At 67.1% G+C, this 43419-nt stretch carries 39 protein-coding genes and 1 pseudogene; 27 read left to right on the top strand and 13 right to left on the bottom strand.

Annotated features, from left to right (window positions below; translation table 11 throughout):
• Positions 1-189: 189 nt before the first annotated feature.
• Positions 190-1530: an exodeoxyribonuclease VII large subunit gene (gene xseA / locus H3005_RS18210; protein ID WP_191078717.1), complete on the bottom strand. Its 1341-nt coding sequence runs from the start codon at positions 1528-1530 to the stop codon at positions 190-192.
• Between the two features lie 45 nt (positions 1531-1575).
• On the bottom strand, positions 1576-2646 hold the full coding sequence (queG, locus tag H3005_RS18205) for a tRNA epoxyqueuosine(34) reductase QueG (protein ID WP_191078716.1): 1071 nt from the start codon (positions 2644-2646) through the stop codon (positions 1576-1578).
• A 23-nt stretch (positions 2647-2669) separates the two neighbouring features.
• Between queG and H3005_RS18200 the strand changes: the two genes are divergently transcribed.
• From H3005_RS18200 to H3005_RS18175, 6 genes are all read left to right on the top strand, one after another.
• A complete protein-coding gene (locus H3005_RS18200) occupies positions 2670-4154 on the top strand; it encodes an NAD(P)H-hydrate dehydratase (RefSeq protein ID WP_191078715.1) in 1485 nt (494 codons plus the stop codon).
• Positions 4151-4633 carry a tRNA (adenosine(37)-N6)-threonylcarbamoyltransferase complex ATPase subunit type 1 TsaE gene (gene tsaE / locus H3005_RS18195; protein WP_191078714.1) on the top strand — a complete coding sequence of 161 codons (483 nt, stop codon included), beginning with the start codon at positions 4151-4153 and terminating at the stop codon, positions 4631-4633. Before H3005_RS18200 ends, tsaE begins: the two co-directional genes overlap by 4 nt.
• An 82-nt stretch (positions 4634-4715) precedes the next feature.
• Entirely contained in the window at positions 4716-6305 is a 1590-nt protein-coding gene (locus H3005_RS18190; protein ID WP_191078713.1) for an N-acetylmuramoyl-L-alanine amidase, read from the top strand.
• A 128-nt stretch (positions 6306-6433) separates the two neighbouring features.
• Positions 6434-8335 carry a DNA mismatch repair endonuclease MutL gene (gene mutL, locus H3005_RS18185; protein ID WP_100553052.1) on the top strand — a complete coding sequence of 634 codons (1902 nt, stop codon included), beginning with the start codon at positions 6434-6436 and terminating at the stop codon, positions 8333-8335.
• Between the two features lie 11 nt (positions 8336-8346).
• Complete coding sequence (locus tag H3005_RS18180; protein ID WP_191078712.1) at positions 8347-9276, top strand: DUF1684 domain-containing protein; 930 nt, start codon at positions 8347-8349, stop codon at positions 9274-9276.
• A 2-nt stretch (positions 9277-9278) separates the two neighbouring features.
• Positions 9279-10226, top strand: coding sequence for a TraB/GumN family protein (locus tag H3005_RS18175; RefSeq protein WP_191078711.1), 948 nt, complete (start codon positions 9279-9281; stop codon positions 10224-10226).
• An 81-nt stretch (positions 10227-10307) separates the two neighbouring features.
• On the opposite strand, the gene phaR is transcribed toward H3005_RS18175, so the two are convergent.
• The 3 genes from phaR to gluQRS all read right to left on the bottom strand — a co-directional run bounded on the left by phaR (position 10308) and on the right by gluQRS (position 12711).
• Positions 10308-10853 carry a polyhydroxyalkanoate synthesis repressor PhaR gene (gene phaR / locus H3005_RS18170; RefSeq protein WP_108265878.1) on the bottom strand — a complete coding sequence of 182 codons (546 nt, stop codon included), beginning with the start codon at positions 10851-10853 and terminating at the stop codon, positions 10308-10310.
• A 179-nt stretch (positions 10854-11032) separates the two neighbouring features.
• On the bottom strand, positions 11033-11773 hold the full coding sequence (gene phbB / locus H3005_RS18165; protein WP_089236243.1) for an acetoacetyl-CoA reductase: 741 nt from the start codon (positions 11771-11773) through the stop codon (positions 11033-11035).
• Between the two features lie 17 nt (positions 11774-11790).
• Positions 11791-12711, bottom strand: coding sequence for a tRNA glutamyl-Q(34) synthetase GluQRS (gene gluQRS, locus H3005_RS18160; RefSeq protein WP_191078710.1), 921 nt, complete (start codon positions 12709-12711; stop codon positions 11791-11793).
• A 93-nt stretch (positions 12712-12804) separates the two neighbouring features.
• Between gluQRS and htpX the strand changes: the two genes are divergently transcribed.
• A complete protein-coding gene (htpX, locus tag H3005_RS18155; RefSeq protein ID WP_191078709.1) occupies positions 12805-13671 on the top strand; it encodes a protease HtpX in 867 nt (288 codons plus the stop codon).
• A gap of 630 nt (positions 13672-14301) precedes the next feature.
• On the opposite strand, the gene H3005_RS18150 is transcribed toward htpX, so the two are convergent.
• On the bottom strand, positions 14302-15129 hold the full coding sequence (locus tag H3005_RS18150) for an inositol monophosphatase family protein (RefSeq protein WP_089236240.1): 828 nt from the start codon (positions 15127-15129) through the stop codon (positions 14302-14304).
• A gap of 120 nt (positions 15130-15249) precedes the next feature.
• Between H3005_RS18150 and H3005_RS18145 the strand changes: the two genes are divergently transcribed.
• The 3 genes and pseudogenes from H3005_RS18145 to H3005_RS18135 all read left to right on the top strand — a co-directional run bounded on the left by H3005_RS18145 (position 15250) and on the right by H3005_RS18135 (position 18540).
• Positions 15250-16020: an RNA methyltransferase gene (locus tag H3005_RS18145; RefSeq protein WP_191078708.1), complete on the top strand. Its 771-nt coding sequence runs from the start codon at positions 15250-15252 to the stop codon at positions 16018-16020.
• Between the two features lie 301 nt (positions 16021-16321).
• A pseudogene (locus H3005_RS21150) lies at positions 16322-16417 on the top strand (metal-binding protein); the annotation flags it as partial.
• Positions 16414-18540: an EAL domain-containing protein gene (locus tag H3005_RS18135; RefSeq protein ID WP_191078707.1), complete on the top strand. Its 2127-nt coding sequence runs from the start codon at positions 16414-16416 to the stop codon at positions 18538-18540. The pseudogene H3005_RS21150 and the gene H3005_RS18135, both read left to right, overlap by 4 nt.
• 69 nt (positions 18541-18609) lie before the next feature.
• On the opposite strand, the gene epmB is transcribed toward H3005_RS18135, so the two are convergent.
• The gene (epmB, locus tag H3005_RS18130) at positions 18610-19650 is read right to left on the bottom strand and encodes an EF-P beta-lysylation protein EpmB (RefSeq protein ID WP_100553045.1); all 1041 of its coding nucleotides are present in this window, start codon (positions 19648-19650) and stop codon (positions 18610-18612) included.
• A 97-nt stretch (positions 19651-19747) separates the two neighbouring features.
• Between epmB and efp the strand changes: the two genes are divergently transcribed.
• The 5 genes from efp (at position 19748) to H3005_RS18105 (ending at position 24028) form a co-directional block, all read left to right on the top strand.
• Complete coding sequence (gene efp / locus H3005_RS18125; RefSeq protein ID WP_006379771.1) at positions 19748-20314, top strand: elongation factor P; 567 nt, start codon at positions 19748-19750, stop codon at positions 20312-20314.
• Positions 20315-20533: 219 nt separating this feature from the next.
• Positions 20534-21877 carry a TRZ/ATZ family hydrolase gene (locus H3005_RS18120; RefSeq protein ID WP_191078706.1) on the top strand — a complete coding sequence of 448 codons (1344 nt, stop codon included), beginning with the start codon at positions 20534-20536 and terminating at the stop codon, positions 21875-21877.
• Positions 21878-21903: 26 nt separating this feature from the next.
• Positions 21904-22620 carry a bifunctional 2-polyprenyl-6-hydroxyphenol methylase/3-demethylubiquinol 3-O-methyltransferase UbiG gene (gene ubiG / locus H3005_RS18115; RefSeq protein WP_033831579.1) on the top strand — a complete coding sequence of 239 codons (717 nt, stop codon included), beginning with the start codon at positions 21904-21906 and terminating at the stop codon, positions 22618-22620.
• Positions 22617-23312 (top strand): phosphoglycolate phosphatase, encoded by a 696-nt coding sequence (locus H3005_RS18110; protein ID WP_100553044.1) that lies wholly within the window; start codon positions 22617-22619, stop codon positions 23310-23312. Before ubiG ends, H3005_RS18110 begins: the two co-directional genes overlap by 4 nt.
• Positions 23313-23323: 11 nt before the next feature.
• Positions 23324-24028 carry a phytoene/squalene synthase family protein gene (locus tag H3005_RS18105; RefSeq protein ID WP_100553043.1) on the top strand — a complete coding sequence of 235 codons (705 nt, stop codon included), beginning with the start codon at positions 23324-23326 and terminating at the stop codon, positions 24026-24028.
• 123 nt (positions 24029-24151) lie between these two features.
• Here the strand turns inward: H3005_RS18105 and H3005_RS18100 are convergent, their stop codons facing one another.
• Genes H3005_RS18100 through yidD form a run of 3 tightly spaced genes read right to left on the bottom strand, consistent with a single transcriptional unit; the run spans position 24152 to position 26602 of the window.
• Positions 24152-25000, bottom strand: a complete 849-nt coding sequence (locus tag H3005_RS18100; RefSeq protein ID WP_165780991.1) for a M23 family metallopeptidase — start codon at positions 24998-25000, stop codon at positions 24152-24154.
• Complete coding sequence (locus H3005_RS18095; RefSeq protein WP_100553042.1) at positions 25000-26346, bottom strand: dihydroorotase; 1347 nt, start codon at positions 26344-26346, stop codon at positions 25000-25002. The genes H3005_RS18100 and H3005_RS18095 overlap by 1 nt, the downstream gene beginning before the upstream one ends.
• 1 nt (position 26347) lies before the next feature.
• Entirely contained in the window at positions 26348-26602 is a 255-nt protein-coding gene (yidD, locus tag H3005_RS18090) for a membrane protein insertion efficiency factor YidD (protein WP_100440597.1), read from the bottom strand.
• Between the two features lie 273 nt (positions 26603-26875).
• On the opposite strand from yidD, the gene dksA reads away from it, so the two are divergent.
• Positions 26876-28096 carry an RNA polymerase-binding protein DksA gene (dksA, locus tag H3005_RS18085; protein WP_089236230.1) on the top strand — a complete coding sequence of 407 codons (1221 nt, stop codon included), beginning with the start codon at positions 26876-26878 and terminating at the stop codon, positions 28094-28096.
• A gap of 457 nt (positions 28097-28553) precedes the next feature.
• On the opposite strand, the gene H3005_RS18080 is transcribed toward dksA, so the two are convergent.
• From H3005_RS18080 to cysS, 3 genes are read right to left on the bottom strand one after another with little or no spacing between them, the layout of a single operon-like run.
• Positions 28554-29801 carry an MFS transporter gene (locus H3005_RS18080; RefSeq protein WP_100553041.1) on the bottom strand — a complete coding sequence of 416 codons (1248 nt, stop codon included), beginning with the start codon at positions 29799-29801 and terminating at the stop codon, positions 28554-28556.
• Positions 29798-30250, bottom strand: a complete 453-nt coding sequence (locus H3005_RS18075; protein WP_100553040.1) for a SufE family protein — start codon at positions 30248-30250, stop codon at positions 29798-29800. Before H3005_RS18075 ends, H3005_RS18080 begins: the two co-directional genes overlap by 4 nt.
• 55 nt (positions 30251-30305) lie before the next feature.
• Entirely contained in the window at positions 30306-31682 is a 1377-nt protein-coding gene (cysS, locus tag H3005_RS18070; protein WP_191078705.1) for a cysteine--tRNA ligase, read from the bottom strand.
• Positions 31683-31869: 187 nt separating this feature from the next.
• Here cysS and H3005_RS18065 point away from each other — a divergent pair, with 187 nt between their 5' ends.
• The 11 genes from H3005_RS18065 to H3005_RS18015 all read left to right on the top strand — a co-directional run bounded on the left by H3005_RS18065 (position 31870) and on the right by H3005_RS18015 (position 43245).
• Complete coding sequence (locus tag H3005_RS18065) at positions 31870-32433, top strand: hypothetical protein (protein WP_089236226.1); 564 nt, start codon at positions 31870-31872, stop codon at positions 32431-32433.
• Positions 32434-32762: 329 nt separating this feature from the next.
• Positions 32763-33773 carry an N-acetylornithine carbamoyltransferase gene (locus tag H3005_RS18060; RefSeq protein WP_025876421.1) on the top strand — a complete coding sequence of 337 codons (1011 nt, stop codon included), beginning with the start codon at positions 32763-32765 and terminating at the stop codon, positions 33771-33773.
• Positions 33774-33830: 57 nt separating this feature from the next.
• The gene (locus H3005_RS18055) at positions 33831-35027 is read left to right on the top strand and encodes an argininosuccinate synthase (protein ID WP_089236225.1); all 1197 of its coding nucleotides are present in this window, start codon (positions 33831-33833) and stop codon (positions 35025-35027) included.
• Between the two features lie 140 nt (positions 35028-35167).
• A complete protein-coding gene (locus tag H3005_RS18050; protein WP_191078704.1) occupies positions 35168-36256 on the top strand; it encodes an acetylornithine deacetylase in 1089 nt (362 codons plus the stop codon).
• A gap of 74 nt (positions 36257-36330) precedes the next feature.
• Complete coding sequence (locus H3005_RS18045) at positions 36331-37659, top strand: acetylglutamate kinase (protein ID WP_191078703.1); 1329 nt, start codon at positions 36331-36333, stop codon at positions 37657-37659.
• A 5-nt stretch (positions 37660-37664) separates the two neighbouring features.
• Complete coding sequence (locus H3005_RS18040; protein ID WP_100553037.1) at positions 37665-38264, top strand: GNAT family protein; 600 nt, start codon at positions 37665-37667, stop codon at positions 38262-38264.
• A gap of 10 nt (positions 38265-38274) precedes the next feature.
• Positions 38275-39231, top strand: coding sequence for an N-acetyl-gamma-glutamyl-phosphate reductase (argC, locus tag H3005_RS18035; RefSeq protein ID WP_100553036.1), 957 nt, complete (start codon positions 38275-38277; stop codon positions 39229-39231).
• 19 nt (positions 39232-39250) lie between these two features.
• The gene (gene argH, locus H3005_RS18030) at positions 39251-40546 is read left to right on the top strand and encodes an argininosuccinate lyase (protein WP_033831569.1); all 1296 of its coding nucleotides are present in this window, start codon (positions 39251-39253) and stop codon (positions 40544-40546) included.
• Positions 40546-40809: a YciI family protein gene (locus H3005_RS18025; protein ID WP_089236219.1), complete on the top strand. Its 264-nt coding sequence runs from the start codon at positions 40546-40548 to the stop codon at positions 40807-40809. The genes argH and H3005_RS18025 overlap by 1 nt, the downstream gene beginning before the upstream one ends.
• 10 nt (positions 40810-40819) lie before the next feature.
• Positions 40820-41977: a glutamate 5-kinase gene (gene proB / locus H3005_RS18020; RefSeq protein WP_089236218.1), complete on the top strand. Its 1158-nt coding sequence runs from the start codon at positions 40820-40822 to the stop codon at positions 41975-41977.
• Entirely contained in the window at positions 41974-43245 is a 1272-nt protein-coding gene (locus H3005_RS18015) for a glutamate-5-semialdehyde dehydrogenase (RefSeq protein ID WP_191078702.1), read from the top strand. Before proB ends, H3005_RS18015 begins: the two co-directional genes overlap by 4 nt.
• Positions 43246-43419 lie beyond the last annotated feature (174 nt).

The raw sequence follows: 43419 nt of genomic DNA, 5'->3' as shown, positions 1-43419 counted from the left end.
GGTGTCGGATTGCGGGGTGTCAGCCGCATGGATGCGGCTGCCAAGCCTACAAGGACGTACTTGCGGCGTCCCCGCAATCCGACACCGCCCCACCAAACCCACAGATAGCTCAGCGCCGGCTGTTGCATTTGACGTTGCCGTTGCTTGAACGCCTCTGCACGTGCAGGGCGCAGCCCTGCCGAACCCCCCTTATTTGACCGCCGTCACCTGGACGTCGATCACGCCGTCTCCGACGCGGGCCTGCAGTGCGTCACCCGGTTGCACCTGCTCGACCCGACGCACCAGCGCGCCATCGTCTGCACGGGTCACGATGCTGTAGCCACGCGCGACGGTCGCCAGCGGACTGACCGCTTCCAGCGAACGTGCAAGGCCGCGCAGGCGTAGTGCATCACGTTGCAGCAGTCGCTGCAGCGCCGCTTGCGGGCGCCCGCCCAGTGCGGCCAGGCGACGTCGCAGCGCCTCCATCTGCCGTTGCGGATGGTGACCGCGCAACACTGCGGCGGCGTGGCGCAGGCGGGCCGCGCGACGCTCCTGCTGCTGGTTGTGCGCCGCATGCAGTCGACGCCCGAGGTCCAGCTGGCGTCGGCGCAGCAGATCCAGCCGTGCCTGCGGGCTTTGTGCATTCAAGCGCAGCAGGGCACGATCGGCGCGCTGCATGGCCTGCTGCAGGGCGTGGCGTTGCAGCTGCACCATGCGAGCCGCGTTGCGGCGCAGGCGCAGGGCCAAGTCGCGCTGATCGGGCACCAGCAGTTCTGCGGCCACCGATGGCGTCGGCGCGCGCAGGTCAGCGGCAAAATCGCTAAGACTGAAGTCGGTTTCGTGACCCACCGCCGATACAACAGGCGTGCCGCTGGCGGCGATTGCACGGGCCAGGGCTTCATCGTTGAACGCCCACAGGTCTTCCAGCGAGCCACCGCCGCGGGTCAGCAGGATCACGTCGTAGCGGCCGCTGGCATCGGCGGCCTGCAGCAGGCGGGTGATCTGCGCGGCGGCGGTCGCGCCCTGCACAAGGGTCGGCAGCAGATCCACTTCCAGCAACGGGAAGCGGCGGCCGAGCACGCTCAGCACATCGCGCACGGCGGCACCGGTAGGCGAGGTGATCACCGCCAGGCGCTGCACGTGGGCCGGCATCGGCCGCTTGCGTCCAGGGTCGAACAGACCCTCGGTCTCCAGCCGCGCCTTCAGTTCCTCGAACGCGCGACGCAGTGCGCCTTCGCCAGCTTCCTCCATGTGGTCCAGCACCATCTGGTACTCGCCACGGGCGTCGTACAGGGTCACCTTGCCACGCACCAGCACGCGCATGCCCTCGCGCGGCACGAACTTCAGGTACTGCGCCTTCATCCTGAACATCGCAGCGCGCAACTGTGCACGCGCGTCCTTCAGGGTGAAGTACAGATGGCCGGACGCCGGGCGCGCCACGCTGCCCAGTTCGGCTTCCACCCAGATCGCCGGGAAGCTGCCTTCCAGCAGGTCGCGGGCGAGGGTATTGAGCTGGCTGGGGGTGAAGACGTCGTTGTTGCGTGGCTGCATGGTTACGGCGTGGGGCAGATGGAGCAGGGGCCTCAGGATCGCACGTCAGCGCAGGCCGTGCTGGCCCAGCGCCCATTGCACGTGTTCGCGGACCACGGGTGAAGCATCCTCGGCGCGTGTCTGCAGTACCGACAGCGTCTCTGCCGTGGTCGACGCATTGCCCAGTGCCACGGCAATGTTGCGCAGCCAGCGCTCGTGGCCGCTGCGGCGGATCGGGCTGCCTTCGGTACGGCGCAGGAATTCAGCTTCGTCCCACGCGAACAACTGGTCCAGGCGCGCGGTGTCCAGGTTGTTGCGCGCGCGGAAGTCGGCCTCGTCGGTGCGCTTGGCGAACTTGTTCCAGGGGCAGACCAGCTGGCAGTCGTCGCAGCCATAGATGCGGTTACCGATCAGGGGGCGCATCTCCACGGGAATCGCACCGTCATGCTCGATGGTCAGGTAGGAAATGCAGCGGCGTGCATCCAGGCGCTGCGGGCCGGTGATGGCCTGGGTCGGGCAGACGTCGATGCAACGGGTGCAGGTGCCGCAGTGGGCGCTGGCCGGCGTATCAATCGGCAGCGGGATATCGATGTAGATCTCGCCGATGAAGAACCACGAGCCGCCGTGGCGGTCGATCAGGCAGGTGTGCTTGCCGATCCAGCCCAGCCCCGCGTTGCGGGCCAGTGCGCGTTCCAGCACCGGCGCCGAGTCGACGAAGACGCGGTAGCCCAGCGGCGCTACCTCATCGTTGATCTGCGTGGCCAGCTTCTGCAGGCGATTGCGCATCAGCTTGTGGTAATCGCGGCCGAGCGCGTAGCGCGCCACATAGGCGCGGCCCGGATCGGCCAACGTGGCCCAGGCCTCGGTGTCATCCTTGTGGCTGTAGTCCATGCCCACCGAGATCACCCGCACGGTGCCGGGCAGCAGCTCTGCAGGGCGCGCGCGCAGGGTGCCGTGGCGGGCCATCCAGTCCATCGTGCCGTACAGGCCCTGGCCCAGCCAGTCGGCCAGGTGCGCCTCATCCTCGCCCAGTTCGATGCCGGCGATACCACAGCGCTGGAAACCATGCGCACGCGCGAGGTCGCGGATGCGCTGTACGGCCAGGGCCGGATCGAGGGGGGCGGGGACGGGGGACATGTGCACCAGTATAAAATCCCCGCATGGCCAACCTTGCCGATCTGTTCGATTCCCGTGCCGCACGCGCACTCGATGCCCAGGCCTCCGCGCTGGCGGGCGAGGGTGGCTGGGGTTTGATGGCCCGGGCGGGGCAGGCGGCCTGGCAGTGCCTGCTGCAGCACTGGCCACAGGCGCGCCGGATCGGCGTGGTTGTTGGCAGCGGCAACAATGGCGGCGATGGTTACGTGCTGGCCCGCCATGCGCTGCAGGCGGGGCTGCAGGTTCAGGTGGTCGCGCTGCCGGGCAGCCCGCCTTCCACGGCACTGGCGCAGCGCGCCGCGACGGATTTTAAGTCCGCTGGGGGAACCACCGCTGATTTCAACGGCGAACTGGTCCAGGCCGATGTATGGGTCGATGCCCTGTTCGGTCTCGGCTTCGCCCGCGCACCAAGCGGTGCGGCGCAGGCTTTGATCGAGGCGCTGAACGCGCAGCGGTCACCGGTGTTGGCGCTGGATGTACCCAGCGGCGTCGATGCCGACCGTGGCTGCGTGCCGGGCGTAGCCGTGCGCGCGACCCTGACCTTGCAGTTCATCGTCGCCCATCGTGGCCTGTACACCGGCGACGCGCTGGAATACACCGGGCGCAGACAGCTGGCACCGCTGACGCTGCCCGACGAGGCCTGGCAGGGTGTCGTTGCCGCTGCAGAATGCTGGACGCAGTCGCGCCTGCCGGATCTGCTGCCGCCGCGCCGTGCCAACAGCCACAAGGGTGAATCCGGCCATGTGCTGTGCGTGGGCGGCAACCATGGCAGCGGCGGTGCCATCGCGATGGCTGCCGAAGCCGCGCTGCGCGCTGGTGCAGGTCTGCTGAGCATCGGCACGCGTCAGGATCATGTCGGCCCGCTGCTGGCGAGGTTGCCTGAGGCGATGACGCATGCGCTGGAAGATGGCGCTGCGCTGCCCGCGTTGCTGGCAAAAGCCAAGGTCGTAGCGATCGGCCCGGGTCTGGGCCAGGACGAATGGGCGCGGGCGCTGTATGCGCGTGTCCTGCAGTCGGGCCTGCCGCTGGTGATCGACGCCGATGCACTGAACCTGCTGGCGCAGGATGCGCATGCGCTGGCCGATGCGATCCTGACCCCGCACCCCGGCGAAGCCGCGCGCTTGCTGGAAACCACCACGGCGGCAATCCAAGCAGATCGCTATGGCAGCGCGCAGGCGCTGGCCGAGCGCTATCACGCGGTGGTGGTGCTGAAGGGCGCTGGCAGCATCGTCGCCGCGCCCGGCCGCGGACCTCGACTGATTGCTGCCGGCAACCCGGGAATGGCGGTAGGTGGCATGGGTGACCTGTTGACCGGCATCATCGCCAGCCTGCGCGCACAGGGCCTGCCCGCGTTCGATGCGGCGGCCGGCGGTGCGCTGCTGCATGCCCTGGCCGGTGACGTCGCCGCTGCCGACGGTGCGCGCGGCCTGCTTCCCACTGATCTGCTGGCGCCCCTGCGGCGGCTGGCCAACCCGGAATGTTCCCGATGACCGAATTCTTCCTTGCCGACAGCGATGCCACCGAATTGCTGGGGCAGTGGCTGGCAGCCACACGTCCTCCGCAGGCGCTGGTCGAACTGCGCGGCGATCTTGGCGCCGGCAAATCAACCACGGCACGCGCGCTGCTGCGGGCGCTGGGCGTGCAGGGCGCGATCCGCAGCCCCACGTACACGCTGGTCGAGCGCTATCCGTTGTCCAGTGGCGGCGAAGCCTGGCACCTGGACCTGTATCGCATCGGCCAGGCCGGCGAGCTGGATTTCCTTGGGCTGGACGAGGGCAGTGCCGTGCTGTGGCTGGTCGAATGGCCCGAGCGCGGTGCCGGCGCACTTCCGCCCACCGATCTGGTGGTCGCACTGGAGATTGAAGGGCAGGGGCGCCGCGTGCGTCTCACTGGCATCAGCGACGCGGGACGTGAATGGCTGTTGCGGCTTCCCGGAGGTGGCGACTTGCAGGCCCTTTCTGTCGGCTGACGAGAACAAACACCGGCAGGTTACGGATTATTAAGGAAAAAGGTATTGCATTCCGTTCAGTGGGGTGATTGAATCCTGAGTCATGCGCCCGGGGAATCGACTCATTGCCATCTGTGCCGCCGTCGGACTTGGTCTGGCGAGCGTCAGTGCGTGGGCCGGTGAGGTCCGTCAGGTGCTGCTGAACACCGGTTCTACCGGAACCCGTGCGGAAATCGCGCTGGTCGGCAGTGGCGGCTACAAGACCTTGTCCTTGGCCGGCCCGAACCGGCTGGTGGTCGATTTCCCCGATTCCAGCGCGGTGCGCAACCTGAAGATGCCCTCGCCGCAGGGCGTAGTCACGGCGGTGCGCACCGGACAGCCGGTGCCGGGAACATTCCGTGTCGTATTCGACCTGGCTGAGACGGTCGCGCCCTTCCGCCCGCAGATGCAGCGCGAAGGCAATGAATCCAAGCTGGTGATCGAGTGGCCGGGCGATGGTCCGGTCGTGGCCGCCAGCCGACCAGCGGTGACCCCTGCGCCGACGCAGCCGCCCGCAGCATCTTCGGTGAGCCCGGCTCCACCCCAGGGCCCGAACCCGACCCCGACCCCGGCACAGACCGCACAGTCCCGTGGCGATGCCGCGCGGGCCACCGCGCTGTTGACCGCGCAGGTCCAGCAGCAGGCCAGCGCCAGCGCCGCGGCACCCGCCGCGCCGACGCCTGCGCCGAGCACCGCGCCGGTGCAGATGGCGGCAGCGGGCACCACCGCCAGCAGCACGCCGACGTCATCGCCGGCCGCGATCCTGGCCGGTCATGCCACCGCTGCGGTGGTGGCCACCCAGCCGAAGCCGGTGCCGACGCCCGTTGCGCCGACCGAGTCGCCGCGTCCGACCATGCCCAGCGATGCCTCGCGCATCCGCATGCAGCCGGGCATGCGTCATCTGGTGGTTGCGATCGACCCCGGCCATGGCGGCCAGGACCCCGGTGCCATCGGCCCGACCGGCAAGCGTGAGAAGGACGTCACCCTGGCGGTGGCGCGTGAATTGGCCCGACAGGTCAATGCCACGCCTGGCCTGAAAGCGTTCCTGACCCGTGACAGCGATGTGTTCATCCCGCTGCCGATGCGTGCGCAGAAGGCACGCGCGAACAAGGCCGACATCTTCATTTCGATCCACGCCGATGCCGCCGAGAACCGCTCGGCCACCGGTTCGTCGGTGTACGTGCTGTCGACCAAGGGCGCCTCTTCGCAGCGTGCGCGCTGGTTGGCGGACAAGGAAAACGCGGCCGATCTGGTCGGTGGCGTGCGCCTGCAGCAGACCGAAGGCACGTTGGCCAACGTCCTGCTGGATCTGGCCCAGAGCGGGTACATGAAATCCTCCGAGGATGCTGCCGGGCACGTGCTGGGCGGGCTGAAGCGGATCGGCAACAACCACAAGCCGAATATCGAGCGCGCCAACTTCGCCGTGCTGCGCACCTCGGACATGCCGGCGATGCTGGTGGAAACCGCGTTCATCTCCAACCCGGATGAAGAGCGCCGCCTGATCGACCCCGCCTACCAGCGCAAGGTCGCCGGTGCAGTGCTGGACGGCGTGCACACGTTCTTCAGCCGCCAACCGCCGCCGGGGACGTTGTACGCCGCACGCGCGCAGGCCGAGATCGACGCCGCAAGCACCGTGGCTGGCGGCAGCAAGTAAACCGCTGGATCGCCCGCTTCTGCTAGACCCGGGCCCTGCCTGGCTGGCGCTGCACATGGTGGATCTCGACTCTACCTGTCGCCGCTCCGCTATCATCGTGGCATGACGTCTGCCTGCCCCATCTGCCCATGAACGCGCCCGATCCGCGTCCGATCCGGCCGTTGCCGGAAATCCTGATCAACCAGATTGCCGCCGGTGAGGTGGTCGAACGGCCCGCATCGGTGGTCAAGGAACTGGTTGAGAACGCGATCGATGCCGGCGCCAGCCGCGTCGATATCGAACTGGAAGAAGGCGGTGTGCGCCTGATCCGCATCCGCGACAACGGCAGCGGCATTGCCGCAGAACAGTTGCCGCTGGCCGTCTCGCGGCACGCCACCAGCAAGATCGCCAACCTGGACGAGCTGGAAGCAGTGGCGACGCTGGGTTTCCGTGGCGAAGCGCTGCCGTCGATCGCCTCGGTCAGCCGTTTCACCCTGTCCTCGCGCCGTGCCCATGATGAGCACGGTTCGGCACTGCAGATCGAAGGCGGAAAGATCGGCGAGGTGACCCCGCGCGCGCATGCGCCGGGCACCACGGTGGAAGTGCGCGAGTTGTTCTACAACGTGCCGGCGCGGCGCAAGTTCCTGCGTGCCGAGCGCACCGAACTGGGGCATATCGAAGAGTGGCTGCGCTCGCTGGCGCTGGCCCGTCCCGATGTCGAGCTGCGTGTCTCGCACAACGGCAAGGCCTCGCGTCGCTACAAGCCGGGCGACCTGTATTCGGACGTGCGCCTGGCCGAGACCCTGGGCGAAGACTTCGCCAGCCAGGCCGTGCGCGTGGACCACAGCAGTGCCGGCCTGCGCCTGCATGGCTGGATCGCGCAGCCGCATTATTCGCGTGCCAGCACCGATCAGCAGTACCTGTACGTCAACGGCCGTTCGGTACGTGACCGCAGTGTTGCCCACGCGGTGAAGATGGCTTACGGCGACGTGCTGTATCACGGTCGGCAGCCAGCCTATGTGCTGTTCCTGGAACTGGACCCGACGCGCGTCGATGTGAACGTGCACCCGGCCAAGCATGAGGTGCGCTTCCGTGACTCGCGGCTGGTGCATGACTTCGTCTACCGCACCTTGAAGGATGCGCTGGCCGACACCCGCGCCGGCATGAGCGCGCAGGAGATCGGTGCGGGCGCCGTGCATCCGGTCGAGGGCGGCAGCGCGTCTGCGATGCCGGGGGCCACGGCCTCCAGCTTCGGCTACGTGCGCGGTCCGGCACCCGGTGCGGGACAGGGCGGAAGTGGTGGCTTTTCCGGATGGCGACCCCAGCAGCCGCTGGGCCTGCAGGTTGCCGATGCACCCGCGGCCTATGCTGCGCTGTATGCATCGCCCGCCGGTGCCGAGCGCGGTGCTGCGCTGCCGCCGATGCCGATGGAGAACGGACTGCCGGTCACCAGTGCCGACGCCGGGGTGCCGCCGCTGGGTTACGCCGTTGCTCAGCTGCATGGCATCTACATCCTGGCCGAGAATGCCGAAGGCCTGATCGTGGTCGACATGCATGCGGCGCACGAACGCATCGGCTACGAGCGGTTGAAGAATGCGCACGATGGCATCGGCCTGCAGTCGCAGCCGTTGCTGGTGCCGATCACCCTGGCGGTGGGCGAGCGCGAAGCCGACACCGCCGAAGCGGAGGCCGATACGCTGGCCGCCCTCGGGTTCGAGATCACCCGCGCCGGACCGGGCGCACTGCACGTGCGCAGCATCCCGGCGCTGCTGGCCCATGCCGAGCCCGAAGGCCTGCTGCGCGACGTACTGACCGACCTGCGCGAGCATGGCCAGAGCCGTCGCATCGCCACTGCGCGCGACGAGCTGCTGTCGACCATGGCCTGCCATGGCGCCGTGCGTGCCAACCGGCGCCTGACCGTGCCGGAAATGAACGCGCTGCTGCGCGACATGGAAATCACCGAGCGGTCCGGCCAGTGCAACCACGGCCGGCCGACCTGGGCCCGTTTTTCGCTGGCGGAGATCGACCGCTGGTTCCTGCGCGGACGTTGAGGGGAGCACCGATGCGACTTTGGGGAATGGGCGGCCTGCTGGCGGCCCTGTTGCTGGCGGCCTGCAGCCCGGCATCGACGCCGGCGCCAGCCGTCGTTGAGGATCCGGCATTTGCCGCGCGGCAACAGCAATGGCGGGTGCTGCGTTACCAGGACCTGACCCGGCCCGATGGGTGGACCGCGCTGGTCGGCCTGCACTGGTTGCAGAACCGGTCGCACTTCGTCGGCAGTGGTGCCACCAGCGGCATCCGCCTGGCGGTGGGGCCGGCCAAGCTGGGGCTGTTGCGCCGTGAAGGCGACCAGTGGTGGTTCACGCCGGAGTCCGGCACGGATGTCACCCTCGACGGACAGCCTGTGCGCGGGCGTGTCCGCATGGATACCGACAAGGATCCGCAGCCGACCCTGCTGGCCTTCGATGGTGGCAAGGGCCAGCTCAGCCTGATCCGTCGCGGCGCGCGCGATGCGCTGCGGGTCAAGCATGCCGATGCACCCGCGCGCCGCGATTTCGCCGGCTTGCAGTACTGGCCCGGTGGACCGCAATGGCAGGTGCAGGCGCGTTTCATCGCGCATCCACCAGGCAAGACCCTGCCAATCGTGGACATCACCGGACTGACCACCGAGATGCCCAACGCCGGTGCGGTGGAATTCGATCGTGACGGCCGCAGCTGGCGGCTGGAAGCGATCGGCGAGCCGGGGCAGCCGCTGTTCCTGATCTTCGCCGACCGTACCAGTGGCCACGGCAGCTATCCTGCTGGCCGCTATCTGGATACCGATGCGCCCACCGCCGACGGTCACGTGACGATCGACTTCAACCACGCCCACAACCCACCGTGCGCGTTCACCGCTTATGCGACCTGCCCGTTGGCGCCGCCGGAAAACCGCTTGGATCTGCGCGTGGAAGCGGGTGAGAAGGCGTATCACCTGCCTGAAGGAGAGGGCTGAACATGTTGATGAAACTGTTGTTGCGCAGTGCCGTTTTTCTCGTTGCCTGCGCCGCCGGCCCGTTGGCCATCGCGCGCGATGCGCCAGCCGACACATCGGCTGGCAAGCCGCCGGTGCCGCTGCTGTGGAAGGTCACCGGGCAGGGAGATGCACGCCTGTACCTGCTGGGCTCCTTCCATCTGTTGAAGCCACAGGACTATCCGCTGTCGACCGATGTCGAGCAGGCATTTGAAGCCTCGCAGCGCGTGCTGTTCGAAGTGACGCCAGAGGAACTGCAGTCGCCGCAGATGGCCAGCCAGATGGTGCAGGTCGCTACCCGCAAGGATGGCAGCGAGCTCAAGCGCGACCTGGATGCGCCGACCTGGCAGAAGCTGCAGGCCTATGCGACGCAGAACAAACTGCCGTTGGCGCAGCTGCAGGGCATGAAAGCGTGGTTCGTCGGCCTGACCATCACCGTGGCGCAGATGCAGAAGCTGGGCCTGGACCCGGCGCTGGGGCTGGACCGCCACTTCATGCAGCGGGCACAGAAGGCGGGCAAGAAGACCGCAGGCCTGGAAGACATGTCCAGCCAGATCAACCTGCTCGATGGCATGAGCGTGCAGGAGCAGCGGCAGATGCTGTCCGAGGCGCTGGACGAAGCAGGCAAGGGCGATGCCCAGGCGCAGATGCTGCATGAGGCCTGGCGTCGCGGCGATGATCGCCTGTTGTGGAACCGGATGGGCGTGGAGATGCGCCAGAAGTATCCGCAGCTCTATCAGCGCATCAATACCGACCGCAACGATGCATGGGTGCCGAAGCTGCTGCCGTACCTGCAGGCCGGGCAGAGCGGTACGCTGGTGGTGGTGGGCGGCCTGCACCTGCTGGGCAACGATGGCGTGGTGGAGAAGCTGCGCGCGAAGGGCTACAAGGTCGAGCGGGTGTGCTCGGCATGCAAGGCCAAACGTCCGTAGATCCACGCCACGCGTGGTGGCGTTGAAAACAAAACGGCGCGCCCATGGCGCGCCGTTTTCGTATCAGCCGGGGCGGTTGCCTCAGCGGCGGGTCTTGCCGCCGGTACCGGTGCCGCCGGTCGGCTCGCTCGGCTTGCCGGCCGTGCCGGTGCCGGTGCCCGTTCCGGTGCCACCGGGACGCGGGCCACCGAAACCGCTGCCCATGTTGCGCTGGAATTCCTGCCACAGCTCCAGGTTGCGCTCGGTCAGCTGGTTCATCATCGCCCACGGCGTCTGCCCCAGCAGGTTGCCCATCTGCTGGCGGAACTGCTGCTGCTGGTCGAGGAAGACCTGCATGCTGCGCTCCAGGTAGTTGCCCATGAAGCCCTGCAGGGAATCGCCGTAGAAGCGGATCAGCTGGCTCAGCAGCTGGGTGGAGAGCATCGGTTCACCGTCCTGCTCCTGGTCGGCGATGATCTGCAGCAGGACCGATCGGGTCAGGTCGTCGCCGCTCTTGGCGTCGCGGACTTCGAAGTCTTCGCCGTCGAGGATCAGCTGGCGCACGTCCTCGATGGTGATGTAGCTGGAGATCTCGGTGTCGTACAGACGGCGGTTCGGATACTTCTTGATGATGCGGGTCGCAGCCATGAAGCGGTACTCGTCACAGTAGACGCGCAGCATGGCGCAGTGCAGCAGCGGTTGCAACCGCCCCAGCCCCCGCCAGGCTTGGTTTTCCGTCGCCGGAATGTTGCGCAACAAGGCTTTGCGTGCTGCGCAGCATGACCAACGGCAGGGTGCAGCACAGGATCCTTCGATCTTGGCGCCGTTTACCAGCCCATGTGGTGGCCGCCGTTGATGTCCAGGTTGCTGCCGGTGATCCACGAGGCCTCTTCGGCTACCAGGAAGGACACGCCATAGGCGATTTCTTCCGGTTTGCCCAGGCGCCCCGTCGGGATGTCGGCGATGATCTTGGCGCGCACTTCCTCGGGCACCGCCATCACCATGTCGGTGGCCACATAGCCGGGCGAGATGGTGTTCACGGTGATGCCGAAGCCTGCATTCTCGCGCGCCAGCGAGATGGTGAAGCCGTGCATTCCGGCCTTGGCGGCGGCGTAGTTGGCCTGGCCGTACTGGCCCTTCAGGCCGTTGATCGAGCTGATCTGGATGACCCGGCCCCAGCCGCGTCGACGCATGCCTTCGATGACCGGGCGGGTGACGTTGAACACCGAATTGAGGTTGGTGTTGATCACATCGTGCCACTGCTCCGCGCGCATGCGGTGGAAGGTGGTGTCGCGGGTGATGCCGGCGTTGTTGACCAGGATCTCGACCGGGCCCAGTTCGGCTTCGACCGCACGGATCAGGGCTTCGGCGCTGGCCGAGTCGGAGACATCGCCCGGGAAGATCGACACCTGGTAGCCGCGTTCGGTCATCGCCTGCTGCCAGGCGCGGGCCTTGGCCTCGTCACGGTAGTTTGTGGCGACGCGGTGGCCCTGGTCGGCCAGGCGTTGGCAGATGGCGGTACCGATGCCGCCGGTTCCGCCGGTGACCAGTGCGACGCGAGATGTCATGGAAAGCTGTCCGGATATCAGGTGGGGGAAGGGGGATTCTGCAACATCGGCGCGGAAAGTGCGCCCGCCGGCAGCAGGATGTCCGCGCGCGGCAGCAGGCCGGGGTCGAAACTGTGCTGCGCGGCGGCCAGCAGTGCATCGCGATCGTCGATGCCTTCCAGTGCGGTGCTCGGCTGGCCCAGCAGTTCCCACAACCGGCGCAGCACCGGTACCGGCTCGCGGGCTTCCACCGGCAACGCGGCCAGTGACTTGGACAGTTTGTGGCCCGGTGCATCCAGCAGCAGCGGCAGGTGCCAGTAGCGCGGCGTCGGCAGGTCGAGTGCCTGCTGCAGCAGGATCTGCCGGGCGGTGGAATCGAGCAGGTCGGCGCCACGTACGACCTCGTTCACGCCCTGCGCGGCATCGTCGACGACCACCGCCAACTGGTAGGCCCAGCAGCCGTCGGCGCGGCGCAGTACGAAGTCGCCGATCTCGGCATGGACATCCTGTTGTTGCCGGCCACGCAGGCCATCCTCGAAATGCACCACGCTGCCCGCAGGTACCCGGAAGCGGACGGCGGGGTCCGGTCTTGTCTGCCGCGCGACGCAGTGGTGATGCAGGCCACCGTTGGCGGCCAGATCGCTGCGGCTGCAGTGGCAGACAAACGCGTGGCCATCGGCCAGCAGGCGGTCAAGCGCAGTCTGATAGGCATCGCCGCGCGCGCTTTGCCAGATCACCGGCCCGTCATGGACCAGACCGAACGCGGCCAGGGTCTGCAGTTGCGCCTGTGCCGCACCGGCAACCGTGCGGGGTGGATCGACGTCCTCGATGCGTAACCGCCACAGGCCGCCATGGTGTCGCGCGAGCAGCCAGCTGCCGAAGGCGGCGAGCAGGGAGCCGGGATGCAGCAGGCCGGTGGGCGAGGGCGCGAAACGGCCGCAGGGAAGGGAGAAAGTCATGCAGGCTGAATCGTCGGTCAGGTTGGCGCTTGAATTCAAGCTGACCGCACCGCAAATTGACGGATATCGACCCCTTCCAAGCCGGAATTTCCCATGTTTACCCGCATTGCCCTGTTCCTGGCGACCAATCTCGCGGTCCTGATCCTCGCCAGCATCGTGATGTCGTTGCTGGGGGTCAATTCGAACCAGATGAGCGGCCTGCTGGTCATGGCCGCGATCTTCGGTTTCGGTGGCTCCCTCATCTCGCTGCTGCTGTCCAAGTGGATGGCCAAGCGCTCCACCGGCGCGGTGGTGATCACCGAGCCGCGCAACCAGACCGAGCGCTGGCTGCTGGCCACCGTCGAGCGCCAAGCCAAGGCGGCCGGTATCGGCATGCCGGAAGTCGCGGTGTATGACGGCCCGGAGATCAACGCGTTCGCCACCGGTGCGAACCGCAACAACGCGCTGGTGGCGGTGTCCACCGGCCTTCTGCAGAACATGAGCGAGGACGAAGCCGAAGCCGTGCTCGGCCACGAGATCGCCCACGTCGCCAACGGTGACATGATCACCATGGCACTGCTGCAGGGCGTGCTGAACACCTTCGTGATCGTGCTGGCCCGCGTGGTCGGCGGCGTGATCGACAGCGCGATGTCCGGCAACCGTGAAGGCGGCGGCCGTGGCTTTGCCTACTACATCATCGTATTCGTGCTGGAGATGGTGTTCGGCCTGTTCGCCACGATGATCTCGATGTGGTTCTCGCGCCACCGCGAGTTCCGTGCCGACGCGGGCGGTGCTTCGCTGGCGGGCCGTCAGAAGATGATCTCGGCGCTGGAGCGACTGCAGCTCAACCATGGCCAGAGCACCCTGCCGACGCAGATCGCCGCGTTCGGTATTGCCGGTTCGACCGCGAAGAAGCTGTTCATGAGCCACCCGCCGCTGGAAGAGCGCATTGCCGCGCTGCGGGCGTCAACCGCGGCGTAAGCTCTGGCTTCCGATGGAGATGCAGGAACGCCTGGCCTCGCGCCGGGCGTTTTTGTTGTTGCGATCCGATAAGTTCATGGGCGTCACTTTTCTTTTCGCGCGAAAAGAAAAGTAACCAAAAGAAACGCGCCGCCAGTCGCGAGCCGTCGTGCTTCGGATGTCGGTTCCTTGCGCTCCTCGGTCCGTCGAGGGGCGATGCGGGAAGTCAGCCGACTAGCAGTCGGCTCTACAGGACAGCGGCACCTCTTCGCCCTCGCCGGACCTGCGGTGCTCGGCTCGCTATAAGGCGGACTGGAAGATCAAGATCAACGGCAAGAGCATCCACGCATGGCGTGGATCTACTGGGTGCAGCTGTAGCCTTTGACGTTGGGTCCGCCTTGTAGCGAGCCGAGCATCGCAGGGGAATCAGGGGCGCAGAGGCGCCGATGTCTGAGCGCAGCGAGTTCGGCGCCGTCCCCTGATTCCCCGAGAAGCGCAGGGCACCGGTGCGCAGCACCGGCTCGCGGATGGCGGCGTGTTTCTTTGGTTACTTTCTTTGCACGAGCAAAGAAAGTAACAAGCACGATCACCGCGCAAACGAAAACGGCACCTTCGCAGGTGCCGTCTCCATGAACCGCTTTACGCGGAAATTCAGAACTTCGCGTCGAACTCGGCAGCGTAACCGGTGTTGACCAGCACCTTCTGCAGCGACTCGGCCACCTTCAGGTTGCCGGCCACGATCTGCTGGGTGTCCGGGCCGCGGTTGTCCATGCGGGCCGGGGTCGCGCCCTTGAAGTCGCAGACCTTCCCACCGGCTTCGCGCACCAGCAGCACGCCGGCGGCGATGTCCCAGGCCTTCACGCCAGCCTCGAAGTAGGCATCGGCGCGGCCACAGGCCACGTAGGCCAGGTCCAGCGCGGCCGAACCCGAGCGGCGGATGTCCTCGGCGTGCACCAGCAGGGCGTCCACCGACTTCAGCTGCGCACTGGCGCGTGCGCGCTCGCGCGGGGCGAAACCGGTGTGGATCATGGTGCCTTCCAGATCCTTGCGGTCGGCCACGCGGATGCGGCGGTCGTTGAGCACGGCGCCGGCGCCGCGGCTGGCAGTGAACAGTTCGTTGCGCAGCGGGTCGAAGATCACCGCGTCGGTCGGCTCGCCGTTCTCGACCAGGGCGATCGACACGCAGTAGTGCGGTACGCCGCGCAGGTAGTTGCTGGTGCCGTCCAGCGGGTCGATGACCCACATGTGGCGACGCTCGCTCTGCACACCACCTTCTTCACCGAAGATGCCGTACTCGGGGTAAGCGCGCTTGAGTTCCTTGACGATCACCTTTTCCGCGTCCGCATCGACTTCGCTGGCGTAGTCCATGCGGCCCTTCTGGACTACATTCAGTGCCTCGAGCTTGTTGATGTTGCGCAAGAGGACGTTGCCGGCGAGGCGGGCGGCCTTGACCATGACGGTTACGGCGGGTTTCTGCATGGCATGGGCTCCCGGAAGGGCAGAAGAGAAGGGCTGGCGGGGGAAAAGAGCGGGTCCGGCGCAGTGGCCGGCCGCACAGTTTACCATTGGTCTTCGTCCAGCTCGACATTTTCCCTGTTCATGTCCCAGTTTCCTGCCGCTACCCGCCTCCGATTCGTCCTGGTCGGGACCCAACACCCCGGCAACATGGGCGCCGCCGCCCGTGCCCTGAAGACCATGGGCCTGGCCCGCCTGGTGCTGGTAGCACCGGAGAAGCCGCTTGATGAAGAGGCCTTCCGGCGCTCGGCCGGTGCCGAGGACGTGCTCGGCAACGCACCGGTGGTGGCCACCCTGGCCGAAGCCGTGGCCGACTGCCGGTTCGTGCTGGGGTGCACCGCACGTGCGCGCCGGGTCCAGCTGGAGGAGTTCCTGCCGGCCGATGCCGCCGTCCGCGCAGTGGCCAAGGCCGGCGAAGGCGCCGAGGTGGCGCTGGTGTTCGGCCGTGAGCGTACCGGCCTGACCAACGAGGAGCTGCAGCTGTGCCATGCAGCAGTACACATTCCGTCCGACCCTGAGTTCAGCTCGCTCAACCTGGCCGCCGCGGTGCAGGTGCTGGCCTATGAAGTGCGCATGCAGCTGCTGGGCGCACAGCCCGTGGCCGCGACCGGGCCGGACAGCCGCGAGCAGGCTGCCAGCCACGATCAGATGGAGAGCTTCTTCGCCCAGCTCGGCGAGACGCTGGACGAGATCGATTTCCACAAGGGGCGCGCGCCCGAGTCGGCGATGCGCAAGCTGCGCCGTCTGTTCCTGCGCAGCGAGCCAAGCGAGCAGGAAGTGCGCCTGCTGCGCGGGATCCTGGCCGATACCCAGCGCATGGCGCGCCTGGCCCAGAAGAACGACAAGGACAGCTGACGACGGCCCCATTTTTTCGGGTAGTCTGTCTGGATACCCTTGGGGGATGAAGCTTGTGTCGGGTCTGCGTAGGGCAATGCAGGGGGAACTGCTGAGCCTGGCCTTGGCCCTGCTGGCCGGGACGGCGATGGGGGCGTTGGGCAGCGGAGAGGGGCGACTCGCGATGACGCAGGATCATGCGCTCGGCAGTGTGGACCGTGCGGTTGCCGGACCGGCGCCGCCGGCGTTCGGCCGCGCGTCCGGCGCGCTGCCGCGTGTCGTCTGTTATCGGCGGGTGCAGAGTGCGTTTGAGAAGGTGTTGGGGGCTTCCGGTTTCCGCCGCGTCGATGCGCATGCGCAGCCGTGGCTGGATGGATTGAAACAAGGGTTGACGCGCGTGCGGATGGAAGTGGAATGAAGTTGCTCGGCTCGGGGATGCAGGCCCGGTTCCTGCTTGCGATGGGCGGGGCGATGCTGGTGGTGGTGGCGATCCTGGCCGTGCTGCTGGGGCGGCAGGCGGCGATGCAGGGCGAGGTGAGGTCGCTCAGCAACGGTGTCATCCACGAACTGTTCGACCGCAGCGTGCGCAGCCGTGGCGAGGCCATGGTGCGCGAGCTGTCCGATGCACTTGCCAGTCCGCTCCGCAACAACGACCTGGACCAGGTCGGGGCGCTGGTGCGCAGCATTTCGCGGCAGCCGGTGGTGCGCTACGTACTGGTGTTCGACGACCGCGGGCGGCTGGTCCACGACGGCTCGGCCGGGGTGCCCGGATCCGGACAGCCGATGACCGATCCGCTGGCTGCCGGGGCGGTTGCCGCCCAGTCGCTGGTGGTGCAGCAATCGCCCACGGTGCTCGACAACGCGATGCCGATCAGGATGGGCAATCAGCGCATCGGTGGTGTCCGCGTCGGCATGGCGCTGGATGAAGTGCTGCAGCGAGAGCAGGCGGCCAATGCGACCCTCGGCGAGCGGCTGCAGCAGATGGGAAGCCGGCATCTGGGCTGGCTGCTGCTGATGCTGGGCCTGCTGGTGGTGATCGGCGTGGTGGTGATCCTTTACGTGCAGCGCACGCTGGTGGCGCCGATCCGCGATCTGGCCGCGGCTGCCCGGCGCATCGAAGCCGGCGACTACCAGGCGCCGCTGCGGGAAAACACCCGCGATGACGAGGTGGGTGAACTGGTGCGCGGCTTTGCCCGCATGCGTGATGCGATTGCCCGCCACGACCGCGAAGTGCGGCGCATGGCCTACACCGACGCGTTGACCGGCCTCACCAACCGGTTGGCGTTCCGCGAGGCGCTGGACCACCGGTTGATGGCCGCTCGTGCATCCAATCACCGGTTGGGCCTGCTGTTCGCCGATATCGATGATTTCAAGCGGGTCAACGACACGCTGGGCCATGAGGCTGGTGACGAGGCGCTGCTGCAGTTCGCCCAGCGCATCGGTCGTGCAGTGACCGAGGCCGGCGGCGATGACGCATTGCTGGCGCGGTTCGGCGGCGACGAATTCGTGATCCTGGTCGGCGATGGCGATGTCGCGGCCAATGCGCGGTTGCTGGCCGAAGTGCTGGTACGCGAGCTGGGCAAGCCGCTGGTGGTGCAGGGCAGGGAACTGTTCCTGGGCACCTCGATCGGCGTGACCCTGTTCCCCGACGACGCTGCGGATGCGACAACGCTGCTGAAGAACGGCGACATCGCGATGTACCAGGCAAAGATGGCGGGAAAGAACTGCTACCGCTACTACAGCCGGGCCATGGATCACGCTGTCGAACGCCGCGTGCACATGGAGCAGGAGCTGCGCGGCGCCTGGGAGCGCGGCGAGCTGCGGCTGGCCTACCAGCCGATCTTCCGCATGCGCGACCGCCGCATGGTCGGTGTGGAGGTGCTGCTGCGCTGGCAGCACCCGACGCTGGGCACGATCCCGCCATCAGTGTTCATCGAGGTGGCCGAGCAGAGCGGCTTGATCGAGATCATCGGCCCGAAGGTGCTGCGTGCCGCCTGCATGGAAGCCGTGCAGTGGCCCAGCGGCGTGGCCGGCGACGAGCTGTTCATCTCGGTCAATGTGTCGCCACGGCAGTTGCGCGGTGGCGAGCTGCCGGCGTTGGTCGCGCAGTGCCTGCAGGAGTCGGGCCTGCCGGCCTCGCGCCTGCACCTGGAGCTGACCGAGACGGCGGTGATCGGCGATGAGATGCTGGCCGCGCAGCTGCTGGACCGCCTGCACCGGGCAGGGGTGAAGGTGTGGCTGGACGACTTCGGTACCGGCTTCTCCGGTCTCAGCCACCTGCGGCAGGTGCCGGTGGACGGGGTCAAGATCGACAAGAGCTTCGTCGCCGACATGCAGCGCGATCCGGACGATCTGGCCCTGACCACGGCGATCATCGCCATGGCCCACGCACTGGGCATCACGGTGGTGGCCGAAGGTATCGAGCAGGAGGCGCAGTTCGAGCTGCTGGCCCAGCGTGGCTGCGATCTGGGCCAGGGCTATCGATTGAGCCACCCGGTCACTGCCACCGAGGTGGTGCGGATGATCGAGGCGGGCGTGTGACAGTAGATCCACGCCATGCGTGGATGTTTCTGCCAGAAAAGCCCATCCACGCATGGCGTGGATCTACTGTTACACCGGGCGCTTGCTCGGGTCGCCGGGCAGTTCGCGGACCAGCTTGGGTACCAGATAGCCGGACAGCCGGGCAGTGAGGCCGGCAATCAGGGCCTTGGCCTGGACGTCGTCCACTTCGAAGTGGGCCACGCCCTCGACCCGATCCAACTGGTGCAGGTAATAGGGCAGCACGCCGGCGGCGAAGCTGCGCTCGCTCAGGTCCTGCAGCGCCTGCACGCTGTCGTTGACCCCACGCAGCAGCACCGCCTGGTTCAGCAGCTGGGCGCCGACGCCGCGCAGGCGGGCCATCGCGGTATCGACGCTGGCGTCGAATTCATTGGCGTGGTTGGCGTGGACCACGATCGCCAGCGGCCATGGCAGGTCGCCCAGCCAGGCCAGCAGCTCATCATCCACCCGCTCGGGCAGCACGATCGGCAGGCGGGTATGGATGCGCAGCCGGCGGATATGCGCGATGCCGCGCAGTGCATCGGTCAGCTCGGCCAGCTTGTGGGTGGCCAGCGACAGCGGGTCGCCGCCGGACAGGATCACCTCATCGATGTCCGGGTCTGCGGCGATGGCGTCCACCGCCTCCTGCCATCCCCCCTTGGCGGCGTTTTCGGCGCCATAGTCGAAATGCCGGCGGAAACAGTAGCGGCAGTTGATCGCGCAGCTGCCGGTGGCCACCAGCAGGGCGCGGCCACGGTACTTCTGGATGACCCCGGTGGCCTTCTTTGCTGCGCCGTCGCCCACCGCGTCGAAGCTGAACCCGGGGGCCGGGCGCATCTCCGCGTCGATCGGCAGCACCTGCCGCAGCAGCGGATCGTGGGCATCACCACGGCGCATGCGCGCGACGAAACCCTCCGGCACGCGCAGCGCGAACTGGGCGATGGCGGCCTCTGATACACCCAGCGCCGCGGCATCCAGATCCAGCCGGGCCAGCAGCGTCTGCGGGTCGCGCAGGGCCTGCCGCCACAGCTGCTGCCAGCGCGCGGGCGCGCCTGGCGACTGGGTCCGGGGGAAGGCGGAAAGCTGCATGGAGAGGGGGCCTGCGGTTATCATGGACACATAAACAGTTGCCCGCCGGGGTTCCGGTGGGCTTTCCATTCTATCCGGCTCGCCGCACGCGCGGCGGTTTCGCCATTTGAGGAGCTTGAGCATGGCCACTGCGGGCATGAACGATGTCAAGAACGGGATGAAGATCCTGGTCAACAATGAACCGGCCGTCATCTCCGAGACCGAGTTCATCAAGCCGGGCAAGGGCCAGGCCTTCACCCGCGTGCGCTATCGCTTCATCAAGTCGGGCCGCACGGTCGAAATGACCATGAAGGCGACCGACGACGTGGAAGTGGCCGATGTGGTCGATACCAATATGGACTACATGTACAGCGACGGCGAGTACTGGCACTTCATGGACCCGGAAACCTTCGAGCAGGTGCAGGCCGACAAGGCCGGCATGGGCGGCGCCGAGAAGTGGCTGAAGGGCGAGGAGTCCTGCATCGTGACCCTGTTCAACGGTTCGCCGATCTTCGTGCAGCCGCCGAACTTCGTCGAACTGAAGATCACCGAGACCGACCCGGGCGTCCGTGGCGATACCTCGGGCGGTGGCGGCAAGCCGGCCACCCTGGAAACCGGTGCCGTGGTGCGCGTGCCGCTGTTCGTCAACCAGGATGAAATCATCAAGGTCGACACCCGTTCGGGCGAGTACTCCTCGCGCGTAAAGTAATCCGGGTACGCGCCGGCGCATTCGCGCTGGCGCTCCCACGATCCGCCATGCGGATCGTGGGCCCCCGCTCACCAGCACCCACACCCCGCCGCTTCGCGGCCGCCCCTGACTCAGGGGCTTGCCTTCAAGAAGCTCAGCGGTAGCCGTTTGACCGGTGATCAGTCGCCAGGTCGGAGCCAAGGCTACGTACGGTCCTTCCCCCATAGCCAGTGAGCCCGCATGAGCGATAGCCCGCACCTCCCCGAAGCCTGCGATCTGCTGATCGAAGCCGGTTACGTGGTCCCGATCGAGCCGCATGCGGTGGTGCTGGAAGACCATGCCGTCGCCGTGCGTGGCAGTGAGATCGTGGCCATCCTGCCGCGTGCCGAAGCGCGTGCGCGTTTCCGCGCCACCCAGGTGGTCAGCCGCCCCGAGGCCGCGCTGATGCCGGGCCTGGTCAACGCACATACGCACAACCCGATGACCCTGCTGCGCGGCGTCGCCGACGACCTGCCGCTGATGACTTGGCTGCAGCAGCACATCTGGCCGGTGGAAGCGGCGGTGATCGGCCCCGAATTCGTGGCCGACGGCACCACCCTTGCCATTGCCGAGATGCTGCGTGGCGGCACCACCTGCGCCAACGAAAACTATTTCTTCGGTGACGTGCAGGCCGCTGTCTACAAGAAGCACGGCTTCCGCGCGCTGGTCGGCGCGGTGATCATCGATTTCCCTACCGCCTGGGCCAAGACCGACGACCAGTACTTCGCCAAGGCCGGTGAACTGCACGACCAGTGGCGCACCGATCCGCTGATCGGCACCGCGTTCGCGCCGCATGCGCCGTACACGGTGAACGATGCCAATTTCGAGCGGGTGCGGATGCTGTCCGACCAGCTGGACATGCAGGTGCATCTGCATACCCATGAAACCGCGCAGGAAATCACCGATTCGATCAAGCTGCACGGCCAGCGTCCGCTGGCGCGGCTGGATCGTCTCGGCCTGGTCAACGACCGCCTGATCGCGGTGCACATGACCCAGCTGACCGAAGCCGAGATCCACCTGTGCGCCGAGCGTGGCGTCAGCGTGGTGCATTGCCCGGAATCGAACCTGAAACTGGCCTCCGGTTTCTGCCCGGCCTGCGCCCTGCAGCGCGCCGGCGTGAACCTGGCCATCGGTACCGACGGCTGCGCCAGCAACAACGACCTGGACATGTTCAGCGAGAACCGCACCGCGGCGATCCTGGCCAAGGCCGTGGCCGACGATGCCACCGCGCTGGACGCGGCGACCACGTTGCGCGCGTCCACGCTGGGTGGCGCCCGCGCGCTGGGCTTCGGCGAGCGCATCGGCTCGATCGAGGTCGGCAAACAGGCCGATCTGGTCTGCGTCGACCTGTCCGCGCTGGAAACCCAGCCGCTGCACAACGTGCTGTCGCAGCTGGTGTATGCCACCGGGCGCCAACAGGTCAGCGACGTCTGGATCGCCGGCAAGCCCAAGCTGGTGCAGCGTGAGCTGGTCGGCATGGACCTGCCGGGCATCATCGCCAACGCGCGCCAGTGGCGCGAGCGCATCCGTCATATCCGCGCCTGAGCACAGGCGCCGCAAGGACAACCGTCATGACTGCCCCCCACGCTTCTTCCAATTTCGATCAGGCCGAGCTGGACAAGTTCGCTGCGCTGGCCAACCGCTGGTGGGACGCCGATGGCCCGCAGAAGCCGCTGCACGCGCTGAATCCGGTGCGCCTGCAGTACGTTGCCGACCGCGCGCCGCTGCGTGGTGCGCGCGTGCTCGACATCGGTTGCGGTGGCGGCCTGCTGAGTGAAGCGCTGGCCCAGGCCGGTGCCGAGGTGACCGCCATCGACCTGGCGCCGGAGCTGGTCAAGGTCGCGCGCCTGCATGCACTGGAAAGTGGTGTCAGCGTCGACTACCGGGTACAGGCCGCCGAGGACCTGGCCGCCGAACAGCCGGGCAGCTTCGACGTGGTGACCTGCATGGAAATGCTCGAGCACGTGCCAGATCCGGGCGCGATCATCGAGGCCTGCAAGCGCCTGCTGAAGCCGGGCGGCCATCTGTTCCTGTCCACCATCAACCGCACGGCTGCAGCCTTTGCAGTGGCCATTGTCGGTGCCGAGTACGTGGCGCGGCTGCTGCCCAAGGGCACCCACCACTACCAGGAATTCATCAAGCCGGCCGAGCTGGCGCGCTGGCTGCGCGAGGCCGACCTGCAGCTGGCCGATGTCAGCGGCATGGCCTACGAGCCGTGGCGCAACCGCGCCCGCCTGAGCAGCCGCACCGACATCAACTACCTGGCCCACGCGGTCAAGGCGCCGTGACCGCCGCAGCGTTCCCGCGTGCAGTGCTGTTCGACCTGGACGGCACGCTGCTCGACAGCGCACCGGACTTCGTCGCCACCCTCGATGCGATGCTGGCCGAGCGCGGTCGCGCACCGATCGATCCGGCGCAGTTGAGGCCGGTGGTGTCCAAGGGCTCGCGGGCGATGGTGTCGGCCGCGTTTCCAGAACTGGAAGCGGCCGAGCGCGATGCACTGATTCCCGAGTTCCTGCAGCGCTACGAAGCTTCGATCGGCCAGCACGCCGTGTTGTTCGACGGGGTTGTCGGCATGCTCGATGCGCTGGACGCGGCCGGTACGGTGTGGGGCATCGTCACCAACAAGCCGGAATACCTGGCACAGCTGATCGTGCCGCAGCAGCAGTGGCAGCAACGCTGCGCCGTGCTGGTCGGCGGTGACACCCTGGCCGAGCGCAAGCCGCATCCGTTGCCGCTGCTGCACGCCGCGCAGGCCATCGGTATTGCGCCGGAAGACTGCGTGTATGTCGGCGACGATGAGCGCGACATCATCGCCGCGCGTGCCGCCGGCATGCCGTCGGTGGCGGCGCTGTGGGGCTACCGCCTGCACAGCGATGACCCGTTGGCCTGGCACGCCGATGTGCTGGTCGAGCGCGCTGGACTTCTGCAACTGGCCAGTCTCTGGCCGACCCGGCCGGCGACCCCGGCCCAGCCGTAAGGAACAACGTAGTGAGCAGTACCGCGCTGGATAGTTTCCTCGACAAGTGGCGCAGCCGCTGGCCGGAATGGTCGGTGGCCGAGCCGTTCGTGGCCGAACCACAGCGCCCTGTCGCGCTGGCGTGGTTCGCGCTGCTGCAGGAATTCGACGATATGCTCAACACCAGTGGCGACCCGCTGCCGGCCGACGCCAAGCTGGCCTGGTGGGGCGAGGAACTGCGCAGCTGGGCCGCGCAGCGTTCGCGGCATCCGCTGGGCCGTGTGCTGGAGCCGGTGCGCGCACCGTGGGCGCAGCTGGCCGAGGCGCTGCCGGATCTGGTCGAGGCGCGCACCGTGGCGCTGGACGCTGCCGGTGCCGAGCGCGCGCTGGGCAACTATGCCGAAGCGGTGGCGGCGGTCGAGGCGGTGGTGTTTGCCGACACGCCGCGCAAGGGCGCGGGTCGTGCGGTGCTGCAGCAGACACTGGCCCAGCGCCTGCAAGACGCTGGCGTGGCCGGCGTGCCGCGCAGCCTGCTGGACGAAGATGCCGGCAATGCTGCGCAGCGTTGGGCGCAGCAGCTGCTGAAAGGGTGGGGCGCCCGTGTGCCCGGTCCGCGCGCGCGCCGCGTGTGGTCGAGCCTGGCGCGTGCCCGCCTGGCGGCGCAGGCCGCCGGCAAGCCGATTGAAGCGACGCCGGTGCGCACGTTGCTGCGCGTGTGGTGGGCCGCGCGCGGCTGAACGATTGGCCGCTGCGCTCGCCGGGCATGGCCCGGCGCTACCAATTCAGCGCACGGCCCATGTGCGATAAACGATCCGTCCCGCGGTAGCGCCGGGCCATGCCCGGCGGGGAAGCTGCGCGCGTTATCTGCGTTCCAGCACCAGCAGCGGATCGATGCGGGTGTCGAACCAGTTCATGCCCCAGTGCAGATGCGGGCCGGTGGCACGGCCGGTCGCGCCGACGGCGGCGATCACCTGGCCCTGTTCGACGCGATCACCGACCTTCACGTCGATGCGCGACAGGTGCAGGAAGTTCGAACTGACCCCGAAGCCGTGATCGAGCAGCAAGGTGCCGCCGGTCAGGTACAGATCCGGGCCTGCGAACGTCACTACACCAGCGGCCGGTGCTTTCACCGGGGTGCCGGTCGGCACCGCGATGTCCATGCCGGAGTGACCGGCACCCGGCTGGCCGTTGTACACGCGCGCATTGCCGAAGCGGCCGCTGATGCGACCCTGCACCGGCCAGATGAAGGTCTGGGTGAAATCGGTGCGGTTGTCGTCGCGTGCGCGCGCCGCGGTGACCTGCGCCTGCTCGCGCTTGATCCGCTCGGCGATGGCCGGTGGCGGATTGACCGTCTTCGGCGGCACGCCGTTCACCCGCTCGGTCGGCCAGTCGCGCGGCGTCACGGTGACGGTGGCTGTCTCGCTGCCGCCATCCGGTCGGCGGATCTGTACCTGCAGCGGTCCCTTCTCATCGCGACCGATGCCGAACACCACGCTGCCGTAGCTGCTCACGCGCAGCTCGCGGCCTGCAAAGCGCACGCTGCTGCCGGCGGGAACCTTGCCGATCACCAGCGCGCCCTGCGAAGCGCTGGCCGGGAACACCACGCGGCTGTCGATCAGGTCGCCGATGCCGTCCTGCGCCTGTGCCGCCGGTGCGGAGAACAGGGGGGCTGCCAGCAGCAGCGCCCCGCACATGAGTGCCGAACGCATCAGCGGTCGTAGGTCATGCGCTGGCCAGCGGGTTCGCCCACCAGCGAACTGCCGTCCCACACCAGCTGGCCGTTGACCCAGGTGGAGGCGATGCGCGATTGGAACGTGGTGCCCTCGAACGGCGACCAGCCGCACTTGGACAGCACGTCCTCGCGCTTGACCGTGAACGGCACGTCTTCGACCAGCACCAGGTCGGCGAAGTAGCCTTCGCGCAGGAAACCACGCTCTTCCACGTCGAACAGCTGGGCGGGAGCGTGGGCGAATTTCTGCACCACCTGCTCGCGGGTCAGCTTGCCTTCGTGCACGCGTTCCAGCGCGGCGACCAGCGCGTACTGCACCAGCGGCAGGCCGGACGGCGCCTGCGCATAGGGCTTCTGCTTCTCTTCCCAGGTGTGCGGGGCGTGGTCGGTGGCCAGGACATCCAGCACGTCGTCAGCCAATGCGGCGGTGATCGCCTCGCGATCGGCCACGTCCTTGATCGCCGGATTGCACTTGATCAGGTTGCCCTTGGTGGCGTAGTCCGGGCGGGCGAAGTGCAGGAAGTGCACGCAGGTCTCGGCGGTGATCTGCTTGCGGCTGCCGTCGGCGCGGATCAGCGGCCCCTTCTCGAACAGCGCCAGTTCGTCGGCGGTGGAAATGTGCAGCACATGCAGGCGGGTGCCGTGCTTGCGCGCCAGCGACATCGCCAGCCGCGTCGACTTGATGCAGGCTTCGCGCGATCGGATGTCCGGGTGCATCTCCGGGGTCAGCGCGTCGCCGTACTTTTCCTGGAAGGCCTTCAGGTTGGCATCGATCATCGGCGTGTCTTCGCAGTGCGTGATGATCGGGGTCGGGCACTCGCGGAAGATCGCGTCCAGGGTTTCCGGGTTGTCGACCAGCATGTTGCCGGTGGACGCCCCCATGAACACCTTCACGCCCGGCGCCTTCTTCGGGTCGAGCGCGCGGATGGCGTCCAGGTTGTCGTTGCTGGCGCCGTGGTAGAAGCCGTAGTTGGCCCAGGCACGGCCGCGTGCCAGCTCGTACTTGGCTTCGAGGATGGTCGAGTCGAGCGTCGGCGGGTTGGTGTTGGGCATGTCCATGAAGCTGGTCAGGCCACCGGCCACGGCCGCAGCCGACTCACTGGCGATGTCGCCCTTGTGGGTCAGGCCTGGTTCGCGGAAGTGCACCTGGTCGTCGATCATCCCGGGCAGCAGCCAGCGCCCGGCCGCATCCACCACCTGTTCGCCATCACGCGGGGTCAACCCTTTGCCGATCTGCGCGATGCGGTCGTTCTCGATGCGCAGGTCGCCTTTGAAGGTGCGGCCTTCGTTGACCAGGCGGGCGTTGGTGATGAGCGTGGAGGACATGTCAGTGTTTTCCTGTGCAACGGCAAGAAGGGGCGTCGGGAGATTCGGGCACTGGATCGAAGCCGCCGGGATGGAACGGATGGCAGCGGCCCAGCCGTCGCGCGGCCAGCCAGCTGCCGCGCAGCGGGCCGTGCCGGGAGATGGCGTCCATGGCGTATTCAGAGCAGCTCGGCACGAAACGGCAGCGAGGCCCCAGCAGCGGGCTGATGAAGCGCTTGTAGAAGCGCAGCAGGGCGATGAGCAGGCGCGAGATCACTCAGTCATCTTAAGCCAGTTGGCATGAAGGCCGCATTTGTGCAGGATGGGCCGTTGGTCGCATGTCGTAGATGGCCTGCGACCGCTATCGGCACCCCTCCAGGTGCCGGACAGGTTCCGTACCGCGCAAGGCGGTCCGTGTTCGTCGGACCGCGCCTTGGACCCGTTGACTCCTGGACTGAATGGAGCGGGCCCCCGAGGTTGCTGCTGCGGGTCGGGTAGGCTATAAAGGCCCGCTTTCCCGGGCCCCGGGGAATCCAAGGAAGAGCGTTTCGTGGCTGCTAAAAAAACTGCAAAGAAGGCCGTCAAGGCCGCCAAGAAAACCGCCAAGCCTGTTGTGAAGAAGTTGGCGGCCAAGCCCGTTGCCAAGAAGCCGGCCAGCAAGCCGGTGACCAAGGCGGCATCCTCACAACCGGCGGCCAGGAAGGCCACCGCAAAGAAAGCGCCGGCCAAGTCCGGCAAGCCGGCAGTGGCGAAGAAACCCGCTGCGCCGGTCAAGGCCAAACCTGTCGCTGCCAGCAAGAAGGCACCGGCGGTGAAGAAGGTTGCCAGCAAGGCTGCACCGGTGAAGAAGGCCGCTGCCAAGCCGGCACCGAAGAAGGCAGCAGCCAAGCCGGCGCCGAAGGCGGTGGTGAAGAAGGTTGCCGCCGCGCCTGCTGCGAAGCCGGCAGCAAAGAAGGTGGCGCCTGCCAAGCCGGCACCTGCCGCCAAGACTGCCAAGAATGTCGCCCCGCCGGCTGCCAAGCCGACGCCGGCCCCTGTAGTGAAGTCCGCACCGAAGCCAGCTGCGAAGCCGGCCCCGGCCAAGTCTGTCCCGGCCAAGACCGCGGCAGTGGCAGCAGCCAAACCGGCCCCCAAGCCGGCCACCGCCGCCGCTTCTGCAGCATCGACCGCCCCGCAATCCAAGAATCCCGTGCCCGTTTCGAAATCGCCTGCTAAAACCGCCGTGAAATCCGATTCCGCTCCGAAGACCGTGACCCGCCCCGTGGGCAAGGTTGCCGTGGCCGTCGCTGCCCGTTCGGCAGCGCCTGCGCCGCGCAGCAAGTACAAGGTCGTCGAATACAAGACTGATGAGGCCACTGGCCGCCCGATCCTGCCCGCAGGCTACAAGCCGGCCTCGGACGAGGAGTACATGAGCTCGCTGCAGCAGGAGTACTTCCGCCAGCGCCTGCAGAACTGGCGCGCCGACCTGGTGGAAGAGTCCAAGCAGACCATCGAGAACCTGCGTGAGGAAGTGCGTGACATCGGCGATGAAGCCGAGCGCGCGACCCGCGAGACCGAGAACTCGCTGGAACTGCGCACCCGTGACCGTTACCGCAAGCTGATCGGCAAGATCGACAGCACCCTCAAGCGCCTGGAAGCGGGCGATTACGGGTACTGCGTGGATACCGGTGAAGAAATCGGCCTGGAGCGCCTCGAAGCGCGCCTGACCGCCGAGCGCACCATCGACGCCCAGGAACGTTGGGAGCACCTGCAGAAGCAGCAGGGCGACTGATTCCGGTTCGTTGTGATGTCATGCGAAAAGCCCGGCTTCGGCCGGGTTTTTTTGTTGGGTTCGAGTTGACTGCGTAGAGCGGCGCCTTGGTTGTTCCGCGAGCGAGCGGGCGGGTCACCCGGGCCAGGACACGCCGTAAACCCATCCCTGGGGGCTCGGTCGCGCCATCCATGGCGCGAACGGTCCTGGCCCGGGTGACCCGCCCGCTCCAGACGGTTCCCGAGTGCGGCCGCTGTAGAGCCGAGCCCATGCTCGGCTCAGGCCGAAGCCGTAGGGCAGGGAAGAGCAAAACAAAAACAAAAACAAAAACAGCCAAGCATGGCTTGGCTCTACCAGGAGCGGTCATGCGTGCGCTCGCGGCTGTTGGGTCCGCCTTGTAGCGAGCCGAGCACCGCATCGAGGGAGAGTGACGGGCCCAGTCAAATGCCCGGCGCCGCCGAACCCGCTCTCCGCGGGATCACTGCAGGTCGCGCAGATTCAATCTCCGCAGCGTCGGGTTCTTCCACGCGGTGATCCCGGCCACGCTGAGCACCGCGAACCCGCCCAGCACCACCGCCGGTACCAGCCCCAGAACCTTGGCCATCGTGCCGGCATAGAACGCGCCCAGTTCGTTGGACGAGCTGATGAAGATGCCGTTGATCGACGATACCCGGCCACGCATCTCTTCCGGCGTGGCCAGCTGCAGGATGGTGGAGCGGATCACCACCGACACGCCGTCGAAGGCGCCGTAGAACAGCAGGATCAACGCCGACAGCCAGAAGTGCTGGGACAGGCCGAAGCCGATCACGCACAGGCCGAAGCCGGCCACGGCGAACAGCAGCACGCGACCGGCGTTGCGGTGCAGGGGGTGGCGCGCCAGCCACAGGCCGACGCACACCGAACCCAGCGCCGGGGCTGCGCGCAGGATGCCCAGGCCCTCCGGGCCGTGGTGCAGGATCTCGTGCAGGAACGCCGGCAGCATCGCCACCACGCCGCCCAGCAGCACCGAGAACATGTCCAGCGCCATGGCGCCGACCATGATCCGGTTGCCAACCACGAAGCGCGCGCCTTCGGCGATGCTCTTGAAGATCGGGGCGGCGGGGCCGGCATGCACCGGTTCTTCCACTTTCAGCGTGGCCAGGCAGCCCATCGCCACCAGCGCGAAGGCCGTGGCCACCGCATAGGACAGACCCTTGCCACCGAAGCCGACCAGCACGCCACCCAGTGCCGGGCCGGCGATCATGCCGGTCTGGAACACCACGGCGCCGAGGCCGGCGCCACGGGCGAAATGTTCACGTGGCAGCACGCGGGCGAACAGCGCGTTGTAGATCGGCGACAGGAAGGCGCGGACCATGCCGGTCAGGGCGATGGCTGCATAGATCGGCCACACACCGTCAACCGGCAGCCAGCCCTTGGCTACGCTGGTCAGCACCAGCGCGGTGGCGATCAGTCCGGAACAGGCGACCATGCCCAGCTTGCGGCGCGGCAGATGATCCACCAGATAACCGGCAAACGGGGCCACACAGAAGAACGGCAGCACCTCGGCCAGGCCGATCAGGCCCAGCGAGAACGGATTGCGGGTGACTTCGTAGATGTGCCAACCGACGGTGACCGCGACCACCTGGTAGGACAGCATCGCGAAGATGCGGTACGCCAGCAGCCGGGCGAAACCGGGCCGGGACAGCAGGCCCAGCGCGGTGTCTTCGGCTGTGGCAGGTTCGCTCACGACGGATCGCGCTGCAGCTGGGCCTGCGCGGTCTCACGGATGAAGGCCAGCATCGCCGCCACGCCGTTGCTGCGGGTCGGCGACAGGTGGCGGGACAGGCCGATATCCTGGATATAGCTGGGTTCGGTGGCCAGGATCTCCTGCGCGGTGCGCCCGGAGTACACCCGCAGCGCCAGGAAGATCAGGCCGGAGACGATGGCCGAATCGCTGATGGCGTGGAAGCGCAGCGACTGCGTATTGCCTTCCGGCACGATCCAGACCATCGACTGGCAACCGAGCAGGCGGTGCTCTTCGGTCTTCCATTCTTCCGGAAAGGCGGGCAGCTTGCGGCCGAGGTCGATCAGGTACTGGTAGCGCTCGGACCAGTCGCCGAAGAAACCGAATTCCTCGGCGATGGCCGTCTGTGCCTCGGCGGCGGTGGATTCAAGCGGGAACGGGGAGTCGATCACAACAGTCTCTACAGTGGGGGCGTGGCCGGTGGGGCCGGCCACGGGGCAGGGCAGGTCAGCCGCGCTTGCGCGACCAGCGCACGCCCTGCGGGGTGTCTTCCAGCACGATGCCTTCGGCGGCCAGCTGGTCGCGGATGGCGTCGGAACGGGCGAAGTCGCGCGCCTGCTTGGCTGCCGCACGTTCGTCGATCAAGCCCTGGATGCGCGCGTCGTCGTCGCTGTCGCCAGCGGCGTTGCCGAACCACTGCGCCGGATCGGCCTGCAGCAGGCCCAGGGCGAGACCCGCGCCGAGCAGTTCGCTCTTCAGGCGTGCGCGTTCGCTGGGATCGGTGGCGCGGCGCGCTTCGCCGGCGATACGGGCCACTTCGGCCAGCGCCTGCGGCGTATTGAGATCATCATCCAATGCCGCTTCGATGTCTGCCGGGATCACTGCCGTGGCGGCCACCTCGGCCAGCTCGCGCAGGGTGCCGTACAGGCGGTCGAGGGTGCGGCCGGACTGTTCGATCAGCGCGTCGGACCAGTCCAGCGGCTGCCGGTAGTGGGCCGACAGCAAGGCCAGGCGCAGTGCCTCGGGGGCGTGTTTACGCACCAGGTCGTGGACGCGCTCGATGTTGCCGATCGACTTGCTCATCTTGGCGCCGCCGAAGTTGAGCATGCCGTTGTGCAGCCAGAAGCGTGCGAACACCTTGCCGCCGTGCGCGCACTCGCTCTGCGCGATCTCGTTTTCGTGGTGCGGGAACTGCAGGTCGACGCCACCGGCATGGATGTCGATGGTCTCGCCCAGGTGTGCGGCGGCCATCGCCGAGCATTCGATATGCCAGCCTGGACGGCCGCGGCCCCACGGCGATTCCCAGCCGGGCAGGTCGTCGCCGGACGGCTTCCACAGTACGAAGTCGCCGGGCGCGCGCTTGTAGGGAGCAACCTCGACACGGGCGCCGGCCAGCATTTCGTCCGGATCGCGGCGCGACAGCTTGCCGTAGCCCTCGAAACTGCCGACGGCGAACAGTACATGGCCTTCGGCGGCGTAGGCATGCCCGCTGCTGACCAGCTGCTCGATCATGGTGATGATCTGCGGAATGTGCGCGGTCACTTCCGGCTCGATGTCCGGCGGTGCCACGCCCAGCGCGGCCATGTCTTCACGGTAGGCGGCGGCGAAACGGTCGGTGATGGTGCTGATCGGCACCCCCTGCTCGCGTGCGGCGGTGTTGATCTTGTCGTCCACGTCGGTGATGTTGCGGGCATAGCGCAGGGCACCGAAGCGCCGCCGCAGCAGGTCGGCCAGCACCCCGAACACCACCGGCCCACGGGCGTTGCCGATGTGCACGTAGTTGTAGACCGTCGGGCCGCACACATACAGGGTCGGACAGGCCGGGTCGAGCGGGGTGAACGGTTCGAGCTGGCGAGTCAGGTTGTTGTGCAGGCGCAGGGTCATGGGTCTGTGACTGGGGGACAAGCCTGTGATTTTAGAACGTGTCGGGCCCCTTTGGGGGGACCATTGCCACCGGTGGACGTCACCGGCGGGTGGGGTGGGGTGGGCAGGAACGACGCGGACGGGTAATGTTCAGCCCCTTGCGGTCACCACTGCCTACACTATTGCCGTGTCCCTGCTCCCATCGCCAATGAAAACCACCGCGTTGCTGACCCTGGCCTGCCTGTCGGCGCTGCCCGCCGTGGTCCTGGCCCAGGAGGCCGAGCCCCGCAACCGGGTGGTGATCGTGGAGAACGTGAAGTTCGACTACGCCCAGGTGCTCAACGTGGAGCCGGTGTTCCAGACCCTGCGCGCAACCCGTACCGAGGAGCACTGCGAGCCGGTCTCGACCCGCACCCTGGCCCCGGTCAACGTCACCGGCGAGGAGCCGGTCGAGGACAAGGGCCGCATCGGCCGCCTGTGGGATTCGGTGCGCTCGATGTTCAAGCGCAGCGACGAGGAGACGCTGGAGGAGCTTCCGGCGGAAACCCCCGCCCCGGCGCCGGCCAATACCGGTCCGATGCTGACCCGGGACTGTCGCATCGTGCCTGTCGGGCGTGAGTTCCGCCGCCCCATCGCCTACGACGTGGATTACGTCTACAAGGGCACCAAGTACCGTTCACGGCTGCCGGAAGACCCTGGCAACCGGCTGAAGATCCGGGTTTCGATCACCCCGTGGGTAGGCCCCGAGCAGGCTGCCGCTGGTACCCCCTGATTCTGCGACGCCGGCCTCTTGCGCCGGCCCCGGCCGCATGTAAAGATTGCCGACCAATGAAGCTCACCGACTTCCAGCACGACAGCAGCGCCGCCCGCCAGGCCACTGGCATGACGTCGCGTGCCCGTCGACCGGAACCCCACATTCTCGCTGGGTAATCCGGAGCTTTCTGCTGTTCGTCCGAAAAAAACCCAGCCCGCCGGCTGGGTTTTTTCGTTTCCGCGTTCTGAAAGCTTCATCTGCAACCTTTTCGTATCACCTTGGTTCCCGGTTTTCCCTTCCACCTTCCACCGCGTCGGCCACCGGCGCCGCTCATGCAAGGAATGATGATGTCCCCCAAGCACTTCCTGAACACCCAGGACTGGAGCCGCAGCGAACTTGACGCGCTGCTGACCCAGGCTGCGCTGTTCAAGCGCAACAAGCTCGGCGACCAGCTCAAGGGCAAGTCGATCGCGCTGGTGTTCTTCAATCCGTCCATGCGTACCCGCACCAGTTTCGAGCTGGGCGCGTTCCAGCTCGGTGCCCACGCAGTGGTGCTGCAGCCGGGCAAGGATGCATGGCCGATCGAGTTCAACCTCGGCACGGTGATGGATGGCGATACCGAAGAGCACATCGCTGAAGTGGCCAAGGTGCTCGGCCGTTACTGCGACATCATCGCCGTGCGCGCGTTCCCGAAGTTCGTCGACTGGGCCTACGACCGCCAGGACGTCGTGCTCGAGAGTTTCGCCAGGTACTCGCCGGTGCCGGTGATCAACATGGAGACCATCACCCACCCGTGCCAGGAGCTGGCGCACGTGATGGCCCTGCAGGAGCATTTCGGCACCCAGGACCTGCGCGGCAAGAAGTACGTGCTGACCTGGACCTACCACCCCAAGCCGCTGAACACCGCCGTGGCCAACTCGGCGCTGACCATCGCCACCCGCATGGGCATGGACGTGACGCTGCTGTGCCCGACCGCCGACTACATCCTCGACGAGCGCTACATGGGCTGGGCCGAGCAGAACGTGGCCGAGAGCGGCGGTTCGCTGAAGATCAGCCATGACATCGACAGCGCCTATGCCGGTGCCGACGTGGTCTATGCCAAGAGCTGGGGCGCACTGCCGTTCTTCGGCAACTGGGAACCGGAGAAGCCGATCCGCGACCAGTTCAAGCACTTCATCGTCGACGAGCGGAAGATGGCGCTGACCAACAACGGCGTGTTCAGCCACTGCCTGCCACTGCGCCGCAACGTGAAGGCGACTGACGGCGTGATGGATTCGCCGCAGTGCATCGCCATCAACGAGGCCGAGAATCGCCTGCATGTGCAGAAGGCGATCATGGCCGCTGTTGCCGGGCGCTGATTTCTCCATTCGAACATTTCCGCCGGGCATGGCCCGGCGCTACCAGGACATACCCCCATGAGCAACAAAGACGTCGTTCTCGCCTTCTCCGGCGGCCTTGATACCAGCTTCTGCGTGCCGTACCTGCAGGAGCGCGGCTACAACGTGCATACCGTGTTCGCCGATACCGGCGGCGTGGATGACGAAGAGCGCGATTTCATCGAGAAGCGTGCCGCCGAACTGGGTGTCACCAGCCACCAGACCGTCGATGGCGGTCCGGCCATCTGGTCCGGCTTCGTCAAGCCGTTCGTGTGGGCCGGTGAGGGCTACCAGGGCCAGTACCCGTTGCTGGTGTCGGACCGTTACCTGATCGTCGATGCCGCGCTCAAGCGCGCCGCCGAACTGGGCACCAACATCATCGCTCACGGCTGCACCGGCATGGGCAACGACCAGGTGCGTTTCGACCTGGCAGTGAAGGCCCTGGGTGACTACCAGATCATCGCGCCGATCCGCGAGATCCAGAAGGAACACACCCAGACCCGCGCCTACGAGCAGAAGTACCTGGAAGAGCGTGGCTTCGGCGTGCGCGCCAAGCAGCAGGCCTACACCATCAACGAGAACCTGCTGGGCCTGACCATGTCCGGTGGCGAGATCGATCGTTGGGAAGCACCGGGCGAGGGCGCCCGTGGCTGGTGCGCACCGCGCAGCGAATGGCCGGAAGCACCGCTGACCGTCACCCTGAAGTTTGTCGAAGGCGAAGCCGTGGAGCTCAACGGCAAGGCCCTGCCGGGTGAGCAGATCCTGGCCCAGCTCAACAAGCTGTTTGCCCCCTACGGCGTCGGCCGTGGCGTGTACACCGGCGACACCGTGATCGGCCTGAAGGGCCGCATCGTGTTCGAGGCACCGGGCCTGGTCTCGCTGCTGGCCGCGCACCGCGCGCTGGAAGATGCGGTGCTGACCAAGCAGCAGAACCGCTTCAAGCCGGACGTGGCGCGCAAGTGGGTGGAGCTGGTGTACGAAGGCTTCTACCACGACCCGCTGAAGACCGACATCGAAGCCTTCCTGAAGTCCTCGCAGGCCAAGGTCAACGGCGAAGTGGTGCTGGAAACCCGTGGTGGTCGTGTCGACGCCGTTGCGGTGAAGTCGCCGCACCTGCTCAACACCAAGGGCGCCACCTATGCGCAGTCGGCCGACTGGGGCGTGGAAGAAGCCGAAGGCTTCATCAAGCTGTTCGGCATGAGCTCGACGTTGTATGCGCAGGTCAACCGCGGCTGAGCCGCGATCGACCTGCCCGCGCATTCCTCCTTAACCCCGCGCCGTTGGCGCGCCCCCTTCAACAAGAAGGGGGCTCTCCTCCAGACGCGTTCCGGTAGCGCCGGGCCATGCCCGGCGGAAATCCACAGGATTGTTGATTCATGCTTGAACAGACGCTCGATCACCTGCAGGCGCTGGTGTCCTTCGACACCCGCAACCCGCCGCGTGCGATCACCACCGGCGGCATCTTCGATTACCTGCGCGACAACCTGCCCGGGTTCAATGTCGAGGTGATCGACCATGGCGCTGGCGCGGTCAGCCTGTATGCCGTGCGCGGTACGCCGAAGTACCTGTTCAACGTGCATCTGGACACCGTGCCGGACTCGCCGCACTGGAGTGCCGACCCGCACGTGATGCGCCGCCTGGACGACCGTGTGGTCGGCCTCGGTGTGTGTGACATCAAGGGGGCGGCTGCTGCGCTGGTGGCTGCAGCCAATGCCAGTGATGGCGACGCGGCGTTCCTGTTCTCCAGCGATGAAGAAGCCAACGATCCGCGCTGTATTGCCGCGTTCCTGGCCCGGGGCATCAAGTACGAAGCGGTGTTGGTGGCCGAACCGACCATGAGCGAAGCGGTGCTCGCGCATCGTGGCATCAGCTCGGTGCTGATGCAGTTCGCCGGCCGTGCCGGCCACGCGTCGGGCAAGCAGGATGCAGCCGCCAGTGCGCTGCACCAGGCGATGCGCTGGGGCAACCGTGCGCTGGGCCACGTCGAATCGCTGGCCTCGGCGCGCTTCGGTGGATTGACCGGCCTGCGCTTCAACATCGGGCGCGTTGAAGGTGGCATCAAGGCCAACATGATCGCGCCGGCGGCGGAAGTGCGCTTCGGCTTCCGGCCGCTGCCGTCGATGGATATCGATGCGCTGCTGGCGACCTTTGCCGGTTTCGCCGAACCGGAAGCGGCGGTGTTCACCGAAACCTTCCGTGGCCCCAGCCTGCCGGCGGGTGACATCGCCGAAGCCGAGAACCGCCGCCTGCTGGCGCGCGACGTGGCCGATGCGTTGGATATTCCGATCGGCAACGCGGTGGACTTCTGGACCGAGGCGTCGCTGTTCTCGGCCGCTGGCTATACCACGCTGGTGTTCGGCCCGGGCGACATCGCCCAGGCCCATACCGCCGACGAGTTCGTGACGCTGGAGCAGCTGCAGCGCTACACCGACGCCGTACATCGGATCATCGCCGCTGGCGCCTGATCGACCTACAACGCCGCTGCGCTTCTGCGCGGCGGAACTGCAACGCGGCGACCGCCGCCTGTGACGAAACCGAAATGTCTCCTGCCCTCCAGCCCCACCGCCAGACCCGCCAGACCATCGTGCGCCTGCTCTCGAGCATGGCCAGCGCGAAGGAGATCAGCCAGTACCTCAAGCGCTTTTCGCAGCTGGACGCCAAGCGCTTCGCCGTGGTCAAGGTCGGCGGCGCAGTGCTGCGCGACGATCTCGACGCGCTGACCTCCTCGTTGTCGTTCCTGCAGGAGGTCGGCCTGACCCCGATCGTGCTGCACGGCGCCGGACCGCAGCTGGATGCGGAACTGTCGGCCGCCGGCATTGAAAAGCAGACGGTCAACGGCCTGCGGGTGACCTCGCCGGAAGCGCTGGCAATCGTGCGCCGCGTGTTCCAGCAATCCAACCTGCGCCTGGTCGAAGCCCTGCAGCAGAACGGCGCGCGCGCCACGTCCATCACCGGTGGCGTGTTCGAGGCGGAGTACCTGGGCCTGGATACCTACGGCCTGGTCGGCGAGGTGAAGAAGGTCAACCTGGCGCCGATCGAAGCCAGCCTGCGTGCGGGCTCGATCCCGGTCATCACCAGCCTCGGCGAGACCGCCGGCGGGCAGATCCTCAACGGCAATGCCGACTTCGCCGCCAACGAACTGGTGCAGGAACTGCAGCCGTACAAGATCATCTTCCTGACCGGTACCGGCGGCCTGCTGGACGAAGAGGGCAGCGTGATCGATTCGATCAACCTGTCCACCGAGTACGACCACCTGATCGCGCAACCGTGGATCCACGGTGGCATGAAGGTGAAGATCGAACAGATCAAGTCGCTGCTGGACCGGTTGCCGCTGGAATCGTCGGTGTCGATCACCCGGCCCGCCGACCTGGCCAAGGAACTGTTTACCCACAAGGGCTCGGGTACGCTGGTACGCAAGGGCGAGAAGGTGCTGCGTGCAACCGCTTGGAGCGAGCTGGACCTGCCGCGCCTGAAGGGCCTGATCGAATCCAGTTTCGGCCGCACCCTGGTGCCGGACTATTTCGAGAAGACCACGCTGCTGCGCGCCTATGTCAGCGAGAACTACCGCACGGCGGTGATCCTCACCGATGAGGCCGAGGGCGTGTACCTGGACAAGTTCGCCGTGCTCGACGATGCGCAGGGTGAAGGCCTGGGCCGCGCCGTCTGGAACGTGATGCTGGAAGAAACTCCTCAGTTGTTCTGGCGCTCACGCAACGGCAACCCGATCAACCATTTCTACTACGCCGAATCCGATGGCTGCTACAAGCAGGGCAATTGGAAGGTGTTCTGGTACGGTGCCGATGGCATCGACCGGATCAGGACCTATGTCGACCATTGCGCCGTGCGTGCACCGAGCCTGGAGGGCTGAGCACGATGAATCACGCAGACTGGACCAAGGTACCCACGCTGACCGGCACGCATGCGCGGCTGGAACCGCTGCAGATGAGCCATATCGATGGCCTGCGCGGTGCGTTGGGTGACGGTGCGTTGTCGAAGCTCTGGTACACGCAGGTGCCCGATGCGAAGACCATGACCGGCTATGTGCAGGCCGCGCTGCAGGTGCAGGCCGAGGGCAAGGTGCTGCCGTTCGTGGTGTTCGATGCCAACGACCAGATTGTCGGCACCACCCGCTACTACGATCTGCAGCCTGACGTACCGCGGCTCAGCATCGGCTACACCTGGTATGGCGAGTCGGTGCAGCGCACCGGGGTCAACTCCGAAACCAAGCTGATGCTGCTCAGCCACGCCTTCGAGCGGCTGGAGTGCCTGAGCGTGGTGTTTGAAACCAGCTGGTTCAACTTCACCTCGCGCACCGCGATCGCGCGCCTGGGCGCCAAGCAGGATGGCGTGCTGCGCAATCACCGTCGCCATCCCGACGGCACGCCGCGCGACACCGTCATCTTCTCCATCATCGACGCGGAATGGCAGGGCGTGAAACGCCACCTGCAGCACCGCCTCGACTCGCACGCATGAGCACGCACGCATGAGCACTTCCTCCTCGTTCACCGTCGGCATCGTCGGCGCCCGCGGCCATACCGGCGCCGAGCTGATCCGGCTGGTGGCCGCGCATCCGAACCTGCAGCTGGGCTTCGTCTCTTCGCGCGAACTGGCCGGGCAGCGCGTGTCCGACCACTACCCGCAGTGGCAGGGTGAACTGCAGTTCGAGAATCTCAACGCCGATGCCGTTGCCGCCAAGGGCGTGGATGCGGTGATCCTGGCGCTGCCCAACGGACTGGCTGCTCCGTTCGTGGCGGCGCTGGAAACGGCGAAGCCGGACACGGTGATCGTCGATCTGTCGGCCGACTACCGTTTCGACACTGCCTGGTACTACGGCCTGCCCGAGCTTACCCGCGACCGTTACAACGGGCAGAAGCACATCAGCAATCCCGGCTGCTATGCCACTGCGATGCAGCTGGCGATCCATCCGCTGCGGGAGCTGCTGGCTGGCCCGCCGCAGTGCTTCGGCGTGTCCGGCTACTCCGGTGCCGGCACCTCGCCGTCGGACAAGAACAACGTCGAGCTGCTGGCCGACAACCTGATGCCGTACGCGCTGACCAACCACGTGCACGAGCGTGAGGTGTCCGTGCAGCTGGGCGTGGCGGTCGAATTCATGCCGCACGTCGCGCCGCATTTCCGTGGCATCACCCTCACCGCCAACCTCTGGTTGAACCGTGTGCAGACCCGCGAGCAGATCGTCGAGCGCTTCCAGCAGGCCTATGCCGGTGAAGCGCTCATCGAGGTCGTGGACGAGGCGCCGTGGGTGAGCCGCATCGCCGGCCGCCATGGCGCCCAGGTCGGCGGCTTCACGCTGGCGCCGGGTGGCAAGCGGGTGGTGGTGGTGGCGACCCTGGACAACCTGCTCAAGGGCGCGGCCACCCAGGCCATGCAGAACCTCAATCTCGCGCTGGGCATCGACGAACTGACGTCGATCCCGCACTGAAACCGTACAGGAGCCCCCCATGGCAGACCTTCTTTGGCAGAAGCCAGGCGTCGCTGTCGATGCCCAGATCCAGACCTTCCTCGCCGGCGACGACGTGATCCTCGATCGCGAATTCTTCCTGCATGACATCGCCGCCAGCGCCGCGCACGCGCAGGGCCTGCAGCACATCGGCATCCTCAGCGCCGACGAACTGGCAGGGTTGCTGCGCGAGCTGGAGGTGCTGGCACAGGACTTCCGCGAAGGCCGCTTCGTGCTGGATACGCAGTATGAAGATGGCCATTCCGCCATCGAGGCACGGTTGACCGAGCGCCTGGGTGATGCAGGCCGCAAGATCCATACCGGCCGTAGCCGCAACGACCAGATCCTGGTCGCGACCCGGTTGTGGTTGAAGGAGAAGCTGCAGCGCGTCGCGCAGGTCAGTGCCGAAGTGGCCAAGGTGGCGCTCGACCGTGCGCAGGCCGAGCAGCATCTGCCGATTCCCGGTTACACCCACATCCAGCGTGCCGTGGTGTCCTCGGCAGGCATGTGGTGGGCTGGGTGGGCCGAGGCCTTCATCGACAACGCTGTGCGTGCCCGCGATACCCATGCACTGGTTGATGCCAATCCGCTCGGCACCGCTGCCGGTTACGGCGTGAACCTGCCGCTGGATCGCGAACACACCACCGCTGCGCTCGGCTTTGCGCGCATGCAGATCTCGCCGATCTACGCGCAGCTGTCGCGTGGCAAGTTCGAACTGGCTGCACTGGAAGCGCTGGGCGGTGCGACCCTGGACCTGCGCCGCATCGCCTGGGACCTGTCGCTGTTCACCAGCGCCGAATTCGGTTTCGTCGCGCTGCCGGCGCAGTACACCACCGGCAGTTCGATCATGCCCAACAAGCGCAATCCGGACGTGATCGAGTTGATGCGGGCGACCCATGCCAGCGTCGCCGCCGCACGCACCGAGATCGAGCAGCTGCTGTCGCTGCCGTCGGGCTACCACCGCGATCTGCAGTCGTCCAAGGGCGCGATCTTCCACGGCTTCGGTCGTGGCTTGGCCGCGCTGGAGCTGCTGCCGGCGCTGTTGGCCAACCTGGAATGGCGCGATGACAAGCTGCGCGCAGCGATCGATTCGGGCATGTACGCCACCGATGTAGCGGTGGAAGCTGCGGTCGCGGGCGTACCCTTCCGCGAGGCCTACAAGGCCGCTGCTGCCGGCGCCGACAGCGCGGGGCAGGGGCGTACGCCGGAAGGCAGCCTGGCGGCGCGTGTATCGCCGGGTTCGGCGTCGGACCTGCGCCTGGATGAACTGCGCGCGCGCTGGCAGGCGCTGTCCTGATGGCCGGCACCGTCTACCTGGTGCTGGCGATGCGCCAGCCCGGCTTCACCGACGCTGTGGTGCAACCGCACCGCGACTTTCTTGATGCGTTGCAGGCCGAGGGCAAGCTGCAGCTGACCGGCGGCTTTGCCGATGGCAGTGGCGGCGCCTATGTGCTGTGCAACGTCGACAGCCTTGCGCAGGCACAGGCCATCGTCGCCACCGATCCGCTGGTGACGATGCAGGCATCCGCGCTGAGCGTCCATGAATGGAATACCCGCTGAGGCGCCCCCGATGACTGTCCACGCCGCCAACGTTGCATCGCCGTTCCCCGAACAAGCGCTGCCGTCGTGGCGGCGTGCTGTACTCAAGGTCGGCAGCAGCCTGCTCGCGGCCGATGGCGGTGGCCTGTCACCGCGTCACGCGCTGGGCCTGGCCCAGTTCGTCTCGGCCAATGTGCTGGCCGGGCGCGAAGTGGTCATCGTCTCCTCCGGCGCGGTGGCTGCCGGCCGCGCGATCCTGCCCAGGGCCGATGAACCCGGTGCGGCGATGGCTGCGCGACAGGCATTGGCGGCACTTGGCCAGGCGCAGCTGATCGGTCTGTGGCAGCGCTTCTTCGAGCGCCCGGTGGCGCAGGTGCTGCTGACCCATGACGATCTGCGCAACCGCCGTCGCTACCTCAATGCGCGGGCCACCCTCAACGAGCTGTTGCGGCTGGGTGCGTTGCCGGTGGTCAACGAGAACGACACCGTATCGGTGGACGAGCTCAAGCTCGGCGACAACGACAACCTGGCCGCGACCGTGGCGGCGCTGGTCGATGCTGATGCACTGTTCATCGCCACCGACATCGATGGCCTCTACAGTGCCGACCCGCGCACGCATGCCGATGCACGGCCGCTGCACGACGTGCCCGAGTTGAATGATGCCGTGCTGGCGATGGCCGGTGGTGCCGGTTCAGTCGCCGGTACCGGCGGCATGCGCACCAAGCTGGAGGCCGCGGCCAAGGCCGGCCGTGTTGGCATCGAAACTTACCTGTTCAACGGCCGCAGTGGCGAGGTGGTGCGCGCGCTGGCGCAGGATCGCCTGTTCGGCACCCGTATCCACGCGGCGCGCAGCCGCGAGGCCGCCCGCAAGCACTGGCTGCGGCACGCACCGCTGGCCGAAGGCGCGATCCTGATCGACGCCGGTGCCGCGCAGGCGATGCGCGAGAAGGGCGCATCGCTGTTGCCTGGTGGCATCACCGGTGCCGATGGCGCGTTCCGCCGTGGTGACATGGTGCAGGTGTGCTGGAACACCGAAGCTGGCCGGGTCTGCGTGGCCCGTGGTGTCAGCCAGTACGCCGCCGATGACGTGCGCCGCATTGCCGGCCGCCACACCCGCGACATCCAGACCGTGCTCGGCTACAACTACGGCGGTACCGTCGTCCATCGCGACGATCTGGTGCTGCCATGAACCCATTGCAGGATGTCCCGATGAGTGAGATCGAATCGCAGGCCCGCGCCTGCCGTGACGCAGCCCAGGTGGTCGCTGGCCTCGACAGCGATGCCCGCAGGGCGCTGCTGCTGGCGATGGCGCAGGCGCTGGAGGTCAATGCCGGGCAGATTCTTGCGGGCAATGCGCGCGACCTGGCCGCCGCCCGCGACAAGGGCGTGGGCAGCGCGATGCTCGACCGCCTGGCGCTGGACCCGGCGCGCCTGTTGGCGATGGCCGATGCGGTGCGCGAGGTGGCGGGCCTGCCGGACCCGGTCGGGCAGGTAACCCGCGACGACGTGCGTCCGAACGGCATCCGCGTACAGAAGGTGCGCGTGCCGCTGGGGGTGATCGCGATGATCTACGAAGCACGCCCGAACGTGACCGCCGAAGCCGCCGCGCTGTGCCTGAAGGCGGGCAACGGCGTGATTCTGCGTGGAGGTTCGGAGGCCATCCATTCCAACACTGCCATCGCGCAGGCGTTGGCCGGGGCATTGAAGGCCAACGGCGTGCCCCCTGCCGCGGTGACGGTGCTGACCGACCTGCGCCGCGAAGCCATGCTGGAACTGCTGCAGCTGCATGAACTGATCGACCTGGCCATCCCACGCGGTGGTGAGGGCCTGATCCGTTTCGTCGCAGAACACGCGCGAGTGCCGGTGATCAAGCACTACAAGGGTGTCTGCCACCTGTTCGTGGATGCCAGTGCCGACCCTGCAAAAGCGCTCGATCTGCTGGTGGATGGCAAGTGCAGTCGCCCGTCCGCGTGCAATTCACTGGAAACCCTGCTGGTGCACCAGGACATTGCCGCAGACTTCCTGCCGCGGGCTGCGCAGGCGCTGGCCGAACGTGGTGTGCAGCTGCGTGCCGACGCGCGCGCGCAGCCGTTGCTGCCGGGAAGCACTGCGGCCAGCGAGGACGACTACGCCGCCGAGTTCCTTGATCTGGTACTGGCGGTCCGCGTGGTCGACGATCTTGACGCAGCGATCGCGCACATCCGCACCTATACCTCCGACCACACCGAAGTGATCGCCACCGAAGACGTGGCCAGTGCCGAACGTTTCGTCAACGCGTTGCGCTCGGCGGTGGTGATGGTCAACGCGTCTTCACGTTTTTCCGATGGCGGCCAGCTCGGCCTCGGCAGCGAGATCGGCATCTCCACCACGCGCCTGCATGCCTATGGCCCGATGGGACTGGAAGCGCTCACGGTCGAACGTTTCGTAGTGCGCGGCGAAGGCCAGGTCAGAAGGTAGGTTCACGGCCGGGCTGCGCCCGGCACCCGCAGAGGCAACTGCAACGGCCGAAGCAACGGCAAAAGCTGGGTTCCTGTGGGATGGCGGGGTGGGTCCGGTTGCGGGGGACGCCGCAAGTACGTCCCTGTAGGCTTGGGCGCGCCATCCATGGCGCTTACACCCCCGCAACCGGAC

The sequence above is a fragment of the Stenotrophomonas sp. Br8 genome (assembly GCF_014763005.1).
Classification (GTDB): domain Bacteria; phylum Pseudomonadota; class Gammaproteobacteria; order Xanthomonadales; family Xanthomonadaceae; genus Stenotrophomonas; species Stenotrophomonas lactitubi.
Note: the sequence above shows the minus strand (reverse complement) of the source record. Positions and strands in the feature narration are given on the sequence as shown.

Excerpts from the sequence above, each read along its gene's own strand:
- xseA (WP_191078717.1), bottom strand. The coding sequence starts at position 1,530 with ATGCAGCCACGCAACAACGACGTCTTCACCCCCAGCCAGCTCAATACC.
- queG (WP_191078716.1), bottom strand. The coding sequence starts at position 2,646 with ATGTCCCCCGTCCCCGCCCCCCTCGATCCGGCCCTGGCCGTACAGCGC.
- H3005_RS18200 (WP_191078715.1), top strand. The coding sequence starts at position 2,670 with ATGGCCAACCTTGCCGATCTGTTCGATTCCCGTGCCGCACGCGCACTC.
- tsaE (WP_191078714.1), top strand. The coding sequence starts at position 4,151 with ATGACCGAATTCTTCCTTGCCGACAGCGATGCCACCGAATTGCTGGGG.
- H3005_RS18190 (WP_191078713.1), top strand. The coding sequence starts at position 4,716 with ATGCGCCCGGGGAATCGACTCATTGCCATCTGTGCCGCCGTCGGACTT.
- mutL (WP_100553052.1), top strand. The coding sequence starts at position 6,434 with ATGAACGCGCCCGATCCGCGTCCGATCCGGCCGTTGCCGGAAATCCTG.
- H3005_RS18180 (WP_191078712.1), top strand. The coding sequence starts at position 8,347 with ATGCGACTTTGGGGAATGGGCGGCCTGCTGGCGGCCCTGTTGCTGGCG.
- H3005_RS18175 (WP_191078711.1), top strand. The coding sequence starts at position 9,279 with ATGTTGATGAAACTGTTGTTGCGCAGTGCCGTTTTTCTCGTTGCCTGC.
- phaR (WP_108265878.1), bottom strand. The coding sequence starts at position 10,853 with ATGGCTGCGACCCGCATCATCAAGAAGTATCCGAACCGCCGTCTGTAC.
- phbB (WP_089236243.1), bottom strand. The coding sequence starts at position 11,773 with ATGACATCTCGCGTCGCACTGGTCACCGGCGGAACCGGCGGCATCGGT.
- gluQRS (WP_191078710.1), bottom strand. The coding sequence starts at position 12,711 with ATGACTTTCTCCCTTCCCTGCGGCCGTTTCGCGCCCTCGCCCACCGGC.
- htpX (WP_191078709.1), top strand. The coding sequence starts at position 12,805 with ATGTTTACCCGCATTGCCCTGTTCCTGGCGACCAATCTCGCGGTCCTG.
- H3005_RS18150 (WP_089236240.1), bottom strand. The coding sequence starts at position 15,129 with ATGCAGAAACCCGCCGTAACCGTCATGGTCAAGGCCGCCCGCCTCGCC.
- H3005_RS18145 (WP_191078708.1), top strand. The coding sequence starts at position 15,250 with ATGTCCCAGTTTCCTGCCGCTACCCGCCTCCGATTCGTCCTGGTCGGG.
- H3005_RS18135 (WP_191078707.1), top strand. The coding sequence starts at position 16,414 with ATGAAGTTGCTCGGCTCGGGGATGCAGGCCCGGTTCCTGCTTGCGATG.
- epmB (WP_100553045.1), bottom strand. The coding sequence starts at position 19,650 with ATGATAACCGCAGGCCCCCTCTCCATGCAGCTTTCCGCCTTCCCCCGG.
- efp (WP_006379771.1), top strand. The coding sequence starts at position 19,748 with ATGGCCACTGCGGGCATGAACGATGTCAAGAACGGGATGAAGATCCTG.
- H3005_RS18120 (WP_191078706.1), top strand. The coding sequence starts at position 20,534 with ATGAGCGATAGCCCGCACCTCCCCGAAGCCTGCGATCTGCTGATCGAA.
- ubiG (WP_033831579.1), top strand. The coding sequence starts at position 21,904 with ATGACTGCCCCCCACGCTTCTTCCAATTTCGATCAGGCCGAGCTGGAC.
- H3005_RS18100 (WP_165780991.1), bottom strand. The coding sequence starts at position 25,000 with ATGCGTTCGGCACTCATGTGCGGGGCGCTGCTGCTGGCAGCCCCCCTG.
- H3005_RS18095 (WP_100553042.1), bottom strand. The coding sequence starts at position 26,346 with ATGTCCTCCACGCTCATCACCAACGCCCGCCTGGTCAACGAAGGCCGC.
- cysS (WP_191078705.1), bottom strand. The coding sequence starts at position 31,682 with ATGACCCTGCGCCTGCACAACAACCTGACTCGCCAGCTCGAACCGTTC.
- H3005_RS18065 (WP_089236226.1), top strand. The coding sequence starts at position 31,870 with ATGAAAACCACCGCGTTGCTGACCCTGGCCTGCCTGTCGGCGCTGCCC.
- H3005_RS18060 (WP_025876421.1), top strand. The coding sequence starts at position 32,763 with ATGTCCCCCAAGCACTTCCTGAACACCCAGGACTGGAGCCGCAGCGAA.
- H3005_RS18055 (WP_089236225.1), top strand. The coding sequence starts at position 33,831 with ATGAGCAACAAAGACGTCGTTCTCGCCTTCTCCGGCGGCCTTGATACC.
- H3005_RS18050 (WP_191078704.1), top strand. The coding sequence starts at position 35,168 with ATGCTTGAACAGACGCTCGATCACCTGCAGGCGCTGGTGTCCTTCGAC.
- H3005_RS18045 (WP_191078703.1), top strand. The coding sequence starts at position 36,331 with ATGTCTCCTGCCCTCCAGCCCCACCGCCAGACCCGCCAGACCATCGTG.
- H3005_RS18040 (WP_100553037.1), top strand. The coding sequence starts at position 37,665 with ATGAATCACGCAGACTGGACCAAGGTACCCACGCTGACCGGCACGCAT.
- argC (WP_100553036.1), top strand. The coding sequence starts at position 38,275 with ATGAGCACTTCCTCCTCGTTCACCGTCGGCATCGTCGGCGCCCGCGGC.
- argH (WP_033831569.1), top strand. The coding sequence starts at position 39,251 with ATGGCAGACCTTCTTTGGCAGAAGCCAGGCGTCGCTGTCGATGCCCAG.
- H3005_RS18025 (WP_089236219.1), top strand. The coding sequence starts at position 40,546 with ATGGCCGGCACCGTCTACCTGGTGCTGGCGATGCGCCAGCCCGGCTTC.
- proB (WP_089236218.1), top strand. The coding sequence starts at position 40,820 with ATGACTGTCCACGCCGCCAACGTTGCATCGCCGTTCCCCGAACAAGCG.
- H3005_RS18015 (WP_191078702.1), top strand. The coding sequence starts at position 41,974 with ATGAACCCATTGCAGGATGTCCCGATGAGTGAGATCGAATCGCAGGCC.